48 protein-coding genes, 1 tRNA gene and 2 pseudogenes (1 of these 51 only partly in view) are annotated in these 57344 nt (G+C 72.1%); 35 read left to right on the forward strand and 16 right to left on the reverse strand.

The features are described from left to right. A partial coding sequence (locus AQJ64_RS18765) for a polymorphic toxin-type HINT domain-containing protein (protein ID WP_280529278.1) occupies positions 1–1508 on the forward strand: 1508 nt, incomplete at its 5' end. 31 nt (positions 1509–1539) lie between these two features. Beyond that, complete coding sequence (locus AQJ64_RS18770) at positions 1540–2142, forward strand: contact-dependent growth inhibition system immunity protein (protein WP_055637979.1); 603 nt, start codon at positions 1540–1542, stop codon at positions 2140–2142. A gap of 92 nt (positions 2143–2234) precedes the next feature. Here AQJ64_RS18770 and AQJ64_RS18775 read toward each other — a convergent pair whose 3' ends face one another. From AQJ64_RS18775 to AQJ64_RS18805, 7 genes are all read right to left on the reverse strand, one after another. Further along, positions 2235–3239: a LacI family DNA-binding transcriptional regulator gene (locus AQJ64_RS18775; RefSeq protein WP_055637980.1), complete on the reverse strand. Its 1005-nt coding sequence runs from the start codon at positions 3237–3239 to the stop codon at positions 2235–2237. Beyond that, on the reverse strand, positions 3239–5509 hold the full coding sequence (yicI, locus tag AQJ64_RS18780) for an alpha-xylosidase (protein WP_055637981.1): 2271 nt from the start codon (positions 5507–5509) through the stop codon (positions 3239–3241). The genes AQJ64_RS18775 and yicI overlap by 1 nt, the downstream gene beginning before the upstream one ends. A gap of 14 nt (positions 5510–5523) precedes the next feature. After that, positions 5524–6345, reverse strand: coding sequence for a carbohydrate ABC transporter permease (locus AQJ64_RS18785; RefSeq protein WP_055637982.1), 822 nt, complete (start codon positions 6343–6345; stop codon positions 5524–5526). Then, on the reverse strand, positions 6342–7235 hold the full coding sequence (locus AQJ64_RS18790) for a carbohydrate ABC transporter permease (protein WP_055637983.1): 894 nt from the start codon (positions 7233–7235) through the stop codon (positions 6342–6344). The genes AQJ64_RS18785 and AQJ64_RS18790 overlap by 4 nt, the downstream gene beginning before the upstream one ends. Next, positions 7232–8533: an ABC transporter substrate-binding protein gene (locus AQJ64_RS18795; RefSeq protein WP_055637984.1), complete on the reverse strand. Its 1302-nt coding sequence runs from the start codon at positions 8531–8533 to the stop codon at positions 7232–7234. Before AQJ64_RS18795 ends, AQJ64_RS18790 begins: the two co-directional genes overlap by 4 nt. A 228-nt stretch (positions 8534–8761) precedes the next feature. Next, positions 8762–9685, reverse strand: a complete 924-nt coding sequence (locus tag AQJ64_RS18800) for a hypothetical protein (protein ID WP_059202780.1) — start codon at positions 9683–9685, stop codon at positions 8762–8764. Between the two features lie 37 nt (positions 9686–9722). Then, positions 9723–10136 carry an ATP-binding protein gene (locus AQJ64_RS18805; protein ID WP_055632675.1) on the reverse strand — a complete coding sequence of 138 codons (414 nt, stop codon included), beginning with the start codon at positions 10134–10136 and terminating at the stop codon, positions 9723–9725. Between the two features lie 174 nt (positions 10137–10310). Between AQJ64_RS18805 and AQJ64_RS18810 the strand changes: the two genes are divergently transcribed. Continuing rightward, entirely contained in the window at positions 10311–11162 is an 852-nt protein-coding gene (locus AQJ64_RS18810; protein WP_055632674.1) for a helix-turn-helix domain-containing protein, read from the forward strand. Next, entirely contained in the window at positions 11159–11356 is a 198-nt protein-coding gene (locus AQJ64_RS46090) for a DUF397 domain-containing protein (RefSeq protein ID WP_079061775.1), read from the forward strand. The genes AQJ64_RS18810 and AQJ64_RS46090 overlap by 4 nt, the downstream gene beginning before the upstream one ends. Here the strand turns inward: AQJ64_RS46090 and AQJ64_RS18815 are convergent. After that, positions 11292–12656, reverse strand: a complete 1365-nt coding sequence (locus AQJ64_RS18815) for an MFS transporter (protein WP_240512524.1) — start codon at positions 12654–12656, stop codon at positions 11292–11294. The genes AQJ64_RS46090 and AQJ64_RS18815 overlap by 65 nt on opposite strands. 83 nt (positions 12657–12739) lie before the next feature. Between AQJ64_RS18815 and AQJ64_RS18820 the strand changes: the two genes are divergently transcribed. From AQJ64_RS18820 to AQJ64_RS18875, 12 genes are all read left to right on the forward strand, one after another. Continuing rightward, complete coding sequence (locus AQJ64_RS18820) at positions 12740–13717, forward strand: LysR family transcriptional regulator (protein WP_055632673.1); 978 nt, start codon at positions 12740–12742, stop codon at positions 13715–13717. A gap of 358 nt (positions 13718–14075) precedes the next feature. Beyond that, positions 14076–14720, forward strand: a complete 645-nt coding sequence (locus tag AQJ64_RS50170; protein WP_059202781.1) for a hypothetical protein — start codon at positions 14076–14078, stop codon at positions 14718–14720. A gap of 222 nt (positions 14721–14942) precedes the next feature. Next, a complete protein-coding gene (locus AQJ64_RS18830; RefSeq protein ID WP_079061776.1) occupies positions 14943–17108 on the forward strand; it encodes a bifunctional polysaccharide deacetylase/glycosyltransferase family 2 protein in 2166 nt (721 codons plus the stop codon). After that, positions 17105–18301: an acyltransferase family protein gene (locus tag AQJ64_RS18835; RefSeq protein ID WP_059202783.1), complete on the forward strand. Its 1197-nt coding sequence runs from the start codon at positions 17105–17107 to the stop codon at positions 18299–18301. Before AQJ64_RS18830 ends, AQJ64_RS18835 begins: the two co-directional genes overlap by 4 nt. 120 nt (positions 18302–18421) lie before the next feature. After that, on the forward strand, positions 18422–19846 hold the full coding sequence (locus tag AQJ64_RS18840) for a nitrate/nitrite transporter (RefSeq protein ID WP_059202784.1): 1425 nt from the start codon (positions 18422–18424) through the stop codon (positions 19844–19846). A 109-nt stretch (positions 19847–19955) separates the two neighbouring features. Continuing rightward, positions 19956–21131 (forward strand): uroporphyrinogen-III synthase, encoded by a 1176-nt coding sequence (locus AQJ64_RS18845; RefSeq protein WP_055638569.1) that lies wholly within the window; start codon positions 19956–19958, stop codon positions 21129–21131. Positions 21132–21244: 113 nt separating this feature from the next. After that, positions 21245–21865, forward strand: a complete 621-nt coding sequence (locus AQJ64_RS18850; RefSeq protein ID WP_055638570.1) for a CGNR zinc finger domain-containing protein — start codon at positions 21245–21247, stop codon at positions 21863–21865. A gap of 337 nt (positions 21866–22202) precedes the next feature. Continuing rightward, a complete protein-coding gene (locus AQJ64_RS18855; protein ID WP_010039908.1) occupies positions 22203–22724 on the forward strand; it encodes a sigma-70 family RNA polymerase sigma factor in 522 nt (173 codons plus the stop codon). A gap of 50 nt (positions 22725–22774) precedes the next feature. Continuing rightward, positions 22775–23551 (forward strand): anti-sigma factor family protein, encoded by a 777-nt coding sequence (locus tag AQJ64_RS18860; protein WP_055638571.1) that lies wholly within the window; start codon positions 22775–22777, stop codon positions 23549–23551. Positions 23552–23647: 96 nt separating this feature from the next. Next, entirely contained in the window at positions 23648–26029 is a 2382-nt protein-coding gene (locus tag AQJ64_RS18865) for a HelD family protein (protein WP_055638572.1), read from the forward strand. A gap of 371 nt (positions 26030–26400) precedes the next feature. Then, positions 26401–27819, forward strand: a complete 1419-nt coding sequence (locus AQJ64_RS18870; RefSeq protein ID WP_055638573.1) for an NAD-dependent malic enzyme — start codon at positions 26401–26403, stop codon at positions 27817–27819. Between the two features lie 301 nt (positions 27820–28120). After that, complete coding sequence (locus tag AQJ64_RS18875; RefSeq protein WP_004000874.1) at positions 28121–28402, forward strand: HU family DNA-binding protein; 282 nt, start codon at positions 28121–28123, stop codon at positions 28400–28402. A gap of 119 nt (positions 28403–28521) precedes the next feature. On the opposite strand, the gene murA is transcribed toward AQJ64_RS18875, so the two are convergent. Beyond that, positions 28522–29868, reverse strand: coding sequence for a UDP-N-acetylglucosamine 1-carboxyvinyltransferase (gene murA, locus AQJ64_RS18880; protein ID WP_055638574.1), 1347 nt, complete (start codon positions 29866–29868; stop codon positions 28522–28524). A gap of 290 nt (positions 29869–30158) precedes the next feature. Between murA and AQJ64_RS18885 the strand changes: the two genes are divergently transcribed. From AQJ64_RS18885 to AQJ64_RS18920, 9 genes and pseudogenes are all read left to right on the forward strand, one after another. Then, positions 30159–30731 (forward strand): YqgE/AlgH family protein, encoded by a 573-nt coding sequence (locus tag AQJ64_RS18885; RefSeq protein ID WP_055638575.1) that lies wholly within the window; start codon positions 30159–30161, stop codon positions 30729–30731. A gap of 29 nt (positions 30732–30760) precedes the next feature. Beyond that, positions 30761–31048, forward strand: a complete 288-nt coding sequence (locus AQJ64_RS18890; protein ID WP_079061778.1) for a DUF3039 domain-containing protein — start codon at positions 30761–30763, stop codon at positions 31046–31048. Between the two features lie 220 nt (positions 31049–31268). Next, positions 31269–31466, forward strand: a pseudogene (locus tag AQJ64_RS52380) (carbohydrate ABC transporter permease); the annotation flags it as partial. A gap of 145 nt (positions 31467–31611) precedes the next feature. After that, complete coding sequence (locus AQJ64_RS18900; RefSeq protein WP_079061779.1) at positions 31612–33270, forward strand: beta-N-acetylhexosaminidase; 1659 nt, start codon at positions 31612–31614, stop codon at positions 33268–33270. A gap of 287 nt (positions 33271–33557) precedes the next feature. Continuing rightward, positions 33558–34451: an FAD binding domain-containing protein gene (locus tag AQJ64_RS18905; protein WP_055639132.1), complete on the forward strand. Its 894-nt coding sequence runs from the start codon at positions 33558–33560 to the stop codon at positions 34449–34451. Then, complete coding sequence (locus AQJ64_RS18910) at positions 34448–36223, forward strand: 2Fe-2S iron-sulfur cluster-binding protein (RefSeq protein ID WP_059202786.1); 1776 nt, start codon at positions 34448–34450, stop codon at positions 36221–36223. Before AQJ64_RS18905 ends, AQJ64_RS18910 begins: the two co-directional genes overlap by 4 nt. Next, entirely contained in the window at positions 36220–38529 is a 2310-nt protein-coding gene (locus AQJ64_RS18915) for a xanthine dehydrogenase family protein molybdopterin-binding subunit (protein ID WP_055634835.1), read from the forward strand. The genes AQJ64_RS18910 and AQJ64_RS18915 overlap by 4 nt, the downstream gene beginning before the upstream one ends. A gap of 156 nt (positions 38530–38685) precedes the next feature. Further along, a pseudogene (locus AQJ64_RS50960) lies at positions 38686–38952 on the forward strand (phosphotransferase); the annotation flags it as partial. 153 nt (positions 38953–39105) lie between these two features. Next, positions 39106–40302 carry an SUKH-4 family immunity protein gene (locus tag AQJ64_RS18920; protein ID WP_055634834.1) on the forward strand — a complete coding sequence of 399 codons (1197 nt, stop codon included), beginning with the start codon at positions 39106–39108 and terminating at the stop codon, positions 40300–40302. 39 nt (positions 40303–40341) lie between these two features. Here the strand turns inward: AQJ64_RS18920 and AQJ64_RS18925 are convergent, their stop codons facing one another. Both AQJ64_RS18925 and AQJ64_RS18930 read right to left on the reverse strand, forming a co-directional pair. Next, the gene (locus AQJ64_RS18925) at positions 40342–42720 is read right to left on the reverse strand and encodes an endonuclease/exonuclease/phosphatase family protein (RefSeq protein WP_079061780.1); all 2379 of its coding nucleotides are present in this window, start codon (positions 42718–42720) and stop codon (positions 40342–40344) included. A 265-nt stretch (positions 42721–42985) separates the two neighbouring features. Further along, positions 42986–43057 (reverse strand) — tRNA-Cys (locus tag AQJ64_RS18930). 206 nt (positions 43058–43263) lie between these two features. Here AQJ64_RS18930 and AQJ64_RS18935 point away from each other — a divergent pair. The 6 genes from AQJ64_RS18935 (at position 43264) to AQJ64_RS18960 (ending at position 49334) form a co-directional block, all read left to right on the forward strand. Beyond that, on the forward strand, positions 43264–44745 hold the full coding sequence (locus tag AQJ64_RS18935; protein ID WP_055634832.1) for an MFS transporter: 1482 nt from the start codon (positions 43264–43266) through the stop codon (positions 44743–44745). A gap of 92 nt (positions 44746–44837) precedes the next feature. Next, positions 44838–45098 carry a hypothetical protein gene (locus tag AQJ64_RS18940; RefSeq protein ID WP_244902669.1) on the forward strand — a complete coding sequence of 87 codons (261 nt, stop codon included), beginning with the start codon at positions 44838–44840 and terminating at the stop codon, positions 45096–45098. Next, entirely contained in the window at positions 45095–45493 is a 399-nt protein-coding gene (locus AQJ64_RS18945) for a type II toxin-antitoxin system death-on-curing family toxin (RefSeq protein ID WP_059202788.1), read from the forward strand. The genes AQJ64_RS18940 and AQJ64_RS18945 overlap by 4 nt, the downstream gene beginning before the upstream one ends. 109 nt (positions 45494–45602) lie before the next feature. After that, positions 45603–47405 (forward strand): DEAD/DEAH box helicase, encoded by a 1803-nt coding sequence (locus tag AQJ64_RS18950; protein WP_059202789.1) that lies wholly within the window; start codon positions 45603–45605, stop codon positions 47403–47405. Between the two features lie 417 nt (positions 47406–47822). Continuing rightward, the gene (locus AQJ64_RS18955; protein ID WP_059202790.1) at positions 47823–48464 is read left to right on the forward strand and encodes an IclR family transcriptional regulator; all 642 of its coding nucleotides are present in this window, start codon (positions 47823–47825) and stop codon (positions 48462–48464) included. Between the two features lie 78 nt (positions 48465–48542). Further along, on the forward strand, positions 48543–49334 hold the full coding sequence (locus AQJ64_RS18960; RefSeq protein WP_055638681.1) for a YlbL family protein: 792 nt from the start codon (positions 48543–48545) through the stop codon (positions 49332–49334). On the opposite strand, the gene AQJ64_RS18965 is transcribed toward AQJ64_RS18960, so the two are convergent. From AQJ64_RS18965 to AQJ64_RS18975, 3 genes are read right to left on the reverse strand one after another with little or no spacing between them, the layout of a single operon-like run. Further along, positions 49324–49518 (reverse strand): hypothetical protein, encoded by a 195-nt coding sequence (locus AQJ64_RS18965; RefSeq protein WP_055638682.1) that lies wholly within the window; start codon positions 49516–49518, stop codon positions 49324–49326. The genes AQJ64_RS18960 and AQJ64_RS18965 overlap by 11 nt on opposite strands. Before the next feature lie 14 nt (positions 49519–49532). Further along, positions 49533–50105 carry an ArsR/SmtB family transcription factor gene (locus AQJ64_RS18970; protein WP_055638683.1) on the reverse strand — a complete coding sequence of 191 codons (573 nt, stop codon included), beginning with the start codon at positions 50103–50105 and terminating at the stop codon, positions 49533–49535. 51 nt (positions 50106–50156) lie between these two features. Further along, positions 50157–50651 carry an Lrp/AsnC family transcriptional regulator gene (locus tag AQJ64_RS18975; protein WP_055638686.1) on the reverse strand — a complete coding sequence of 165 codons (495 nt, stop codon included), beginning with the start codon at positions 50649–50651 and terminating at the stop codon, positions 50157–50159. Between the two features lie 122 nt (positions 50652–50773). Between AQJ64_RS18975 and hppD the strand changes: the two genes are divergently transcribed. Beyond that, on the forward strand, positions 50774–51919 hold the full coding sequence (gene hppD / locus AQJ64_RS18980) for a 4-hydroxyphenylpyruvate dioxygenase (protein ID WP_055638684.1): 1146 nt from the start codon (positions 50774–50776) through the stop codon (positions 51917–51919). A 35-nt stretch (positions 51920–51954) separates the two neighbouring features. Then, positions 51955–52824: a phage baseplate protein gene (locus AQJ64_RS18985; RefSeq protein ID WP_055638685.1), complete on the forward strand. Its 870-nt coding sequence runs from the start codon at positions 51955–51957 to the stop codon at positions 52822–52824. A gap of 25 nt (positions 52825–52849) precedes the next feature. Here AQJ64_RS18985 and AQJ64_RS18990 read toward each other — a convergent pair whose 3' ends face one another. After that, the gene (locus tag AQJ64_RS18990; protein WP_059202791.1) at positions 52850–54289 is read right to left on the reverse strand and encodes a tetratricopeptide repeat protein; all 1440 of its coding nucleotides are present in this window, start codon (positions 54287–54289) and stop codon (positions 52850–52852) included. 92 nt (positions 54290–54381) lie between these two features. Here AQJ64_RS18990 and AQJ64_RS18995 point away from each other — a divergent pair, with 92 nt between their 5' ends. Next, on the forward strand, positions 54382–55788 hold the full coding sequence (locus AQJ64_RS18995) for an FAD-binding oxidoreductase (protein WP_055637505.1): 1407 nt from the start codon (positions 54382–54384) through the stop codon (positions 55786–55788). 19 nt (positions 55789–55807) lie between these two features. Here AQJ64_RS18995 and AQJ64_RS19000 read toward each other — a convergent pair whose 3' ends face one another. Beyond that, positions 55808–56221 (reverse strand): SsgA family sporulation/cell division regulator, encoded by a 414-nt coding sequence (locus AQJ64_RS19000; RefSeq protein ID WP_055637504.1) that lies wholly within the window; start codon positions 56219–56221, stop codon positions 55808–55810. Between the two features lie 253 nt (positions 56222–56474). Here AQJ64_RS19000 and AQJ64_RS19005 point away from each other — a divergent pair, with 253 nt between their 5' ends. Beyond that, positions 56475–57344, forward strand: the 5' portion of a protein-coding gene (locus AQJ64_RS19005; protein ID WP_055637503.1) for an RDD family protein. 567 nt of this gene lie beyond the right edge of the window; 870 of the gene's 1437 nt are visible here — the first part of the coding sequence; its start codon is at positions 56475–56477; the stop codon falls past the right edge of the window.

Raw genomic sequence — 57344 nt, forward strand, 5'->3', positions numbered from 1 at the left:
CGGCCCAGCAGGCGGCGGACTCGGCCGACCGCAAGGAGGCCAACGACCAGGTGCAGTCGGGCGCCGGCACCGGCGAGAACGGTGTCTTCTACGTCATCGAGAAGATGACCGACGCGGCCCCGGCCAAGCAGCTCAACAAGTGCGACTACACGCTCCAGGGCTGCACGGTGACGTACGAACTGCACCTCGACCTCACGGTCAGCTACTACCTCTGCACCAACCCCGACGTCCCCGCCACCGAGTCGGGCTGCCCGGCGGAGGACACGCTCTTCCTCAAGACGGTGGTCCTCAAGAACCAGAAGCAGGAGTGGACGCACCACTTCACCGCCGGTGACATCACCCGCCTCGGCTGGCAGGCCCTCTTCGGGGACACCCTGGGCGCGGTCCTCTACGAGGTCGTCCTCGGCGACGCCGTCCGCTGCTACCACGGCGACGCCGCGGGCTGCGCCTGGTTCGCGTCCAACTTCATCCCGGGCAAGGCCTTCACGAAGGTCGCGGAGGGGCTCCGCGCCCTGGACGCCGCCATGAAGACCGGGATCGGGGTCACCGACGCGTTCAAGGCGCTGAAGGCGCTGGACAACGTGGACCCGGAGACGCTGGCCCAGATCGAGCGCAGTGTGAAGGCGTACGAGGACGCGCGCACGGCGTGCAAGCTCAACAGCTTCCCCGGCGCCACCGAGGTGGTCCTGGCCGACGGCAGCCGCAAGGCGATCCGTGACGTCCGGCTCGGCGACCTGCTCCTGGCCACGGACCCGCTCACCGGCCGGACGCAGGCCGAGCCGGTCACCCGCACGTTCTCGCACCCGACCGAGGACCTGTTGGACATCACCCTGGCGGACGGCGGGCGTCTGACGAGCACGCCGGGCCACCGCTTCTACGTCACCGGCCGGGACTGGACCCTCGCGTCCGACCTGCGCGCCGGCGACAGCGTGCGCACCTCCGACGGAACGGTCCGTACGGTGGCGGCGGTGCTCGACCGCGACGACCGGGCACCCCGGACGGTGTACGACCTGACGGTGTCCGGCCTGCACACGTTCTACGCGGTGGCGGGCAGCACTCCGGTGCTGGTCCACAACTGCAACGACATCGTGTTCGACGGTCAGAAGTTCCCCGGCCTGGCGCACACGATCACGGAGCACGTGAAGCCCAACAGGGCGGAGGCCGAGGCCCTGGCTGCCCAGAAGACGGTCAAGTACAACAAGGACACGCCGAACAGCGTGTGGGTCGACCAGGACACGGCCCAGAAGGTCGTCGACGCCGCCCTGGCCGACAAGGCGAGCATGATCAGCAACTGGCTCAGGGGCAGCAAGAACGAGCTGGACTGGTCGGGGTTCTTCGGGCCGAAGGACCAGTCCCTCGGCACGGTGTACTACGACAACAGGACCGTGGTGAGGGACCCCAAGGCCGCGGGCAACGGCTACTACATCAAGCTGGTCAGGGCACCGAAGGGGCCGGGGATTCCGAAGCACCCCCGGGGCTACTACGTGCAGACCTGCTACCCGAAGTAAGCCTGCTGTCCAAGCAAGGAGGAGACACGCGGTGCCGCGATTCACCGAGTTCGGTTTCGGAGTCCCGTGGGTGATGGGGTTCTTCCACCAGGACTGGATCCACGACGGGCCCACGGCCACCGACGTCGTGGCGAAACACCTGGCGGAGGAGAGCGACGAGGAGGTCCTCGCGGTACGCCGGGACGCCCTGGCGCTCGCCGACCGTCTGCCCTCGGAGACGCTCGAGGTGCTGTGGACCGCCGGAGCCCAGTACATGCCGGGTTTCGTGGGGACCACGGGAGCCGAATGGACCCGGACGGTCGTCGGACTGTGCGACGCCGTGCTCTCCACGCGGGCCGATGTGCGTCCCCTCACCGGTGCGGACACGGAGGACGGCCGGTCCCACCGGGACGCGGTCGTCGCCGAGATCGAGCGGGCGCGGTTCCTCACGGCCGAGGTGCGTGAGGCGCTCGTCGACTGCGCCCGCGACTGCACCCCGGATCTGGCGCTCCGCGTGCTGCTGAACGCCGTCGAGTACGCGCCCGGCGCGACGCTGTCCCCCGAGCAGTACCAGGGGATGGAGAGCATCGGGACGGCCCTCCACTACGGCGAGTTCGTGGTGGACCGCGTCCGGTACCTGGTGGAGACGCCCTGACCGGAAGACCGGGGCCCGCACTCACCCGAGTGCGGGCCCCTTTCTCATGCGGTCATGCGGTCAGGCGGTCAGGCGGGCATGCGGTCAGGCGGTCAGGCGGTCGTCCGCGCCGCCGTGCTCGCCCGTCGGTTCAGGGTCGGCTGGAGGAGGGTCGCCTCCGGTACGAGACCGCCCGCCAGTTTCTCCATCAGCAGGTCGACCGCTCGCTCGCCCACCTCCGCCGACGGGAGCGCCACGGAGGTGAGGTGGAGGCGGTCGGCGAGTTCGTCGGGGCAGATCGCCGCCACGGAGAGGTCTCCGGGGACGCGGAGCCCGAGCTGTTCGAAGGCGCTGACGAGGGGTTCGAGGACCGCCTCGTTGTGGACGACCACGCCGGTCAGCGCGGGCTGGTCGCGCAGGAGGCGTTCGGCGACCTGCCGGGCCGCCGCCGGGGTCGCCTCGCAGGGGTGGACGGCCGAGGCGAGCCCGCCGCGGTCGGCGGCCGCGGTGAAGCCCTGGACGACGCGCTGGGCGAACGCCGTCCCGCGCACGTACACCTCCGGCGGCGACCCGACGAGCGCCACCACCCGGTGCCCCAGCCGGGCCAGATGCTCCACACACCGCTCGCCCGCGCTCCGGAAGTCGAGGTCGATGCAGGTCAGCCCGGCACAGTCGCGCGGGAAGCCGATCAGCACGGACGGCCGGTCCAGGGTGCGCAGCAGCGGCAGCCGGGGGTCGTGGAGCTGGACGTCCATCAGGATCAGCGCGTCGACCAGGGCGGTGTCCGCGACCCGGCGCAGACCGTCCTCGCCCTCCTCCTGGGTCAGGAGCAGGACGTCGTGGTCGTGGCGTCTGGCCGCCGTCACCACCGACGCCACGAACTGCATGACCACCGGGACATGGATGCCGGCCCGCAGCGGGGCGACCAGCGCCAGGACGTTGGAGCGTCGGCCGGCGAGGGCCCGGGCGCCCGCGTGCGGGCGGTAGCCCAGCTCGCGGGCGGCCGCCTCGACGCGCTGCCGGGTCGCCGTGGAGATCGGGCGTTTGCCGCTGAGGGCGTACGACACCGTGCTGGCGGAGACCCCGGCCCGCCGCGCCACATCCGTGATCTTCGCCATCAGCGCAGCTCCAGCGTCAGGAAGCCGGTGCCCGCCGCGGCCCGGGTCACCCGGTCCCCGGCCGCGAGCGCCCAGGGCGCCGGGGAGTCGCCCGCCGAAGCCCGCAGGGTGTCCGCTTCCCGTACGACGGTGAAGACCGTGTCGCCGACCCGCACCGTCACCTCCGTCCCCCGCTCCAGGCCGTACGTCCGCAGGGTCACCCCCTCGGCGTGCGGATAGTCGGGCCGGTCGGCGTGCGCGCCCACCGGGAGCACCGCGCCCGGCCGCACCAGCAGCGGCAGACTGCGGAACCCGTGCCGTTCGCGCACCCAGCGCGGTCCGGTCACCGTGCGTCCGGTGAGGAAGTGGGTCCAGGTGCCCTCGGGGACGTAGTAGGTGACGTCCCCCTCGTCGCTGAAGACGGGGGCGACCAGCAGATCCGGGCCGAGCATGTACTGCCGCTCCACCTGTGCGCACCCGGGGTCGTCGGGGAACTCCAGCACCATCGCCCGCATCACCGGCAGCCCCTCCTCGTGGGCGACGCGGGCGACGTCGTAGAGGTACGGCATGAGCCGCAGCTTCAGCCGGGTGAAGTGCCGCAGGACGTCCACCGACTCCTCGTCGAACAGCCAGGGGACGCGGTACGAGGAGCTGCCGTGCAGCCGGCTGTGCGAGGACAGCAGTCCGAAGGCCAGCCAGCGCTTGAACAGCGCGGGTGTCGGGGTGCCCTCGAAGCCGCCGATGTCATGGCTCCAGAAGCCGAAGCCCGACAGGCCGAGCGACAGCCCGCCGCGCAGCGACTCGGCCATCGAGGCGTACGTCGCCTCGCAGTCGCCGCCCCAGTGGACGGGGAACTTCTGGCTGCCGGCCGTCGCCGAGCGGGCGAAGACGACCGCCTCGCCCTCGCCCCGGTGCTTGCGCAGGACGTCGAAGACCGTGCGGTTGTAGAGGTACGTGTAGTAGTTGTGCATCCGCTCCGGGTCGGAGCCGTCGGACCACTCCACGTCCAGCGGCACCCGCTCGCCGAAGTCGGTCTTGAAGCAGTCGACGCCCTGCGCGAGCAGCGCCTCCAGCTTGGACGCGTACCACTCGCGGGCGCCCGGACTGGTGAAGTCGACCAGCGCCATGCCGGGCTGCCACATGTCCCACTGCCAGACGCCGCCGTCGGGGCGGCGCAGCAGATGGCCGAGCGCCCTGCCCTCGGCGAACAGTGGCGAGCGCTGGGCGATGTACGGGTTGATCCAGACGCAGACGTGCAGGCCCTTGGCCTTCAGCCGGGTCAGCATGCCCTCCGGGTCGGGGAAGACCCGGGGGTCCCAGCGGAAGTCGCACCAGTGGAACTCCCGCATCCAGAAGCAGTCGAAGTGGAAGACGGACAACGGCAGTTCGCGTTCCCGCATGCCCTCGATGAAGGAGGTGACCGTCTCCTCGTCGTAGGAGGTGGTGAAGGAGGTCGACAGCCACAGGCCGAAGGACCAGGCGGGCGGGAGCGCCGGGCGGCCGGTGAGGGCGGTGTACCGGCGGAGGATGTCCTTCGGGGTGGGGCCGTGGATGACGTAGTACGTCAGCTCCTGGGTCTCCGCGCTGAACTGCACCCGGGAGACGGCCTCCGAGCCGACCTCGAAGCTCACCTTGCCGGGGTGGTCGACGAAGACGCCGTAGCCGGCGTCGGTGAGGTAGAACGGCACGTTCTTGTAGGCCTGTTCGGTGGCCGTGCCGCCGTCGGCGTTCCAGATGTCCACGACCTGGCCGTTCCTGACGAGCGGGCCGAAGCGTTCGCCGAGGCCGTAGACCGAGGTGCCCACCCCGAGGTCGAGCTGTTCGCGCAGATAGTGGCCGCCGGTGGCCGCGTCCCGCAGGATGGCCATGCCCCGGGGGCCGCTGGTGGTGAGGGTGCGGCCGTGGGCGCGGAACTCCACCCGCCAGGGGCCGGAGCGGGCCACTCGGACCGACAGCGCGCCGGAGGTGAGGGTCGTGTGGTCGTCGTCGTGGGAGAGGAGGGGTGAGGCCTCGGACCCGGTGAGGTCGAAGACGGGCTCGCGTGGCTGTCCGCCCGTGAAGTGGCGCAGGGTCAGGCCGATGACGTCCGGCATCGGGGTGCGGACGGTGAGCGTCATGACCGGTCCCGTCATCAGGTCGCCGCGGCTGCGGACGGGCCGGGTCGGGGCGTGGATCTCCAGGGCGCCGGCGTCGGCGTCGGCGCCGTCGGGCTCGGTGACGTCGAGGACCTCGGCCGGGTACGCGGCGGTGACGCCCTCGCGCAGCAGCCAGTAACCGTCGGAGAACTTCATGGGTGGGGGTCTCCTTACTTCACGGCGCCCACCGCGATGCCGCGGGTGAGCGTGCGCTGGAAGACGAGGAAGAAGACGAGCGCGGGCAGGACGCCGAGCAGGGCGGCCGCGTTGGTCATGGTGGCGTCCATCAGCCGCTGGCCCTGGAGGACGCCGAGGGCCACCGACACGGTCTGGTTGTCGTTGGAGATCAGCATGACCAGCGGGAGCAGGAACTCGTTCCAGGTCCACACGAAGAAGAAGACGAGGAGGACGCCGAGCGTGGGACGGCTGACGGGGACCACGATCCGCCACAGCACCTGCCATCTGCCGGCGCCGTCGATACGGGCCGCCTCGAGGATCTCCCGGGGGAATCGCCCGAGCACCGACGACAGGAGATACGTGCCGAACGCCGCCTGGATCACCGTGAAGACGATGATCACGCTCAGCCGGGTGTCGTACAGGCCCGCCTGCTTGCTCAGGTAGTACACGGGGTAGACGAGCGCCTCCTGCGGCAGCATGTTCGCCAGGACGAAGAAGGCCAGCACCCAGGTGCGGCCCCTGATCCTTCCGATGCCGATCGCGTACGCGTTCAGGACGGAGAGGAGCACGGCCCCCACCGCCACCGAGCCGCTGATCAGGACCGAGTTGATGAGCTTGTGGCTGTAGTCGACCCGTTGCCAGAAGTCCTTCAGACCGTCCAGGTAGAGGCCGTCGGGCAGGCTCAGCGGGCCGTCCTGCGCGTACTCGGCCGGGGACTTGACCGCGTTCACCGCGACGATCAGGAACGGCACGACCATGAAGAGGGCCGCGACGCAGAGGGCCAGCAGCACCGTGTGACGGCGCAGGGCGGTCATAGGTCCTCCGCACGGCTCTGCAGCTTCAGACCGAGCACGGCGAGGGCGAGGATGATGACGGTCAGCACGGTGGAGACAGCGGCGCCGTAGCCGACCTGGGTCTTCTCGAAGAACGTGGTGAAGGAGAAGTAGGACGGGACGTCCGTCGCGCCGCCCGGTCCGCCCTTCGTCAGGACGTACACCGCGCCGAACACCTTCAGCGCGGCGATCGTGCACCAGGTCAGGACGACGTACGTCTCCGGCCGGAGCTGCGGCAGGGTGATGTGCCGGAAGCGGCGCCACCAGCCGGCGCCGTCCAGTTCGGCCGCCTCGTGCAGGTGCGGGTCGATGCGGGCGAGCCCGGCCATGAAGACGACCAGCGGGAAGCCGAGCTGGACCCAGACCAGGACGGCCATCACGGTGGAGAGCGCGAGGTCCGGGTCGCCGAGCCAGTCCTGTTGCCAGGCACCGAGCCCGATCGCTTTCAGGAGGGCGTTGAGGGTGCCGTCGTCCGGGGCGAGGATCCAGCTCCAGACGATGCCCGCCACCGCGACCGGCAGCACCTGGGGGAGGTAGAAGCAGGCCCGCAGGATCGCCGCGACCCGGCTGCCGACGTGTGTGCCGATGTAGTCGAACAGGGCGGCGGCCAGGACGAGCCCGAGCGCCGTCGGGATCGCCGCCATCGCGACGACCATGAAGAGACTGTGCCGGAAGGACGCCCAGAACGCGGAATCGTGCGCCAGTTCCCGGTAGTTGTCGAGCCCGGACCACTCGGGGCGGCCCACGCCCTGCCAGTCGGTGAAGCCGAGGGCGGTGTTCATCAGGAACGGCACGATCACGACCGCGAGGAAGGCCAGGGCGCCGGGGAGCAGGAACAGGGCGTAGGAGTCGCGGGGGCCGCGCACCGTCATCGCTGCGGCACACCCTTGTCGTACGCCTTCTGCAACGCGTCCAGGTAGGCGTCCGGTTTCTCGCTGCCGGTGAGCAGCTTCTGGGTCTCGGAGACCAGGACGTCGTAGAAGCCGGGGACCGGCCAGTCGGGGTAGAAGGCGAGACCGTCCCTGCCGGACAGCGTGTTGAAGTTGGCGATGAGCTCCTTGGCCTTGGGGTCGGTGATCGCGGCCGGGTCCGCCGCGACCGGGACCCCGCCCTTGTTGCCGAGCAGGTTCTGGATCTTCTTCGACAGGGTGATGTCGATGAAGTCGTAGGCGAGTTCCTTGTTGCCGGCGCTCTTGGGGACGACCCAGAGGTTGCCGCCGGAGCCGAGGGTGAGGTCCGAGCCCGGCCACAGGGTGGTGCCCCAGTCGAACGTCGTCGCCTCCGCCTGGAAACGGCCGTACCACCAGCTCCCGGAGAACAGGATCGGCGCCTTGCCCCGGATGAAGGAGACCCCGGCCTCCTCGGCCTTGGTGCCGCTGGACTTCTCGCCGAGGTAGCCCTTCTTCACCCAGTCGGCGAAGGTCTCGGCCGCGTACGTCCAGGCCGCGTCATGGAAGTCGGTCTTCCCCCGGTACAGCTCGTAGGAGTCGACCCAGGAGCGGTCGGCCTTGGACAGGGCGAGCTGGTAGAGGTACTGCTGGGCGAGGTACTCGGCGCCGGAGTTGGCGAGCGGGGTCACGTCGTGCGCGACGAAGGTGTCCATCGCCGTGACCAGGTCGTCGAACGTCTTCGGCTCGGCCAGCCCGTACTTCGCGAACAGGTCCTTGTTGAAGTAGACCATCGTGTACTCGGCGTAGTCCGGGACCCCGTACCACTTGCCGGAACCCATGACACCGTTGTCGTCGTACTGGCTGGTGGTGCGCACACCCGGGCTCAGCAGCTTGTCCCAGCCGCGCTCCGCCGCCTCCGCGGACAGATCGGTGAGCAGCCCCTGCTTCGACAGCAGGCCCGCCGTCGCGTTGCCCTTGTTGTACTCCATGAGGTCGGGCGCGTCGGAGGAGTTGAGGACCATCGGGGCGGTCTTCTGGATCTGCTCGAAGCTCTTCTCCTCGAACTTCACCTTCACGCCCGGGTGCTGGGCCTCGAACTCCTTGATCGCCTCCGCCCAGGCCACACCCATCGCGCTGGTGGGGCCCTCGTAGTGCCACAACCGCAGGGTCTTCGGATCGGAGCTGCCGCTGTTGTTCGTGCCGCCGCAGGAGGCCAGCAGCAGGGCACCCGCCAGGGCCCCCGCCGCACTCGCCACCGCACGCCTTCTCGCCGTCAACATCCTGTGCCTCCGGGGGAGTTCGGGATGGTTCTCTCGGGCAGGAACAGCCGTCACGCGGCGTTCGACGAGGTCGTCGAACCGTTTCGATGCGTGACGTCGAAGCGCTTCGACGGGGGAAGGTAGGGGGCGGCTGTGACGTGCGTCAATGGGGTGGGCGGGAATTGGCCGGTGGTGTGCGCGGCGCGGGGGCCCGGCGTCCGGGGAGCCGGGCCCGCGTCGGGAGTGTGTCTACTCGACGGCGGTGAAGAGGTCGTCGGCGGTGGTGGCGTGGACGGCGCGCTGGGACCAGGTGGTGAGCTGGTCGAGGTCGGTGCACGCGTCGACGCGCTCGCGCACGGAGTCGGGGACGTCGATGCCGCGCCAGCGCAGGATGTTCAGGACCATCTCGGCCCGTTCCTGGACCCGGCCTTCTTCCCGCCCCTCTTCCCGCCCCTCTTCCCGCCCCTCTTCTCGCCCCTCTTCCCGGCCTTCCTCGGCCCACGGGTGCCGCCAGAAGTACTGCATCGCCGTCATCAGGTCCCTCCACATCTGCCGGGCCTGGGCATCTGCCAGGCACGAGTCGACGAACTGCGCGAGCACCGCGGCGGTCTCGCGGTCCATGGTCCGCAGGGCGGCTTCCAGCGATTCCAGTATCGCCGGGGCCTGCCGTCCACGGCCGTGTGTCATGGCCGAGAGCACCGCAAGGGGCGGATCCTTCTTGGCCTCCCGCTCGGTCGCGATGAGCGGCACGTTCTCCGGCCCGAGGACGAACGGCCGGACCGTCAGCGAGGGCATGCCGTGCACGCCGAGGTGGATGGGCTCGGCGGCCCATCGGGCCGTGGCCCTGCTCTGGGTGACGACGATGAGGACGGGTTCACTGCGGTACTTCTCGTGGAGGTAGCTGAGGTAGTAGGGCCAGCTGCTGCGTTTGCGCTCGTCCGGCTTGCCCTGCGATTCGACGACCAGCAGGTAGGTCCCGTCGTCGGTCTCGGCCCGCAGCAGGGTGTCGACGCGGCGCTCGACGGGCTCGATCTCGGTGAGGTCGACATTCATCGCCGCGAACTCGCGCGGCTCGGGGAAGGGGATGTGCAGCACCTGCTGGAGCGCGCGGGTGAGGAGTGCGGGGTCCTTCTGGAAGATGCGGTGCAGCGCCTCGTGGGACGAGGTGACCATCAGCTCTCCTGTCTTTCTGCCTGACGTGATCAACGAGCTACGCCGCCGGAAGTTCGCACCACACGAGCTTGCCGCGCAGCCCCAGCCGGGACAGCGGCTGCCATCCCCACAGGTCCGAGCAGGCCCGTACGAGGGCGAAGCCTCGGCCGTTCTCGGCATCTGCGAGTTCGGCGAAGTCACTCGGGGGCTCGGGAGGTGCGGGGTCGGCGTCCCAGGCGCCGATCTGGAGGACGCCGGCGCGGTGGCGTACGCGGAGGCAGGCAGGGCCCTTGGTGTGCAGTACGGCGTTTGAGATCAGCTCCGAGGCGAGGAGCTCGGCGGTGTCGGCGAGGTGTGCCAGTCCGTGCAGGGTGAGGATCAGGCGGAGGGTGCGGCGGGAGACCGTGACCGATCTGGGCTCGGTGGGGATGTACAGGGAGTACTCCCACGGGTCGCAGTCGTTTTCAGGCATGGGGCAGCTCCGACTGTTGAAGAGGGTTCGGTGGCAGTGCCGCAGGCGTCCTGGCAGGACGAAGCGGTGCGCTTCCGCTGAGTGAATGTCGCATCACTGACGGTAAGGCCACAATTTGGGACCGTGCAAGCCGCTGCCGTAATCTGCTACCCGAACGAGTTCAAGGAGGACGTCGTGGCCCGCAGAGCGCAGGTGACTGCACGTCAGGCTCGCCTGGGTGCTGAACTGCGGAAACTACGCGAGGCGGCAGGACTTAAGGGGCGCGAGGCTGCCGCGTTGCTCGGCACGGACTCGGCGCAGATGAGCCAGATCGAGTTCGGCACGGCGGGAGTCAGTGAGGCGCGCGTACGACAACTCGCCGCCCACTACTCCTGCACGGACGCTGAGTTGATCGGCGCACTCGTGGACATGGCGACCGATCGCACCCGGGGCTGGTGGGAGGAGTACCGAGGACTGCTGCCCTCGTCGTTCCTGGACCTTGCCGAGTTGGAACACCACGGCGCGTACCGGCTCGATGTCGAGTTTCTGCACGTACCGGGGCTGTTCCAGACCGAGGACTACGCCCGCGCCGTCTTCTCGTACCGCGTCCCCGAACTGCCGGATGCTGACCTGGAGTTGCGGGTCAGGCATCGGACGGCACGCAAGGCGATCATCATGGGCCCGGCGCCTGTTCCGTACACAGCGGTGATCCACGAAGCCGCGCTGCGTATCCGGGCCTGCGACCGCGCCGCCATGCGGGCTCAACTCATCCGCATCCTTGAGTTCGCGACGGAGAGGCACATCACCGTACGGGTCATCCCCTTCGACCTGGACAGATTCGCCGGCGCCACGAACGCGATGATGTACGTGGGCGGGGTCGTGCCGAAGCTGGACACGGCCCTGCGCGACGGCCCGCAAGGAGCGGGCTTCATCGACTCCGAGGCACAACTCGGCGCCTTTCGGACGCTTTTCCGTAAGGTGGAGTCCGTATCGCTCGAACCCGACCCATCGCGGAACTTCATCCACAGGTTGGCGAAGGAACTGTGACCACTATCGACAACTGGCAGAAGTCATCCTTCTCCGGCAGCGGCGACGGCAACAACTGCCTCGAACTTGGCTCCACCCCCACCACCCTCCACGTCCGCGAAAGCGACACCCCCACCACGGTCCTCACCATCACCCCCGCCGCCCTCGCGCTCCTCCTGGAAGGGATACGCACAGGCGCTGGGCAACTGGGCTGACACCGCCCCGGTGTCGCGACCGCGCGGTGGCGAGCGAGAGAAGCAGGGCCGTGGTCGCCGCGGTGACGGGGACCGCGTAGGCGGTCGCGGGGGAGGTGTGGTCGGCGAGCCAGCCGCCCGTCGCGCTGCCGCAGGCGATGCCGCCGAGCAGGCCGGTCACCGCGAGGGTCATGCCCTCGTTGAGGCGGGCCACCGGGGTGCGTTCCTGGACCAGGGCCATGGTGGTGACCATCGTCGGGGCGGTCGCCGTCCCCGAGACGAGCAGGGCCCCGGCCAGCAGGGGGAGCGAGCCCGCGCCGGCCGCCGCGAGCGGCGGGAGGGTGAGGAGCGTGGCCATCGCGGCCACGCACCAGGGGTGCCGCCGGGCGGCGGGACCGGACGGCCGTATCGCCCCGTAGACGAGACCGGCCGCGCAGGAGCCGGCCGCCTGGAGGGCGAGGACGAGCCCCGCCGCCGTACGGTGACCGCGCTCGTCGGCGAACGCGATCGTCGCCACCTCCGTCGCCCCGAACACCGCGCCCAGGGTGAGGCAGACGCCCAGCAGCGGCGGCAGGCCGGGTGTGCGCAGGGGCGATCGGGCCGCGGGCCGGGGGTGCGGGGGCGGCTCGGTCGCCCGCTGGGCGGTGAACGTCAGGATGCCCGTGACCAGCAGCACCACCCCGGCCAGGGTGCCCGCCTCCGGGAAGAAGGTGCCGCAGAGGAAGGCCGCGGCCACCGGGCCCAGCATGAAACACAGCTCGTCGACGGCCTGTTCGAAGGAGTTCGCGGTGTGCAGGGCGGCCGGGTCGCCGCCCAGGAGATGGTTCCAGCGGGCGCGGGACATCCCGCCGGTGTTGGGGGTCGTCGCGGTGGCGGCGTAGGCGGCGAACAGGGTCCAGTCCGGGGCGCCGCAGTGGACACAGAGCAGCAGGGCGAGGCTGCCGAGCGCGGCGAACAGCGTGGCCGGCACCGCGACCCTGGCCTGGCCGTGCCGGTCGACCAGCCGGGCGATCCAGGGCGCGAGGAGCGCGGTGGCCGCGAGGCCGGTCGCGGTGACCGCCCCGGCGAGGGCGTACGAGCCGCGCGCTCCGGCGATCATCACCACCGCGCTCACGCTGAACATGCCCATGGGCAGCCGGGCGAGGAGGTTCCCGGCGGTGAAGGCACGGGCGCCGGGGAGGGCGAGGAGACGGCGGTAGGGGCCGTGCCCGCGGGAACCGCGGTCGCGGGGGCGGCGCCCGGCACGGCGAGGGGTGAGGTCGGCGATCACGAGGGTGTCGGAGGTGACGGCGAAGAGGCGCTGAGGGTGGCTGTCCGGCATGGAGGAACCGTCTCCCGGGGCTGATCAGGGGGTCCAACACCTTCTCGGTGCCGATTCACGCACCGCCGTTGTAGGTTCGCCGGATGTCCGCACCCGGCCGTACCCATGTCGACCCCCGTCTGCTGCGCGCGTTCCTCGCCGTCGCCGAGGAACTGCACTTCACCCGCGCCGCCGCCCGGCTGTACGTCGCCCAGCAGGCGCTCAGCCGGGACGTACGGCGGCTGGAGAGCGAGCTCGGGGCCGAGCTGTTCGTCCGGACCACCCGGCAGGTGACGCTGACGGCGGACGGGGAGCGGCTGGTGCCGTTCGCGCGCCGGGTGCTTCAGGCGCAGGACGACCTGGTCGCCGCGTTCGGGCGGGCCCGGCCCCTGCTGGTCGACCTGAACTCGCCGAACCTGGCCACCGGGCGGCGCGTCCTGCACCGGGCCCGGGAACTCGCCCCCGAGCTGGAGCTGATGGCCCGGTACGAGAGCGGGCTCACGGGCGCGGCGGCCGAGATCGTCGCGGGCCGGCTGGACGCGTCGTTCGGGCGGTACGCCGGGCTGGACCCCGTGCTGCGGGGGCGGTTGGAGCACCGGCTCGTGCGGTACGAGCCGATGGCGGTGGTGCTGCCCGAGGGTCACCGGCTGGCGGGGCTGACCGAGGTGCCGCTGGCCGCGCTCGCCGGGGAGACGGTGTACGCCGGGGCCGGCAATCCCCGGACGCCGGAGTGGACCGACCTCGCGGAGCGGCTGTTCGAGGGGCGCGGGATCCGTCTCGCGCCGCCCGCGCCGCTCGCCGTCGGGGAGGAGGAGTTCCGGCGTATCACGACGAAGCTGGGCAATCCCGTCCTTGCCGTGGTGGGTTTTCAGGCAATGACGGGGGCCGTCTCGCGGCCCTTGATCGACCCGGTCCCGCTGTCGCCCGTGTCACTGGTGTGGCGAAAGGGGCTGGTCCATCCGGGCCTCGATGCGCTTCGACGGTCCGCGGCCGAGATCGCCGGGGTGGAGGGCTGGCTTCAGCGGCCCACCGATGGATGGATTCCAGCCATGGACATGGGCATGACGTCTGCACACAAATGACACATCGCGCACACGGGCCCCACACCTCCGCTAGATTCGTCGACCTGAGCGCAGTGGGGTAAATGGGGCGCGGATTCCGGGTGGGGACCCGGTCTCGTCGACGTGCGCTCAAGGTCGTAGGCGCACCCTGAACAGGTCTTTGGGGGTAAGTGCGCACGTGAAGAAATGGCGAGAAGACGCCCAACCGGAGCCCTCGGGGTGGCCGGAAGTAGCCCGTCGCAACGGGCAGGCGACAGCCTCGAACACCCTTTCCGAAAACGAACGGTCGAGCAGGCTCTCGGGAGGCCTTGGTGGCTCCGGTGATTCCGGTGATTCCGGTGATTCCGGTGACTCCCGTGAGGGCAACGACCCCGACGAGGTGACCGTCCAGCTCGACACCCCGCACGCGGCCGCGGCGGCCCGGCGATCGGCCTCCGACGCACCCGTGTTCGTCGACGAGTCGGGACGCCGCAGCCGTACCTTCCGCCGCATCGGCATCCTGGCGGGCCTCGCCTGCGGGGCCTACGCCGTCGTCATCGTCGCCACCCTGCTGTCCGGCAACGCCGGTGCGCCCTGGCTGCCCGTGCCGGGCCCGGACGACGATCCGCCGGCCGGCCAGGTCGAGGCCACCCGGGCACCGAGCGCCTCCGCCGGCGCGGCCTCCGGCGCCCCCGGCTTCGCGGCGCCCCGCGGCCCCGGCGTCTCCGCCTCGGCCGGCGCACCGTCCCCGGGCGGCGTGAGCGGCGGGCCCAGCGCCTCCGGCAGCGCCGCGGCACCGACCGGCTCCACGGCCGCCCGCCCCTCGGCGAGCGGCAGCCCCCGCGCCAGTACGGCACCCAGCGCCACCCCCTCCGCCCCGGCCCCCGGCAACCCCGTCGGGGGCGGCTCCGCCAGCCCGCAGCCCGCGGAGTCCACCCCGGCCACCAGCCCCTCGCCCGAGTCCTCCCCGTCCCCGGCGGGCGGCACGGACACCGTCGCCGACGGCGCCCCGCACCCGGCACCAGCGGCGGCCCCGGCGGCGTGAGCCAGGGCCCCGGCCCCTGGCCTGCGGCACTCGTCCCGTGCCGGAGGCCGCGGGGGCCGTACCGCGAGGCCCGCCCCCGCCACCGCGGACCGGGAGTGTGACCGGCCGCGGGCCGACCCGTTGGTTTCCCGCGCCCTGTTTCCCCGGTCCGCCCTCGTTCTCTCCGCGTCCCGTCGTCCCGTCGCCCCGTCGTCCCTTCCCGTCCCCGGAGTACGACCCCTCATGCCTGCACGTACGAACCACCGTTCCCCCCGGCGGCTGATGCCGCCGCTGCGGCTGCGCCGGCTGCTCCCGCTCGTCCTCCTGCTGGCGATGATGGCGATGCTGATGCTGCGCGGCTATGTGCACAGCGAGATCCTCGCCGACCACCGCATCCGCGCCGAGGCCCCCGCCGACCGGGTGCCGCGGCAGATCCTCGACGGCGGACCGGTCGTGGACACCCGGGGCGGCCGGGCCACCAGCCTGGACGTGCCGGACCACCGGATCGTCCTCACCTTCGACGACGGCCCCGACCCGAAGTGGACCCCCGAGGTCCTCGACGTCCTGAAGAAGCACCACGCGCACGCCGTCTTCTTCATCACCGGCACCATGGCCTCCCGCTACCCCGACCTCGTGCAGCGGATGGTGGACGAGGGCCACGAGATCGGGCTGCACACCTTCAACCACCCCGACCTCTCCTACCAGTCGAAGCGACGCATCGACTGGGAACTCACCCAGAACCAGCTCGCCCTGGAGGGCGCGGCCGGCATCCGCACCTCCCTGTTCCGGCCGCCGTACTCCTCCTCCGCCGACGCCCTCGACAACGCGTCCTGGCCGGTCACCCGGTACGTCGGCAGCCGCGGCTACCTCACCGTCCTCACCACCGCCGACAGCGAGGACTGGCGCAGGCCCGGCGTCCGGCAGGTCATCCGCAACGCCACCCCGAAGGCCGGCCGGGGCGCGATCGTCCTGATGCACGACTCCGGCGGCGACCGCGCCCAGACCGTCCGGGCCCTCGACACCTATCTGCCCGGCCTCCGGAAGCAGGGGTACGCCTTCCAGAACCTCACCGAGGCGCTGGAGGCGCCCAGCGCGCACACCCCCGTCACCGGCGCGGACCTGTGGAAGGGCAGGGCCTGGGTGTTCCTGGTGACGACGGCCGACGACCTCACCGGCGTCCTCGTCGTCGGCCTCGCGGCCATCGGCGTCCTCGTCCTCGCCCGCTTCGGCCTGATGCTGCTGCTGTCCGCGGTCCACACCCGCCGCACCCGCCGCCGGGGCTTCACCCGGGGCCCGGACGCGCCGGTCACCGCACCGGTGTCGGTGCTCGTGCCCGCGTACAACGAGGCCAAGTGCATCGAGAACACGGTCCGCTCCCTGATGAGGAGCGAGCACCCGATCGAGGTCGTCGTCATCGACGACGGCTCGGCCGACGGCACCGCCCGGATCGTCGAGGACCTCGCCCTGCCCGGCGTGCGGGTCGTGCGGCAGCACAACGCGGGCAAGCCCGCCGCCCTCAACCGCGGGATCGCCAACGCCCGGCACGACCTGATCGTGATGATGGACGGCGACACCGTCTTCGAGCCGGCCACCGTCGGTGAACTCGTCCAGCCCTTCGCCGACCCGGCCGTCGGCGCCGTCGCCGGCAACGCCAAGGTCGGCAACAAGGACACCCTCATCGGCGCCTGGCAGCACATCGAGTACGTGATGGGCTTCAACCTCGACCGCCGGATGTACGACGTCCTGCGCTGCATGCCCACCATCCCCGGCGCCGTCGGAGCGTTCCGCCGCAGCGCCCTCAACCGGGTCGGCGGCATGAGCGACGACACCCTCGCCGAGGACACCGACATCACCATGGCCCTGCACCGCGACGGCTGGAAGGTCGTCTACGCGGAGAAGGCCCGCGCCTGGACCGAGGCGCCGGAGTCCGTGCAGCAGCTGTGGTCCCAGCGCTACCGCTGGTGCTACGGCACCATGCAGGCGATCTGGAAGCACCGCCGCGCCGTCGTCGAGAAGGGACCCTCCGGGCGGTTCGGGCGCGTCGGGCTGCCGCTCGTCTCCCTCTTCATGGTCCTCGCCCCGCTCCTCGCCCCCCTCATCGACCTGTTCCTCGTCTACGGGCTGCTCTTCGGCCCGACGGGCAGGACCGTCGCCGCCTGGTTCGGGGTCCTCGCCGTGCAGGCGGGCTGCGCGGCGTACGCCTTCGTCCTCGACCGCGAGAGACTCACCCCGCTCATCTCCCTCCCGCTCCAGCAGATCCTCTACCGCCAGCTCATGTACGTCGTCCTGCTCCAGTCCTGGATCACCGCCCTCACCGGCGGCCGGCTCCGCTGGCAGAAACTGCGCCGCAAGGGACAGGTCGCCGCGCCTCCCGGCGAGAGCACGGTCGCGGAGAGGAGCGCGGCATGACCACCACCCGGCCCGCCGACGTCACCGCCCCGGCACCCGCGCCCCGGGGCGGCCGCGACCGCTACTTCGACCTGCTGCGCGCGATCGCCCTCTTCCGGGTCGTCCTCTATCACCTGATGGGCTGGGCCTGGCTGCCCGTCGTCTTCCCCTCCATGGGCGTGATGTTCGCCCTCGCCGGCACCCTCATGGCCCGCTCCCTCGGCAGCCGGCCCGCCCCGGAAGTCGTCCGGGGCCGCATGCGCCGGCTGCTGCCCCCGCTGTGGCTGCTCGGCGCGGTCGGGGTGAGCGGCATGCTCCTGGCCGGCTGGGGACCGGACGACGAGGGCCACCCCGGCTGGTGGTGGCTCCACCTCACCTTCTGGATCCTCCCGCTCAGCGACCCGCCGTACGGCGCGGACCTCCCCGGTGTCCACGGGCTGATCGCCGACGGATGGGCCGTCGACCTCGCCGTACCCCTCTGGTACCTCCGCGCCTACCTCTGGTTCGTCCTGCTCTCCCCGCTGCTGCTGCGCGCCCTGCGGGCCGCGCCCTGGCCGACCGTCGTCGCGCCGATCGCGCTGTCCGCCGCCCTGGAGTCCGGCGTGGTGTCGGTGACGAGCTGGCGGCTGGACTCCAACCTGAGCGACTTCGGTGCCTTCGGCGCGTGCTGGCTGCTCGGCATGGCCCACCAGGAGGGCGTGCTGCGCCGCCTGCCCCGCTATGTCGTGCCGTCGCTGGCGCCCGGGGTGGCCGGATTCGGCCTCTGGTACGCCCTCGGACACGGCTTCGAGGCGGGCCACGACCTGGACGACATGCCGTTCGCCCAGTCCCTGTGGTCCTTCGCCACGGTCCTGCTGCTCCTGCACCTCAGCCCGTCCTGGATGGACTGGCCCCGCCCGCTGCGCCGCTGGGACCGGCTGGTCACCCTCCTCAACTCCCGCGCCGTGACGATCTATCTGTGGCACAACGTGTGCATCGACGCCGTCGCAGGGCTGTGGGACCGGCTGTGGGGCGTCCCCGGCCTGGAGGAGCACGCGTCCTGGCTGCTGGTGAGCCCCTGGCCGCAGCTGCCGGCCGTCTGGCTCCTCACCGCGCTGTGCGTGGTCTGCTTCGGCTGGGCCGAGGACCTCGCGGCCCGGCGCAGGCCCCGGCTGTGGCCCGACGGCTCGCGTAACCTTGCCCAAAACCTCTCACCCGGCCGCCGCCGGAGGTGAGAGCAACGTTCCCTTCCGGTCACCGACAGCCACCGGACCGGAAACGCGCCCTCCCTACCTTCGGGACTCATCACCGCTCATCCCCCCGAACCACCCGAGCCCGGAGCACGTGGAGGCGTCATGACAGCCCCTGGTACAGCCCCCGCACCCCCGTCGTCCCCGACGTCCCCGACGTCCTCGGCGTCCCCCACGAAGAAGGGGAGCCGCTGGATCGAGGAGTGGGACCCGGAGAACGAGACCTTCTGGAACGAGAAGGGCGAGAAGATCGCCCGCCGCAACCTCGTCTTCTCCGTCCTCTCCGAGCACATCGGCTTCTCGATCTGGACGATGTGGTCCGTGCTGGTGCTCTTCATGGGCCCGGAGTACGGCCTCACCCCCGCCGACAAGTTCCTGCTGACGTCCATGGTGACGCTGGTCGGCGCGGTCGTCCGGGTGCCGTACACCTTCGCCGTCGCGATCTTCGGCGGCCGCAACTGGACGATCATCTCCGCCGCGCTGCTGCTGATCCCCACCGTCGCCGCCTTCTCGGTGATGGAGCCGGGGACCTCCTTCTCCACCTTCCTCCTGGTCGGCCTGCTCGCGGGCATCGGCGGCGGCAACTTCGCCTCCTCCATGACCAACATCAACGCCTTCTTCCCGCTCAAGAAGAAGGGCTGGGCGCTCGGTCTGAACGCGGGCGGCGGCAACATCGGCGTACCGGTCCTCCAGCTCGCCGGCCTCGCCGTGATCGGCGCGAGCGGCGGCCCGCGCGTACTGCTCGGGATCTACATCCCGCTGATCCTGATCGCCGCGACCCTCGCCGCGCTGTACATGGACAACCTGGCGTCCGTGAAGAACGACACCGGCGCGGCGATCGACTCCGCGAAGGACGCCCACACCTGGATCATGTCCTTCCTGTACATCGGCACCTTCGGCTCGTTCATCGGCTACAGCTTCGCCTTCGGCCAGGTCCTCACCAACCAGTTCGGCCGTACGCCCCTCCAGGCGGCCTACCTCACCTTCATCGGCCCGCTGCTCGGCTCCCTGATCCGTCCGCTGGGCGGCTGGCTCGCCGACAAGTACGGCGGCGCCCGCATCACCCTCTACAACTACGTCGGCATGGCCGCCGCGACCGCCGTCCTGGTCATCGCCAGCATGCAGAAGTCGCTGCCGCTGTTCGTCTCCGTCTTCGTGGTGCTGTTCGTACTCAGCGGCCTCGGCAACGGGTCGACGTACAAGATGATCCCCGGCATCTTCCAGGCGAAGGCCGTCGCCAAGGGGCTCGAGGGCGAGGAGGCCGCCGCGTACGGCCGACGCCTCTCCGGGGCCTCCATGGGACTCATCGGCGCGGTCGGCGCGCTCGGCGGCGTCGGCATCAACCTGGCCTTCCGCCAGTCCTTCCTCTCCTACGGCTCCGGCACCGGCGCGTTCGTCGCCTTCCTCGCCTTCTACGCGGCCTGCTTCGTGGTCACCTGGGCCGTATACCTTCGCCGCCCGGCGGGGAGGATCACCGCCGCAAGCCCCTCCTCGGAGGCGAAGCCGCAGCTCAGCTACGCCGAGGTGTGACGTAACACCGGCGACATGAAGCCGAACCGAGCCTGTCACGTGCCGTTGACAGGCTCGTCGGCATGTAGGTCATGCAGGAGCAGGGCGACTCGAGCGCGGGACGAGAGTGATGTACGTGGAACAGCAGCGACCGGACGCCACGACCACGGGATCCGTGGAACACGGCCCCCTGGCGGGGTTCACCGTGGGCGTGACGGCCGCGCGCCGGGCCGAGGAGCTCGGCGCGCTGCTCCAGCGGCGCGGGGCGTCGGTGCTGCACGCGCCCGCCCTGCGGATCGTGCCGCTCGCCGACGACGGTGAACTCCTCGCCGCCACCAAGGACCTCATCGACCAGGCCCCCGACGTGGTGGTGGCGACGACCGCGATCGGCTTCCGGGGCTGGGTCGAGGCCGCCGAGGGCTGGGGGCTCGGCGAGCCGCTGCTCACCCGGCTCGGCCAGGTCGAACTGCTCGCCCGCGGCCCCAAGGTGAAGGGCGCGATCCGCGCCGCCGGACTCACCGAGGACTGGTCGCCGTCGTCCGAGTCCATGGCCGAGGTGCTCGACCGGCTCCTGGAGGAGGGCGTCGAGGGCCGCCGGGTCGCCGTCCAGCTGCACGGGGAGCCGCTGCCCGGGTTCGTGGAGGCGCTGCGGGCCGGGGGCGCGGAGGTGGTGGGCGTACCGGTGTACCGGTGGATGCCGCCCGAGGACATCGCGCCGCTCGACCGGCTCCTGGACGCGGCCGTCTCGCGCGGCCTGGACGCGATCACCTTCACCAGCGCGCCGGCCGCGCAGTCCCTGTTCTCCCGCGCCGAGGAGCGGGGCCTGCTGTCCGAACTGCTCGCCGCGCTCCACCACGACGTGCTGCCGGCCTGCGTCGGACCGGTCACCGCGCTGCCGCTCCAGGCGCGCGGCCTGGACACCGTGCAGCCGGAACGCTTCCGGCTCGGCCCGCTGGTGCAGCTGCTCTGCCAGGAACTTCCGTCCCGGGCACGGGCGTTGCCGGTCGCCGGGCACCGGATGGAGATCCGTGGGCACGCGGTGCTGGTCGACGGCTGTCTGCGGCCCGTGCCGCCGGCCGGGATGTCCCTGCTGCGGGCGCTGTCGCGGCGGCCCGGCTGGGTCGTCCCCCGCGCCGACCTGCTGCGCGCGCTGCCCGGCGCCGGCCGCGACGAGCACGCCGTGGAGACGGCGATGGCCCGGCTGCGCACCGCCCTCGGCACCCCCAAGCTGATCCAGACGGTGGTCAAGCGCGGCTACCGGCTGGCCCTCGACCCCGCCGCCGACGCGAAGTACGCGGACGTGTGAGCCGCGACTGAACGGGCCGGACCGGTGGTACGGGGGGTTCCGGCCGGGACGGGAGCCGGGGCACTGTGAGAGGAACGGTTTCCTCAGGAACGCTCCCACGCAGGCGGTGGCGCATGACACTGGGCACGGCCACGGACCCCTACGAGCTGCGGTTCGACGCCGGACGCAGTTGTCTCGACCTCCTCGCGACCAGCCATCCCCGTGAACACCTCGACGGTGTCGGCCCGTTGTGCGCCTGGATCCGCGGCGCCGGACTCGTCCCGCCGGGCACCCCGCTCGGCCACGCCGACACCTCCTGGCCCCTCGCCTTCCGCGAACTGCGCTCCGGCGTCGACCGGTTGGTGCGGGACTGGCTGGCCCGCACCCACCCCGGCCCGTACGACGTCGACCTCGGCCGCCTCAACGACGCCGCCCGCGCGGCGCCGCCCGCCCCCCGTGCCGTGCGCGACGAGGACGGCACCCTCGTACGGAAGTTGGACGGTCCGCCGGAGTGCGCCGCGCTGCTCGCCGCCGTCGCGCGGGACGCCGTCGAACTGCTCACGGATCCCGTGGCGCGGGCGGGGCTGCGGCAGTGCGCGGGGGACAACTGCCCGATCGTCTACCTCGACACCTCCCGTGGCCGGCGCAGACGTTGGTGTTCGAGCGAGGTCTGCGGCAACCGGGAACGGGTCGCACGGCACCGGCGGCGCGCCGCCTTGGCGCGTGACCAACTGCCCGGTATACGCCTTCTCTGATGAGCTGACAGCAATTGCACAGCGTCCCGCGCCGGCCCGGCCGGAAAATTGCCGAAGTGATTTCGACAACATCATGTTTGCCCACGTCTGGGTAAGGGCAGCCCGTGTGATCGCGCCCGTGTGGCGAAAACGTGAAGAAGAAGCGGTGGGAATGTGCCGCCATGTCCCCCTCGTCATGACACCCCGAAGAAATCTGTCGCCTCGGTTTGAACACGGTGAACGCCCCTTCCGTACCTGTCACCGAGCGACCGACTGGGGGATCCCCCGGACACCGGAGGTGGGCGTGCGCAAGGATGCGGCCGTGGCCAATGAACATGGATCGAGGGCCCGACATCGCATGTCCCAGCCCTCGGAGCCCGACGAGGAGCTGATGCGTGCTCTGTATCGGGAGCACGCCGGACCCCTGCTTGCGTATGTCCTGCGCCTGGTTGCCGGAGACCGCCAGCGTGCCGAGGACGTGGTGCAGGAGACACTCATCCGTGCCTGGAAGAACGCCGGTCAGCTCAATCGGGCGACCGGATCGGTACGCCCCTGGCTGGTGACGGTCGCTCGCCGCATCGTCATCGACGGCCACCGCAGCCGGCAGGCCCGGCCGCAGGAGGTCGACCCGTCGCCGCTGGAGGTCATTCCTGCGGAGGACGAGATCGACAAGGCGCTGTGGCTGATGACGCTGTCCGATGCGCTCGACGACCTGACCCCGGCCCACCGGGAGGTGCTCGTCGAGACGTACTTCAAGGGGCGTACCGTCAACGAGGCGGCCGAAACCCTGGGCATTCCCAGTGGCACCGTCCGCTCTCGGGTGTTCTACGCCCTGCGGTCGATGAAGCTGGCTCTGGAGGAGCGGGGGGTGACGGCGTGATGAGCATGTACGGGGGATTCGGATCAGGTGGTGCGGGTATGTCTGGCCCCATGCAGGGATCAGTGGGATCTCCGAGCCCGAGCGAACACGAGACCGTGGGCGCCTACGCTCTGGGCATCCTCGACGACGCCGAGGCGACCGCCTTCGAGGCGCATCTCGCCGGGTGCGAGTGGTGCGCCCAGCAGCTCGACGAGCTCGCCGGGATGGAACCGATGCTCGCCGCGCTCGCGGACCTGCCCGGCTCCGGCACCCCGGCGATCGGCGACTCCCTGTCCGCCCGGCCCAGCCCACGCCTCGTGGAGAAGCTGGTCGACGAGGTGTCCGAACGGCGCGCCCAGAAGCGCCGCCGCTCCTTCTACCTCGTGGCGGCCGCGGCGGCGCTGATCATCGGCGGCCCGGTCGGCGTCATGGCCGCGACCGGCGGCGACGACGGCGGCAAGGCACCCGTGGCGGTAGGCACCGCCAACCCCGCCAAGTCGACCTTCGAGACGCTCTCCGACAAGGTCTCCGCGACCGACTCCGGCACCAAGGTGACGGCCACCGTCGCCATGGGCGAGAAGGCCTGGGGCACCGAGATCGGCGTCGAACTGAAGAACGTCGCGGGCCCCGAGAAGTGCTCGCTGATCGCCGTCGGCAAGGACGGCAAGCGCGAGACCGTCTCCTCCTGGTCCGTCCCGGAGAGGGGCTACGGCCTCCCGGGCGCCAAGACCGAACAGGCCAAGAACCCGCTCTACGTCGTCGGCGGCGCGGCCTTCAAGCCGAACGAGATCGACCACTTCGAGGTCATGACCTTCGACGGCAAGAAGATCGTCCAGGTCGAGGCCTGACGGAGGACCGCGGGCCCGCCTTCGGGCGGGCTCTCGCTTCCATGGGTCCCCTTCGCGTACGGTTGACGGCTGCCCAGCACGTCAGAAGGGGGCCCGGTGGCCGCACAGGCTCAGCAGGAAACCGCGGTCAGCGCCGCACCGGACACGGTCCGGGACCGCGAGATCGGCGTCGAACAGGAACACCTCGACCGGGTGTACCAGCGCCTCGAGGAGAAGATCCACGAGGCGGAGTTCCTCATGAACGACGCGGCCAAGCGTGGCCAGGTGGGAACGCCCGGCGCCCTCGCCGAGCGCGACGCCCAGGTCTTCCGGGCCGGTATCCATCTCAACCGGCTCAACAACGAGTTCGAGGACTTCCTCTTCGGCCGGATCGACCTCCTCCTCGGCAAGGACGGCAAGAAGGGCCCCGACGGCGCCTACACCGCCGTGGAACCCGCCGAGGGCGCCGTACGGCAGGACAACACCGCCGACATCGCCGAGACCCTCCACATCGGCCGCATCGGAGTCCTGGACTCCGAGTACGCGCCGCTGGTCATCGACTGGCGCGCCCCCGCCGCGGCCCCCTTCTACCGCTCCACCCCGGTCGACCCCGGCCGGGTCGTGCGCCGCCGGGTCATCCGCTCCAAGGGGCGCCGTGTCCTCGGCGTCGAGGACGACCTGATGCGCCCCGAGCTGACGGCCTTCCTCGACGGCGGCACCCTGCCCGTCATCGGCGACGGCGCCCTGATGGCCGCGCTCGGCCAGGCCCGCAGCCACACCATGCGCGACATCGTCGCCTCCATCCAGGCCGAGCAGGACCTGGTCATCCGCGCCCCCGCCGCCTCCGTGACCTACGTCGAGGGCGGCCCCGGCACCGGCAAGACCGCCGTCGCCCTGCACCGCGCCGCCTACCTCCTCTACCAGGACCGCCGCAGATACGCCGGCGGCATCCTCATCGTCTCGCCCACCCCGCTGCTGGTGGCCTACACCGAGGGCGTCCTGCCCTCCCTCGGCGAGGAGGGCCAGGTCGCGATCCGCGCCATCGGCTCCCTCGTCGACGGCGCCGAGGCCACCCTGTACGACTCCCCGTCCGTGGCCCGCGCCAAGGGCTCCTCCCGCATGCTCCGGGTCCTGCGCAAGGCGGCCAGGGGAGCACTGGAGCTGGGACCGGGCGGCGCCCGGGCGAACGGCGGCACCGGCGACGGCGACGGACAGCTCGCCTTCGACGACACCCCCGCCGACACCGCGGCGACCACCCCCACCCGGCTCCGGGTCGTCGTCTTCGGGCGGCGGCTGGAGCTGGAGGGCGCCGACCTGGAGCGGATCCGGCAGAGCGCCCTCGGCGGCACCGCCCCCGTCAACCTGCTGCGCCCCCGCGCCCGCAAGCTCCTCCTGGACGCCCTGTGGGAGCGCTCGGGCGCCGCCGGTCGGCACACCGACCCCGAGCTGGCCGCCGAACTGCGCTCCTCCTTCGACGAGGACGTGACCACCGAGGACTCGTTCCTTGCGTTCCTCGACGCCTGGTGGCCCGAGCTGACCCCCGCGGCCGTCCTCGCGGCGATGGCCGACGAGCGCCGGCTCGGCCGCTGGGCCCGCCGGATCCTCAACCCCGGCGAGGTCCGCAGGGTCGCCCGCTCGCTGAGGCGGAACGGCCTCTCGGTGCACGACATCGCGATGCTCGACGAGCTCCAGGCGATCCTCGGCACCCCGGCCCGCCCCCGCAAGAAGCGCGAGTTCGACCCGCTGGACCAGCTCACCGGCCTGGAGGAGCTGATGCCGGTGCGCGAGGAGTCCCAGCGCGAGCGTGCCGAGCGGCTCGCCGCCGAACGCGTCGAGTACGCCCATGTCATCGTCGACGAGGCCCAGGACCTCACCCCGATGCAGTGGCGCATGGTCGGCCGCCGCGGCCGGCACGCCACCTGGACGGTGGTCGGCGACCCCGCCCAGTCCTCCTGGTCCGACCCCGACGAGGCCGCCGAGGCCCGCGACGAGGCCCTCGGCAGCCGGCCCCGGCGACGCTTCCAGCTCACCGTGAACTACCGCAACCCGGCCGAGATCGCCGAGCTGGCGGCCAAGGTGCTGGCCCTCGCCATGCCCGGCGCCGAGTCCCCCTCGGCGGTCCGCTCCACCGGAGTCGTCCCCCGCTTCACCGCCGTACAGGACACCCTCGCCGCCACCGTCCGCGCCGAGGCCGAACGCCTCCTCGGGCAGGTCGACGGCACCGTCGGCGTCGTCGTCGCCATGCAGCGCCGCGAGGAGGCCCGCCGCTGGCTCGCCGGGCTCGGCGACCGGGTCGTCGCCCTCGGCAGCCTGGAGGCCAAGGGCCTGGAGTACGACGCGACGGTCGTCGTCTCGCCCGCCGAGATCGCCGACGAGTCCCCGGCCGGCCTGCGGGTGCTGTACGTCGCCCTGACCCGGGCCACCCAGCAGCTGACGGTGGTGTCGGGGGAGCGGGACGAACCGGACGCGCGAGGGGTGCCCGACCTGCTCAGGGACTGATCCCGCCCGGGTCCGGACGAACGTTTCCTGTGAACCGCCCCGGACGGGAATGGTGTTCGGGGATCCGTTTGTTAGCCTGGGTGTGACACCGGCTCGATCCAAGCCCCCGGGCCCAACCTTCGTCGCTACGAGCGACCACTTGCCGCGAGGCGAGCATGGCGGGTCGGTGTCATGAACGGACGGAGAGGCCCACATCCGATGTGATGTGGGCCTCTTCGCGTGCCGCCGCCCCGCGAACTCCCCCGAACTCCCCCCGAACTCCCCGCGAACAAAAGGACCGCAATCTGAGGCGACTTTCCCGTACTCATCAGTAGGTGCGACGATCGGACGGCAATCCCGCGACCCACCCAGCAGTGCAGAGGAAGTCGGCCATGGCAACGGCGCCCAGCGTCTCCTACTCGATGACGGTCCGGCTGGAGGTGCCCGCGAGCGGAACCGCGGTCTCCCAGCTCACCGGAGCCGTCGAGTCCCACGGAGGCTCGGTGACCGGCCTCGACGTCACCGCTTCCGGGCACGAGAAGCTCCGCATCGACGTCACCATCGCGGCCACCTCGACCGCGCACGCCGACGAGATCGTCGAGCAGCTCCGCCACATCGAGGGCGTCACGCTCGGCAAGGTCTCCGACCGTACGTTCCTCATGCACCTCGGCGGCAAGATCGAGATGCAGTCCAAGCACCCCATCCGCAACCGTGACGACCTCTCGATGATCTACACGCCCGGTGTGGCCCGGGTCTGCATGGCGATCGCCGAGAACCCCGAGGACGCCCGCCGCCTCACCATCAAGCGCAACTCCGTTGCGGTCGTGACGGACGGCTCGGCGGTCCTGGGCCTGGGCAACATCGGCCCCAAGGCCGCGCTGCCCGTCATGGAGGGCAAGGCGGCCCTCTTCAAGCGGTTCGCCGGCATCGACGCCTGGCCGATCTGCCTGGACACCCAGGACACCGACGCGATCGTCGAGATCGTCAAGGCCATCGCCCCGGGCTTCGCCGGTATCAACCTCGAGGACATCTCCGCCCCCCGCTGCTTCGAGATCGAGGCCCGGCTGCGCGAGGCCCTCGACATCCCCGTCTTCCACGACGACCAGCACGGCACCGCGATCGTCGTCCTCGCCGCGCTGACGAACGCCCTGCGTGTGGCGGCCAAGAGCATCGAGTCCATCCGCGTCGTGATGTCCGGCGCCGGCGCCGCCGGCACCGCCATCCTCAAGCTGCTGATCGCGGCCGGAGTGAAGAACGCGGTCGTCGCCGACATCCACGGCGTGGTGCACGCCGGCCGTGAGGACCTCGTCGACGCGGCCCCCGGCTCGGCGCTGCGCTGGATCGCCGACAACACCAACCCCGAGGGCCTCACCGGCACCCTCAAGGAGGCCGTGCGCGGCGCCGACGTCTTCATCGGCGTCTCCGCCCCGAACGTCCTCGACGGCGCCGACGTGGCCGCCATGGCCGAGGGTGCGATCGTATTCGCGCTCGCGAACCCCGACCCCGAGGTCGACCCGGCGGTCGCCCGCCAGACGGCCGCCGTGGTGGCCACCGGCCGCTCCGACTTCCCGAACCAGATCAACAACGTGCTGGTCTTCCCGGGTGTCTTCCGCGGCCTGCTGGACGCCCAGTCCCGCACCGTCAACACCGAGATGATGCTCGCGGCCGCGAAGGCCCTCGCGGATGTCGTCAGCGAAGACGAGCTGAACGCGAACTACATCATCCCGAGCGTCTTCAACGACAAGGTCGCGGGCGCGGTCGCGGGCGCCGTCCGGGACGCCGCGAAGGCGGCCGGCGCGTCGGCGTCGTAACCCCGCGCGGGAGTGGTCCTGCGGGGAACGCGGGGACTGTGAGGATCACCACGGTCCCCGTGTCCGGCGCGTCGCGGACCCCTGTCGGGGGGCTGTGTCTATCGTGGCCAGAGCCACAGGCGCGCTTCGGGTGACTCCCAAGGGTGTTCTCCCGACTCCTGCGGGTGCCGGATTGGCTTTCCCGCCGCAGGTAGGGGCAGGATGCGTCCCTGGGCGCGAGCACATCGCACTTCGCTGTGCCCGCTATGCGGCTCCGCCGCGTGGCACGCCGCAACGGCAAGAAGAACACGGGAGTAACAACATGAACCGCAGTGAGCTGGTGGCCGCGCTGGCCGACCGCGCCGAGGTGACCCGCAAGGACGCCGACGCTGTGCTGGCCGCGTTCGCCGAGGTCGTCGGCGACATCGTCTCCAAGGGCGACGAGAAGGTCACCATCCCCGGCTTCCTGACCTTCGAGCGCACCCACCGTGCCGCTCGTACCGCGCGCAACCCGCAGACCGGCGACCCGATCCAGATCCCGGCCGGCTACAGCGTGAAGGTCTCCGCGGGCTCGAAGCTCAAGGAAGCGGCCAAGGGCAAGTAAGCCTCCGTCGCACGCGTCGTACGCAAAGGGGTGCGTACGAGGCTCGGCAACGCCGATGGGGCGGCACCCGGACTCTCGGGTGCCGCCCCATCGCCGTACTGCCGGCCGGCCGCCGCCGGCTAGCCGAGCGCCTTGCCCGGCAGCTCGACCTTCGCGCCCAGCTCCACCAGCTTCTCCATGAAGTTCTCGTAGCCGCGGTTGATCAGGTCGATGCCGTGGACACGGGAGGTGCCCTGGGCCGCGAGGGCGGCGATCAGGTAGGAGAAGCCGCCGCGCAGGTCGGGGATGACCAGGTCGGCGCCCTGGAGCTTGGTGGGGCCGGAGACCACCGCGGAGTGCAGGAAGTTGCGCTGGCCGAAGCGGCAGTCGGAGCCGCCCAGGCACTCGCGGTAGAGCTGGATGTGGGCGCCCATCTGGTTCAGGGCCGAGGTGAAGCCCAGCCGGGACTCGTAGACCGTCTCGTGGACGATCGACAGACCCGTGGCCTGCGTCAGCGCGACCACCAGGGGCTGCTGCCAGTCGGTCTGGAAGCCCGGGTGCACGTCCGTCTCCAGCGCGATGGACTTCAGCTGGCCGCCGGGGTGCCAGAAGCGGATGCCCTCGTCGTCGATCTCGAAGGCACCGCCCACCTTCCGGTAGGTGTTCAGGAACGTCATCATCGAGCGCTGCTGGGCGCCGCGGACGTAGATGTCGCCCTCGGTCGCCAGCGCCGCCGACGCCCAGGACGCGGCCTCGAGACGGTCCGACAGCGCGCGGTGGGTGTAGCCGCCGAGCTTGTCCACACCGGTGATGCGGATCGTGCGGTCGGTGTCGATCGCGATGATCGAGCCCATCTTCTGCAGGACGCAGATCAGGTCCTCGATCTCCGGCTCGACCGCCGCGTTGGACAGCTCGGTGACGCCCTCCGCGAGGACGGCCGTCAGCAGCACCTGCTCGGTCGCGCCGACCGACGGGTACGGCAGCCGGATCTTCGTGCCGCGCAGCCGCCGCGGCGCCTCCAGGTACTGCCCGTCCGCCCGCTTCTCGATCGTCGCGCCGAACTGCCGCAGCACCTCGAAGTGGAAGTCGATGGGCCGGCCGCCGATGTCGCACCCGCCGAGGCCGGGGATGAAGGCGTGGCCGAGACGGTGCAGCAGCGGACCGCACAGGAGGATCGGGATACGGCTCGAGCCCGCGTGGGCATCGATGTCGGCGACGTTCGCGCTCTCCACATAGGTCGGGTCGAGCACCAGCTCACCCGGCTCCTCACCCGGACGGACCGTCACCCCGTGCAGTTGCAGCAGGCCGCGTACGACCCGCACGTCACGGATGTCCGGAACGTTGCGCAGCCGACTCGGCTCACTGCCCAGCAGGGCGGCGACCATGGCCTTCGGTACGAGGTTCTTCGCACCGCGGACACGGATCTCGCCCTCGAGCGGGGTTCCGCCGTGGACAAGCAGTACGTCGTCAGAGCCGTTGACGGTCATGTATCTCGCGTTCCATGGGTGGTGGACTGGGACAGGGGCCGATGGATCGGGGCAAGGGCCAGAGCAGACAGGGTAATCGCCACCGGGGCCCCTCAAGTAAGCCCGAGGACGACCCAGGAAGGTCATAGCTGTGTCACAACACGAACCGTTCCGCGACGGGTACGTGCGGTCACCGTGAAGGCCCCTTCCTGTTCGTGCGCCCGGACCGCATCCGTGCGCCCGACCTGCCCCTCGCCCGTCTGTCCGCATTGCCTCCCCACTTCACGGGAAGATGCGGGATCATGTCTGGCATGACCGAGGTGTCCTCGCTCACAGGGCGGCTGCTCGTGGCCACACCCGCCCTGGCGGACCCGAACTTCGACCGTGCGGTGGTGCTCCTTCTCGACCACGACGAGGAGGGTTCCCTCGGTGTCGTCCTCAACCGTCCGACCCCCGTCGGCGTGGGCGACATCCTGGAGGGCTGGGCCGACCTCACCGGGGAACCGGGCGTGGTCTTCCAGGGCGGCCCGGTCTCCCTCGACTCCGCGCTGGGCGTCGCCGTCATCCCCGGCGACTCCTCGGGCGAGCGCGGCCCGCTCGGCTGGCGCCGGGTGCACGGCGCGATCGGCCTCGTCGACCTGGAGGCCCCGCCGGAACTCCTCGCCTCGGCCCTCGGCTCCCTGCGGATCTTCGCCGGATACGCCGGCTGGGGCCCCGGCCAGCTGGAGGACGAACTGGTCGAGGGCGCCTGGTACGTCGTCGAGTCCGAACCCGGCGACGTCTCCTCCCCGTCCCCGGAAAGGCTCTGGCGCGAGGTCCTGCGCCGCCAGCGCAGCGAACTCGCGATGGTGGCGACGTACCCGGACGACCCTTCGCTCAACTGATCCCTGTGACCTTCAGTACCCTTGGGCGCATGAGCACTCTTGAGCCCGAGCGCGGTACTGGTACGGGGACCCTCGTAGAGCCGACGCCACAGGTGTCGCACGGCGACGGTGACCACGAGCGCTTCGCGCACTATGTCCAGAAGGACAAGATCATGGCGAGCGCCCTCGACGGCACGCCCGTCGTGGCGCTGTGCGGCAAGGTGTGGGTGCCCGGCCGCGACCCGAAGAAGTATCCCGTGTGCCCGATGTGCAAGGAGATCTTCGAGTCGATGGGTATCGGCGGCGGCGACGACAAGGGTGGCAAGGGCGGCAAGTAGCCTTCCGGCCCTTCTGTATCTCCGAGGCCCCCGGGGGCGCGTTTCGGCGCGCCTCGGGGGCCTTTGTCGTGTCACGGAGTGGTGGAGACCCCTTGTGGTCGTGTTCATGGGGTCCGTAGGCTTCCGGATGTTGCGCACCATGAAATTGTGATTGCGCATGTTGCAACGCGACGCCTTGGCGGAGGCACCCCTCATGAAGCACCGACGGCAGGACGGGCACTCCTTCCGGCGGGTGTTCGGGTGGCAGGAATTCGGCCGTCACTTCCTCGATCACTTCCTCGATCACTTCCTCGGCGGCCGGCTGATCGCGTTTCTCGCCGCGATCGCCGGGACCCGATTCCGGTTTCGCTTCCGGACCGCCTTGCCGATCATGTTCCTGGTGGCCCGGACGGTGCCCGAGGAGGCGCTGACGATCCCCCGCACATCGCCTTCCAGCCGCCCTTCGCGACCTCGACGGGGTGAGCCGTACGCGCTTTCTGCGACGGATTCTTTTCGCCCCGCAACGACTTCCTCTCCGCCGAGTCGACCGTCATCAGCGGCACTTCGCAAGGTAAAGGACTGACGTGACTTCTCCGACGGATCTCATTCCCGCGCCCCGCGCCGTGGAGGGGCCCATGCGCTGCGGTGTCGTGTTCGACGACGCCACCACGCTGTGGGCCGGGCCCGGCACGGGGACCACCGAGCGCTGGCTGCGCTCCACCCTGGGCGCCGCCTTCGGGCTGGCCCTGCCGCCCGGCCCCGAGGGCGCCCGAGACTCCGTCCGACTGCTCCTGGACGACACGCTGGAGCCGGAGGCGTACCGGCTGAGCGTCGTCGCGAACCGGGGGGCCGAGATCCGCGGCGGAGGCCCGGCCGGTGTCTTCTGGGGCGCCCAGACGCTGCGTCAGCTCCTCGGCCGCCACGCCTTCCGGCGCGCCCCCGTGCGCCCCGGCATCCGCTACGGCATCCCGCACCAGATCATCGAGGACGGCCCCCGCTTCCGCTGGCGTGGTCTCATGCTCGACGTCGCCCGGCACTTCATGCCCAAGGAAGGCGTCCTGCGCTACCTGGACCTGATGGCGGCGCACAAACTGAACGTCTTCCACTTCCATCTGACGGACGACCAGGGCTGGCGGATCGAGATCAAGAGGTATCCCCGGCTGACCGAGGCCGGCTCCTGGCGGGCCCGCACGAAATTCGGCCATCGCGCCTCACCTCTGTGGGACGAGAAGCCGCACGGTGGCTTCTACACCCAGGACGACATCCGGGAGATCGTGGCGTACGCCGCCGAGCGGCATATCGCCGTCGTCCCCGAAATCGACGTACCGGGCCACTCGCAGGCCGCGATCGCCGCGTATCCGGAACTCGGCAACACCGACGTCATCGACACCACCCGCCTCTCCGTCTGGGACACCTGGGGCATCAACCCGAACGTACTCGCCCCCACTGACAACACCCTGCGCTTCTACGAGGGGGTGTTCGAGGAAGTCCTGGAGCTGTTCCCGGCGGACGCCGTCCCGTTCCCGGGGCTCTCGGGGTTCGTCCACATCGGCGGCGACGAATGTCCCAAGGACCAGTGGCGGCGGTCGCCCGCCGCGCAGGCCCGGATGAAGGAACTCGGGCTGGCCGACGAGGAGGCGCTGCAGTCCTGGTTCGTCCGGCACTTCGACACCTGGCTGTCCGCGCGCGGGCGCCGGCTGATCGGCTGGGACGAGATCCTGGAGGGCGGGCTCGCGCCCGGTGCCGCCGTGTCGTCCTGGCGCGGCTACGCGGGCGGGACCGCCGCCGCGCGCGCGGGCCACGACGTCGTCATGTGCCCCGAGCAGCAGGTCTACCTCGACCACCGGCAGGACGGCGGACCGGACGAGCCGGTGCCCATCGGGTACGTCCGCACCCTGGAGGACGTCTACCGGTTCGAGCCCGTTCCGCAGGAGTTCACACCCGAGGAGAGGGCGCACGTGCTCGGCACGCAGGCCAACCTGTGGACCGAGGTGATGGAGGACCACGCGCGCGTGGACTACCAGGCGTTCCCCCGGCTCGCGGCGTTCGCCGAGGTCGCCTGGAGCGCCCTGCCCGCCCCCGGGGAACGGGACTTCGCCGACTTCGAGCGGCGGATGGAGGCCCACTACGGCCGGCTCGACGCCCTCGGGGTCGGCTACCGCCCGCCGGAGGGGCCCCGGCCGTGGCAGCGGCGCCCCGGCGTCCTCGGCCGCCCGATCGACGGCCCCCCGCCGCACCGGTAGCCGCGAGGGCCCTGCCGCGTGCCCTCCCCCCTGTCCCCGCGTCGTCCCCCGCGTCCCCGCGTCACGGAAAAACCCGGCAGGGTCACCGAAGAGTGGCAATTCACGCGCACCGGTGATGCCGTACGAAAACGGACCATCTCCTCGGTGAGGTGGGCGAATGCCTCCTAGCGGACCCCCGTCTTCGGGTGTTGCGAACATGTGCCAGAGTTGCCACGTCCGCCCTGTCAGCACGTACCGTACGGCGCACAGGTGGGACCACGTGGGGCAGCGGGAAGGGGCAGCCGGTTTTGAGCACGCACGCACCGCAGGCGGCGCAGGCCGTCACGCTGCCGACGACGCTGGACGAGGCGGTGGCGGCCCTCGCGGCCATGCCCGCCGCCGTGCCCGTGGCCGGCGGCACCGACCTGATGGCCGCCGTCAACTCGGGACAGCTCCGGCCCGCCGGGCTGGTCGGCCTCGGCCGGATCAGCGAGATCCGCGGCTGGCAGTACCAGGACGGTCACGCGCTGCTCGGCGCCGGGCTCACGCACGCGCGCATGGGCCGCCCCGACTTCGCCGCGCTGATCCCGGCACTCGCCGCCGCCGCGCGCGCCGCGGGCCCGCCGCAGATCCGCAACGCGGGCACCCTGGGCGGCAACATCGCCAGCGCGGCCCCCACCGGTGACGCGCTGCCCGTGCTGGCCGCGCTGGAGGCGACCCTGATCATCGCGGGCCAGGGCGGAGCCCGCCGGGAGATCCCGGTGTCGCACCTGCTGGCCGGCGTGGACATGCTGCGCGGCGGCGAGCTGATCGCGTACGTGCGCGTGCCGCTGCTGCACGCCCCGCAGGTCTTCCTGAAGGCGACCGGCCGCACCGGCCCGGGCCGCGCCGCCGCCTCCGTCGCGGTGGTCCTCGACCCCGCCCGGCGCGGCGTCCGGTGCGCCGTGGGCGCCATAGCGCCGATGCCGCTGCGGCCCCTCGACGCCGAGCAGTGGGTCGCCCGGCTCATCGACTGGGACAACAACCGCACGATCGTCCCGGAGGCGCTGACCGCGTTCGGCGAGTACGTCGCCGCCGCCTGCATCCCGGACCCGACGCCGGGCGTGGACGGTTCCGTACCGGAACTGCCGCCCGCCGTACTGCACCTGCGGCGCACCGTCGCCGCGCTGGCCCGACGAGCACTGGGGAGGGCGCTGTCGTGACCGACGACCAGCACGGAGAGGGCGCGCAGCCCCGGAGCGGCGGCCGCTGGGACCCGCTGCCCCAGGGCGACTACGACGACGGGGCCACCGCGTTCGTCAAGCTCCCCGAGGGCGGCATCGACGCGCTCCTGGCCGCCGACAGCCCGCTCGCCGCGCCCGGTCACGGGTATGTGCCGCCGCAGATAGCGGCCGCGCCCCCCGCGACGGACGGCACCTGGGCGGCCCCGGCCGGCGCCACCGAGTGGCCCGCGCCGCAGCTGCCGCCGGAGACCTCCGGCGGCGACCGGTTCACGTACAACCCGGGCTCGACCGGCCAGTGGAGCTTCACCGACACCTCGGCCGGCCCGGCGGGACCGCACGCGCCGGGCCCGGGCCACGACGTGACCGGCCAGTGGTCGATCCCGGTGGCCGGCGGCGATCTGCCCGACGAGTCGGGCGAGTTCACCACGTCGGCCCTGGTCGAGCAGTGGGGCGGCACCCCGCCGGCCACCCTGCCGGGCGGCGCCGCCGCGCCCTGGGCGACCGGCTCCACCAACGGCGCGGGCCAGAACTGGGCCCAGCAGGCGCAGCACGCCGACCTCCAGGAGACCGGCCGTCCCGACACCCCCGCGTTCGGGCACGCGCCGGAGCCGGGCGCGTCGCACGACACGGCGCACGAGAGCGCGTACGGGCTGGCCGACGACGCGGCGCACGGCACGAGCCACACGCCCGCGTACGGCACCGTCCACCCGCCCGCGCCCGACGTCCGGCACACCCCTGCGCACGGCGTCGAGCACACGCCCCCGCACGGGGTGGACCACGCCGCGGCGCACACCCTCGACCACGCGCCCGCGGACTCCGCGCCGTCCTCGGCCGACGCGTCCGGCCCGACCGCCCCCGCCGAGGACGCCGTAGAGGCCGTCGAGGCCGTAGAGGCCCTGGAGGACGTCTCCGAGGCCGAGGGGACCGCCGGGGCCCCCGGAGGCGCCCGCGGTGCCCACGAGCCCGCAGAGGCCGCTCAGAGCGCCGCCGAGCCCCCCGCCGGACACGACCCGGACGCCGGTCCCCCCGGCTCCGCCGACCCGGCCGGCCACGCGCACGGGGACGCCGCCGACGACACCGAAGCGGCGCCCGAGGAGTTCCCCCCGCCCCCGGCGGAGGAACACCCCCTCGCCTCCTACGTCCTGCGCGTCAACGGTTCCGACCGGCCCGTCACCGACGCCTGGATCGGCGAGTCGCTGCTCTACGTCCTGCGTGAGCGCCTCGGCCTCGCGGGCGCCAAGGACGGCTGCTCCCAGGGCGAGTGCGGGGCCTGCAACGTCCAGGTCGACGGACGGCTCGTCGCCTCCTGCCTGGTCCCGGCCGTCACCACCGCCGGCAGCGAGATCCGCACCGTCGAGGGCCTCGCCGTCGACGGGCAGCCCTCCGACGTGCAGCGGGCGCTCGCCCGGTGCGGGGCCGTGCAGTGCGGTTTCTGCGTGCCCGGCATGGCGATGACCGTGCACGACCTGCTGGAGGGCAACCCCGCGCCCACCGAGCTGGAGACCCGCCAGGCCCTGTGCGGCAACCTGTGCCGCTGCTCCGGCTACAAGGGTGTCCTGCGGGCCGTGAAGGACGTCGTCGCCGAGCGCGAGGCCCAGGCCGAGGCGGACGCGGACGGCGACGAGGCACGTATCCCGCACCAGGCGGGCCCGGGCGCCGGCGGCGTCCACCCGTCGGCGTTCGAGAACCCGGCACAGCCCCACCCGCACGACCCCGTGTACGGACAGGGCCAGGACGGAGGCCAGGCGTGAGCAACGAAGCAGCCACCGTGACGACCACCGCGGAGGCCGCCCCGGGCCCCGAGCCGATCCCGCACGGCCTCGGTGCCTCCCTGCAGCCCGCCGACGCGCGCGCCAAGACGGAGGGCACCTTCCCGTACGCCGCCGACCTGTGGGCCGAGGGCCTGCTGTGGGCGGCCGTGCTGCGCTCCCCGCACCCGCGCGCGCGGATCGTGTCGATCGACACCTCCCACGCGCGCGAGATGCCCGGCGTGCGCGCCGTCGTCACCCACGAGGACGTCCCCGGCAGCCCGGTGCACGGCCGCGGCAAGGCCGACCGGCCCGTGTTCGCCTCCGAGGTCGTACGCCATCACGGCGAGCCCATCGCGGCCGTCGCCGCCGACCACCCGGACACCGCGCGGATGGCCGCCGCGGCCGTCATCGTCGAGTACGAGGTGCTCGACCCGGTGACCGACCCCGAGCTGGCGTTCGAGGCCGACGCGCTGCACCCCGACGGCAACCTGATCCGGCACATCCCGCTGCACCACGGCGACCAGAGCGCGGCCGGCGAGATCGTCGTCGAGGGCCAGTACCGCATCGGCCGCGCCGACCCCGCCCCCATCGGCGCCGAGGCCGGACTCGCCGTGCCCCGCCCCGACGGCGGCGTCGAGCTCTATCTGGCCTCCACCGACCCGCACACCGACCGCGACACCGCCGCGGCCGTCTACGGCCTGGCACCCGATCGGGTGAAGATCGTCGTCACCGGGGTGCCGGGCGCGACGGCCGACCGCGAGGACCAGGGCTTCCAGCTCCCGCTCGGTCTGCTGGCCCTGAAGACCGGCTGCCCGGTGAAGCTCACGGCGACCCGCGAGGAGTCCTTCCTCGGCCACGTCCACCGCCACCCGACGCTGCTGCGCTACCGCCACCACGCCGACGCCGAGGGCCGGCTGATCAAGGTCGAGGCCCAGATCCTGCTGGACGCGGGCGCCTACGCCGACACCTCCGCCGAGGCGCTCGCCGCCGCCGTCTCCTTCGCCTGCGGCCCGTACGTCGTCCCGAACGCCTTCATCGAGGGCTGGGCCGTGCGCACCAACAACCCCCCGTCGGGCCATGTGCGCGGCGAGGGCGCGATGCAGGTGTGCGCCGCCTACGAGGCGCAGATGGACAAGCTGGCGAAGAGACTCGGGCTCGACCCGGCCGAGCTGCGGATGCGCAACGTCATGGCGACCGGCGACGTCCTGCCCACCGGCCAGACCGTGACCTGCCCGGCGCCGGTCGCCGAACTCCTCCAGGCCGTCCGGGAGTACCCGCTGCCGCCGCTCCCCAAGGACACCCCCGAGGAGGAGTGGCTGCTGCCCGGCGGCCCCGAGGGCGCGGGCGAACCGGGCGCGGTGCGCCGGGGCGTGGGCTACGGCCTCGGCATGGTGCACATGCTCGGCGCGGAGGGCGCCGACGAGGTCTCCACGGCGACCGTGAAGGTCCAGGACGGCGTCGCGACGGTCCTGTGCGCGGCGGTGGAGACCGGCCAGGGCTTCACCACCCTGGCCCGCCAGATCGTCCAGGAGACCCTCGGCATCGAAGAGGTGCACGTCGCGCCCGTGGACACCGACCAGCCCCCCGCCGGCGCGGGCTGCCGGGGCCGGCACACCTGGGTCTCCGGCGGCGCGGTGGAACGCGCGGCCAGGATGGTCCGCACCCAGCTCCTGCAACCCCTCGCGCACAAGTTCGGCATGTCCACCGAGCTGCTGCAGATCACCGACGGCAAGATCACCTCGTACGACGGCGTGCTGTCGACGACGGTCGCCGAGGAACTGCACGGCAAGGAGCTGTGGGCGACGGCCCAGTGCCGCCCGCACCCGACCGAGCCGCTGGACGGCGCGGGCCAGGGCGACGCGTTCGTGGGCATGGCGTTCTGCGCGGTCCGCGCGGTCGTCGACGTCGACATCGAGATCGGTTCGGTGCGGGTCGTGGAACTGGCGGTCGCCCAGGACGTCGGCCGGATCCTCAACCCGGCGCAGCTCGCGGCGAGGATCGAGGCGGGCGTCACCCAGGGCGTGGGCATCGCGCTCACCGAGAACCTGCGCACCCCGCGCGGTCTGATCCGCCACCCCGACCTCACCGGCTACGCCCTCCCCACGGCTCTCGACGCCCCGGACATCCGGATCGTCAGACTCGTCGAGGAACGGGACGTGGTCGCCCCCTTCGGGGCGAAGGCGGCCAGCGCGGTCCCGGTGGTGACGTCCCCGGCGGCCATCGCGTCCGCCGTGCGCGCCGCGACGGGCCGCCCCGTCAACCGCCTCCCGATCCGCCCCCAGGCCGCGGTGGTGACGGGCCAGTGAGCGATCCGCAGCGCTACGAACCCCCGCCGAGCGTGGGCAAACTGCTGCTGTGGATCCTGGTGTTCGCGGTGGCGGCGCTGGCCGTGGTGCTGGGCGGCGTCTACCTCACGTGACGGGCTTCCCGGAGCGAAGGGCGTCGTCCTCGTCACCGGAGTGATGGCGTCCGGGAAGTCCACGGTCGCCGAGGCGCCGGTGGCACGGCTGCCGAGGGCCGCCCCTGTGCGCGGGGACGCCTTCCGCCGGACGATCGTCTCCGGCCGTCGTGCCGGACGTGGTCCTCGGCCCCGCCCTGCCGGCCTACGTCGGACTCGTCCGCGCCCGCCCGCTGCACGTGGCCGTCCGGGCGCCGGACCCGACGGCGGTGGCCGCCGGGAGGCCGGCCGGGACAAGACCGGGTACGGGGTGGTCGAGGCGATTCCGGCGGGAAGGGAACGCGCCAGGGTGGTTTGACGTCTCTTCAGTGTGGGCTGCTGCTGCCGCCCGGGGCGTCGTCGCAGGTCGGGGCCATTGTCAGTGGGCCCGCGTAGGCTGCGGAGCAGTGGGACGGCGCACGCACCTTTCACGCACGGGGGACCGATGAGCACGGCCAGGAGCACCACCACGATCGTTTTCACCGATGACGAGCTGAACCCCTACGTCACGCACGCCGCGACGCGCCGCTGGCTGACCGGGCCCGGACTGCCGGGCGAGGGCGGCCTGCTGACGTTCGAGGCGCTGCGCACGGACGGCCTGCGCACGGTCGCCGACTCCACCGGCGACCCCGAGGGCCGGCTGGCGGCGGAGCTGCGCGACCGCCTGGTGATAGGCGGCATCCTGGGCACCGACGGCCGCGAGCGGGAGTCCGTCCTGCTGGACGGCACGACGGGCGAGATCTCCACGACGTACTTCCTGCACGACCGCCCCGACCTGATGGACACCCGCCCCCTGGCGCCCTCCCTGGAGAAGCTGCTGCGCTTCGCGACCGCTGTCGACGAACTCGCCGCCCTGCGCGGCCAGTTCGCCTCCTACGCGGGCCGGCTGGGCCCGCAGGCGGTCGCCGAGGCGAGCCGGCAGCTCCTCGCCGTGTTCGAGGAGGGGGCGGCCGGCGACGGGACCGGCCTCTTCTGGAAGCTGGCCGCCGTGATCCGCCCGCTCGCCCTGGTGGCCGGCCCCGGCACCGCGTCCGGACTGGCCCTGGACCTGCCGCCCCGCCTCCTGGAGGACGAGTTCGGCGGCGGCGAGGTCGCCCGCTTCGAGGACGTCGACTGCCCGAAGGCCCTCACCCACGCCCCGACCCGCCGTTTCCTGCGCGAGGTGGGCCTGCCGGAGGAGGTCGTCTGGTTCTCGCTGGAGACGGACATGCCGTTGCAGACCCTCGCCGAGTACTGCGCCGACGCCTACGAGGGCGTCCTCACCGACGAGCGGCTCCCGCTGAACGCGGACCGGCTGATCCGCCTCGGCCATCTCCTCGAGGACACCAGCCTGGTCGTCGACGGCGACTCGGGCGCGGTGCTCAGCTGGAGCGAGCCCGACCTCGCCCTGCGCCCGCTCAACGCCGATGTCTCCACCCTGGCGTTCACCCTCTGGCTGATACGCCGGGAGAAGGCCCTGGACGCGGTCCACGACCTCACCGAGGCCTACGACCAGCTCGCCGAGACGATGTGCCGCACCCTGGCCGCCGTCGACCCGGTCGCCTGCGACCCGACCCCGAACACCCCCACCGACGACGGCTGGCGCTACTGGCCGGGGATGTTCGAGGACGAGCCGGGCGGCGGACTCTGCGCCGACGTCTAGACCCTTCCAGGCCCTGGCTTCAGGCCCTGGCGACAGGCCCTAGTGGCGGCACCCGGTGACGTCGATCCGCACGATCTGCGGGTCGTGGTCGCTGGCCTGGTCGGCGAACTCGGCGTTGAGGTGCACCACGTCGTAGTCGTAGCGGGTGACGGCCGGGCTCGTCAGGATGTGGTCCAGGGTCTGCGAGTTGCCGTCGTACACATAGGTGTAGCGCTCGGCGGCCGGCAGGGTGGTGATCAGCGGGGTGAGGACCTTGCCGTCGGTGAGCGTGCCGACGGTCCGGGAGAACTCGTAGTCGTTGAGGTCGCCGAGGACCACCGCCTTGGCGTTCTTGTCGGCGGCGAGCAGCGACTTCACGAAGGTGTTCACCTCGGCCGCCTGCGCCTGACGCTGGGTCTCGGAGCTTCGGGCCGGCGGCTGGTAGCGGCCGTGCAGGGGCTGGTCGCCGCCCTTGGAGGTGAAGTGGTTGGCGATCACGAACACGGACTCGCCGTGGAAGACGAACTCACCGACCAGCGGCTTGCGGCTGCTGCTCCAGGCGTCGCTCGTCGGGTCGATCCGGCCGGGGGAGTAGGTGAGGTGCACCCCCTTGCGTGACTTCACCACGCTCGTGCCCGTGGTCGCGTCCCCGCCGGCCCGGTCGGTGAAGGAGACGCGCTTGGGGTTGAACAGGAAGACCTGACGGATGTTGCCGCCGGGCTCGCCGCCGTCCTGGTCGTTGGTGGGGGCGATGTAGCGCCACCGGTAGCGGGGGCCGCCGGCCGCGCGGATGGCGTCGGTGAAGCGGGTGAGGGTGGCCTCGGAGGTGACCGTGCCGTCGTCCGTGGCGCCGTTGTCGTCCTGGATCTCCTCCAGGGCGACGATGTCGGGCGAGCTGAGGTTGACCGCGACGCCCTGGGCGAGCCGGTCGAACTTCGTCTGGTCGTCCAGCGCGTCCAGGTTCTCCACGTTGTAGGTGGCGACGGCCAGCTCGTCGCCCTTCTGGCGGCGGGTCACCTCCTGCTTCAGCCCGTGGTCGACGCGGGTTCCGAGCTGGGTGGCCTGGACGTTGTAGCCGCCGTAGGTGGAGTAGTCGAGGGGGCCGGCGGTGGTGCCGGACAGCTCGTCACCGACGTCGGCGGCCGGGGAGGCGGCGGTGTCGAGCGACATCACCTCGATCCGCCCGGTGTTCGGCTGGTCGTAGGAGGAGTACAGGGTGCCGCCGCGCACGGTCGGGTTCTCGTCGGGCTTGACGGTCACCCACATCTCGCCGTACGAGTTGGCGGCGCCGACGACCCGCGCGTCGGAGAACGCGACCCGCATGCCCTCGTTCGCCTCGTAGAAGTCCTGGGCGTACACGCCCGGTTCGAGGGCGAGGGACTCGATGCTGCCGCCGCCGGCGGTGGGGATGTAGGCGGACGGCACGCTCGTGGCGTCCAGGGTCACGGCGGCGGGCAGGGCGTTGCCGCTGGACAGCACGGTCGCCGTAGGACCGGTGAGCTCGGTGACGGACTGGCTGGTGCTGCTCGGGTAGTACTCGCTGACCTTGCCGCTGACCAGCACCGAGTCACCGACCGCGACGGTGGGGGTGACGGAGCCGGTGTAGACGAACACACCCTCGCTGGTGCGGGGGTCGGAGTCGGCGGCCGGGTCCTGGATCCAGTACCCCTTGGACCCGGAGGTCCGGACGCCGGTGACGATGCCCGGGACCCGGGTGACGGTCTGTCCGGCGAGCGGGGAGAGACGGGTGGTGCCCTGGATGTCGTGGATGCGGACGGTGCCCGGCTGGGTGGGGTCGTCGCCCCCGCCACCCCCGTCACCGTCGCCCGAACCGGGGGTCTGCCCCGCCGAGTTGACGGGGGAGGGCGCCCCGGCGGTGAGGTCGGCGGCGTTGTCGTCGGTGTCGGCGAGGGAGGTGCCGCGGGCCACGGAGGCGGTGTTGGAGGCCCCGGTGACCGGCCCGCTGCCCTCCCGGACGACCGCCGTGCCGTACCCCACGAGGTCCACGATCCGGCTGTCGGCGGCGCAGTCGGCGGCGGTCTTGCAGGTCAGCGCGGTCGTACCGGACACCAGCGCGAGGGTGCCGCTGGTGGCGCTCATGGCGATGGTGCCGGTGGCGTCGGCGGTCGGCAGGGCGGTCGTCCCCCCGGACCCCGCAGCCTCGGCGACGAGGAACCGCCCGCCCGGCGCGACGGACCCGCTGAGCGTGGTCACCTGCCACGTCGAGGAGGAGGACGGCGAACCGGGCAGGTACTGCACGCTGTACCCGCTCAGGTCGTAGGCCGCCGACCCCGCGTTGCCGAGTTCGACGAAGTCCCGGGTCAGGGTCGCCCCCGAGTTGCCGCCACCGCCGTACACCTCGGAGATCACCGCCGAGGCGGACGGCGTCGCGTACGCGGCGGGGAGGGAGATGATGGCGAACGTACTGGCCACACCCACGGATATCAGGGTGTTGACGCTGCGGCGGGGTCTGCTCCCCGCGGTTCTGGACACGCTGGCGGTCTCCTCGTACGTCGTCGGTACGGCCGGGTTCGTGCATGCTGTGGGGGTCGGCTCAAGTTACGCGCGTAGAGGAAGGGTCGCCAAGGGGGCGGAGGTTAAATCCGGGGAACAGTAAGGGGTTTGGGCACCGGGTACGGCGGCCGAAGGACCGACGGCCGTAGGGCCGGCCACTGGCAAGTGGCCGGCCCTACGGCGGTGTGGGAGGCCGTGGCGGGAATTGAACCCACGTACCTCGCTTTGCAGGCGAGTCCCTAAGCCACTCGGGCACACGGCCGGGTCGGGAGCGGGAGGTCGAGGCCCGTTCCGTCGCGGTGAGATGACCGTACGGGCGGGGCGGAGGGCGGCTCAAGGGGGACGGCGGCGCTGCAACGAGGCTGCCATGCTGCGTTCACGAACCGGGGGGCGTACGACCAAGGAGGGAGACGGAGGTCCGTCTTCTGACAGGGGTCAATGTCAGTGGCGGACCTTACGCTTGCGGGCATGACAGCCCTGGAACCCCGCGACGCCGGTGTCGCAGACGAGTGTGTGAGTCCTGGTGCGTCCGAGGGGGAGCGTGTGCTCGGGCGGGCCTACCGGGCGCTCACCGTCGGGATCGTCTCCGTGGTGCTGCTCATCGCGTTCGAGGCCACGGCCGTGGGCACCGCCATGCCCGTCGCGGCCCGGGAACTCGGCGGGGTGTCGTTGTACGCCTTCGCGTTCTCCGGGTACTTCACCACCAGTCTGTTCGGGATGGTCCTCGCCGGGCAGTGGTCGGACCGGCGGGGGCCGCTGGGCGCGTTGGGGAGCGGGATCGCGGCCTTCGGGGCCGGGCTGGTGGTGTCGGGGACCGCCGGGAGCATGTGGGTGTTCATCCTCGGACGGGCCGTGCAGGGCCTCGGCGGCGGGCTGGTCATCGTCGCCCTGTACGTGGTCGTCGGGCGGGCGTATCCGGAGCGGTTGCGGCCGGCCATCATGGCCGCCTTCGCCGCGTGCTGGGTCGTACCGTCCATCGTCGGGCCGCTCGCGGCGGGGACCGTGACCGAGCAGCTCGGGTGGCGGTGGGTGTTCCTCGGGATACCCGTACTGGTTCTGCCGCCGCTGGCGCTCGCGCTGCCGCAGATACGGCGGCGGGCCGGTGGAGCCGTGGGGGAGGGGCCCGAGCCCTCCTTCGACCGGCGGCGGATCCGGCTCGCCCTGATGATCTCCCTCGGGGCCGGACTGCTCCAGTACGCCGCCCAGGAGCTGCGGCCCCTCTCCCTCCTCCCGCTCGCGGCCGGGCTCGCGCTGCTCGTGCCCGCCGTGCTCGGGCTGCTGCCGCGCGGGACCTGGCGGGCGGCCCGCGGGCTGCCGTCCGTGGTGCTGCTGCGCGGGCTCGCCGCGGGGGCCTTCATCTCCGCCGAGTCCTTCGTCCCGCTGATGCTGGTCACCGAGCGGGGGCTGAGCCCGACCCTCGCCGGGTTCTCGCTCGCGGCCGCCGGCGGGACCTGGGCGCTGGGCTCGTGGGTGCAGACCCGGGCCTGGGCGGAGCCGTACCGGGAGCGGCTGATGACGGCCGGGATGGTGCTGGTCGCCGCGGCCATCGCCACCGCGCCCAGTGTGCTCGTGCACTCCGTGCCCGCCTGGACCGTGGCCGTCGCCTGGGGGATCGGGTGCTTCGGGATGGGGCTGGTGATCTCCTCCACCAGCGTGCTGCTGCTGAAGCTGTCCGCGCCCGAGGAGGCCGGCGCCAACTCGGCCGCGCTGCAGATCTCGGACGGCCTGTCCAACGCGCTGCTGCTCGCGGCCGGCGGTGCGGCCTTCGCGGCGCTCGGCGGCGGAAGCGTCGCGCACACGGCCGCCACGGCCGGGGGTTCCGCCGCGGGGTCCTCGCATCCGGCGGCCTTCGCCGCCGTCTTCCTGCCGATGGCCGTCGTGGCCCTGATCGGGGGATGGGTGACCACACGACTGCACGAGCGGCGCTCCGCGCGGCCGGCGGCGGCTTGAGCGCCGCCCCTGCGCGGCCGACGGCGCCCCGGCGAACCCCCGCACCCAAAACCCCTCGCTTCTCCGCCCCGCCCCTTCCTACCCTCACCTTCATGCAGCCCCTCATCCCGGTCCCGGCGCCCGCCCCGGTCCCCGTCCCGCCCCCGGCCCGGACCACCGTGCTCTCGCTCCCCCTCGACCCCGACCTCCATCGCGCCCTCGCGGACCTCGCGGACGCCACCGGGTGCGGGCCGGAGGACATCGTGCTGGACGCCGTACGTGCGCGGCTGTGCGCGGAGGGGGCCCGGGTGCGGGAGGTCGCCGAGACGCTGGCCGGAGCCCACGCCGAGTTGTTGCGGAGGCTCGGGGAATGACCGCGCGGCCCACCGGAGCGTCCACGAGGCATCTCACCGTGGCCGAGGTGACCGACATCGCCCGGATCGCCTTCGGCGGCCGGGCCCCCGAGGCCCGTGCGCCGGGGCTGCTCGCCTCCGCCGTGCACCGGCCACGGGCCCGGATGTTCGGCACCGTCGCCTACGACGACCTCCACGAGCAGGCCGCCGCGCTGCTGCACGCCCTCGCCACGAACCACCCCCTCGTGGACGGCAACAAACGCGCCGCCTGGCTCGCCGCGGTGACCTTTCTCGCCCTGCACGGCGTGGACCTCGCCGGCTGCGACCAGGAGGCGGCGTACGACCTGGTCATCGATGTCGCCTCCGGCGCGGAGGCCGAGATCGGGGTGATCGCGCAGCGGCTGCGGAAGCTGTGACGTGGGTCCCACCCTGCGCCGCCCCGGCCCGGTTCGAGCGTTGCCGGTCCCGGGCCGCCGGTAGGGTGGCCCGGTTGTCATAGCCGCCCGACCCCCGAACCCGGAGACCGTGACTACCACCGCCGCCACCTCCACCTCGCACTCCCACCACCTCTCTCCCGCCTTCCCGGGCCGCGCCCCCTGGGGTACCGCCAGCAAACTGCGGGCCTGGCAGCAGGGGGCGATGGAGAAGTACATCCAGGAGCAGCCGCGCGACTTCCTCGCCGTCGCCACCCCCGGCGCCGGCAAGACGACCTTCGCGCTGACCCTCGCCTCCTGGTTGCTGCACCACCACGTCGTGCAGCAGGTGACCGTGGTCGCGCCGACCGAGCATCTGAAGAAGCAGTGGGCGGAGGCGGCCGCGCGGATAGGGATCCGGCTCGACCCCGAGTACAGCGCCGGGCCGCTCAGCAAGGACTACCACGGCGTCGCGGTGACGTACGCGGGTGTCGGCGTACGGCCGATGCTGCACCGCAACCGCAGCGAGCAGCGCAAGACCCTCGTCATCCTCGACGAGATCCATCACGCCGGTGACTCCAAGTCCTGGGGCGAGGCGTGCCTGGAGGCCTTCGAGCCGGCCACCCGCCGTCTCGCGCTGACCGGTACGCCCTTCCGGTCCGACACCAACCCGATCCCCTTCGTGACGTACGAGGAGGGGACCGACGGGATCCGGCGGTCCTCCGCCGACTACACCTACGGCTACGGCTCCGCGCTCGCCGACCATGTCGTGCGGCCGGTCATCTTCCTCTCCTACAGCGGCAACATGCGCTGGCGGACCAAGGCCGGTGACGAGATCGCGGCGCGGCTCGGCGAGCCGATGACCAAGGACGCGATCAGCCAGGCGTGGCGTACGGCCCTGGATCCGCGCGGTGAGTGGATGCCGAGCGTGCTGCGCGCCGCCGACCAGCGGCTCACCGAGGTCAGGAAGTCGATCCCGGACGCGGGCGCGCTCGTCATCGCCTCCGACCAGGACTCGGCGCGGGCGTACGCCAAGCTGATCCGGGAGATCACCGGCAGCAAGGCGACCCTGGTGCTCTCCGACGACGCCGGCGCCTCCGGCCGGATCGACGACTTCAGCGGCAGCACCGACCGGTGGATGGTCGCGGTGCGGATGGTGTCCGAGGGCGTCGACGTGCCCCGGCTCGCCGTCGGGGTGTACGCGACGACCATCTCGACCCCTCTCTTCTTCGCGCAGGCCGTCGGGCGTTTCGTACGGTCGCGGCGGCGCGGCGAGACCGCGTCCGTGTTCCTGCCGACCGTGCCCGATCTGCTGGGCTTCGCCAACGAGATGGAGGTCGAGCGCGACCACGCCCTCGACAAGCCCAGGAAGGAGGGCGAGGAGGACCCGTACGCCGAGGAGGAGAAGCTCCTCCAGGAGGCGGAGAAGCAGCAGGACGAGGACACCGGCGAGCAGGAGCAGTTCGCCTTCGAGGCGCTGGAGTCCGAGGCCGTCTTCGACCGGGTCATGTACAACGGGGCCGAGTTCGGGATGCAGGCCCACCCGGGGAGCGAGGAGGAGCAGGACTACCTCGGCATCCCGGGACTCCTGGAGCCCGACCAGGTGCAGATGCTGCTCCAGAAGCGGCAGGCGAAGCAGATCGCGCACAGCAGGAAGAGGCCCGACACCGAGGCCGACCTGCTGGAGCTGCCGGCCGAGCGGCGGCCGGTGGTCTCGCACAAGGAGCTGATGGAGCTGCGCAAGCAGCTCAACACGATGGTCGGCGCGTACGTCCACCAGAGCGGCAAACCGCACGGGGTGATCCACACCGAGCTGCGGCGCGTGTGCGGCGGACCGCCGAGCGCGGAGGCGACGGCGGGACAGTTGCGGCAGCGCATCGCCAAGGTCCAGGAGTGGGCCACCCGCATGAAGTGAGGCGCGCTCCCGGCGGGCTCCGGCGGGCTCCGGTGGGCTCCGGCGGGCTCCGGCGGGTGTGCGGCCGGTGTGCGGCGCTTGCTCGGCGGGTGTTCGGCGGGTGTTCGGCGGGTGTTCGGCGGCCTTCCCACGGTCCGACATATCACGGCAAAAGTGCGGCAAATGCTACTAGTCCATACCGGCCATTGACCGGATTCTGGACGTTCTCTTCCGCTCAGCGAACCTGCTTCGCTACTGTCCCGCTACGCACACGCCCCGTGGCAGCGCCGCCGCGGAGCGCAGCCGTGAAGCGACCGGGCCCGGACATGCCGGGCCCCTCTGCCGATCGGCGGCCTCTCAAGCGCGTCACTGACGGGACTCGGTGACGCATCCGCCGCGACGGGGACCGCCGACCTCACCACTGAAGGAGTGGGCGTCGTGACCGCGGAGACTTCCCAGACGCTCGACCGGGGACTGAAGGTCCTCAAACTGCTGGCCGACACCGACCACGGGCTGACCGTCACCGAGCTCTCCCAGAAACTGGGCGTGAACCGGACCGTCGTGTACCGGCTGCTCGCCACGCTGGAGCAGCATGCTCTCGTACGCCGTGATCTGGGCGGACGAGCCCGGGTCGGCCTCGGGGTGCTGAGGCTGGGCCGCCAGGTGCATCCGCTGGTCCGGGAGGCGGCGCTGCCCGCGCTGCGGTCGCTGGCCGAGGACATAGGGGCGACCGCCCATCTGACGCTGGTGGACGGGGCGGACGCGCTGGCCGTGGCCGTCGTCGAGCCGTCGTGGACGGACTATCACGTGGCGTACCGGGCCGGGTTCCGGCATCCGCTGGACCGGGGGGCCGCGGGGCGGGCGATTCTCGCCGCGCGGCAGAGACTGGCCGGGGAGCCGGGGTACACGCTGACGCACGGGGAACTGGAGGCGGGGGCGAGCGGGGCCGCGGCGCCGCTGCTCGGGGTGACCGGGGTCGAGGGCAGCGTGGGTGTGGTGATGCTGGCGGACGCGGTGCCGGAGCGGGTGGGGCCGAGGGTGGTGGACGCGGCCCGGGAGGTGGCGGAGGCGCTGCGCTGACGCCCGCGGGGCGATGGAGCGCCCGGTGGCGCGTACCTGCGCGGCGGTGTACACACCCTCGCCGGTTACATTGACCCCGTGCTCTCTCGTCTCACGCGTTTCCAGGCCGTCGCCGTCTGTGCTGTGCCCCTCGCGGGGCTTCTCGCGGCGGCGGTGTTCGCGCCGCTGCCGTTCTCGGTGGCGCAGCCCGGGATGACGGCCAACGTACTGGGCGAGAACCAGGGCACCGAGGTGATCACGATCTCCGGCGCGCCCACCCGGGACACCTCGGGGCAGTTGCGGATGACGACGATCGAGGCGACCGGCCCCGACGCCGACGTCCGGCTCGGCGATGTGATCGACGGCTGGTTCCGCACCGACCAGGCGATCATGCCGCGCGACTCGGTCTACCCCAGCGGGCAGTCCACCAAGGAGATCGAGCAGCACAACACCGAGCAGATGGAGGAGTCCCAGGACGCGGCCACCGAGGCCGCCCTGCGCTACCTCGACCGTACGGACGACGGCATCAAGGTCACGCTGAAGCTGTCCGACGTCGGCGGTCCGAGCGCGGGGCTGCTGTTCTCGCTGGGCATCGTCGACAAGCTCGACGGCAACGGCGACGGCGGCGATCTCACCGGCGGCCGCACGATCGCCGGTACGGGCACCATCGACGCGGCCGGGACGGTCGGCGCGGTCGGGGGTGTCTCCCTGAAGACGCAGGCCGCCCGCCGGGACGGGGCGACCGTCTTCCTGGTGCCCAAGGACGAGTGCGGCGACGCCAAGTCGGAGCTGCCCAAGGGACTCCGGCTGATTCCGGTGACCACCCTCAAGGGCGCGGTGAACGCGCTCACCGCCCTGGAGGGCGGCAAGGGGTCCGTGCCTAGCTGCTAGGCGCCAGGGCGGCCGGCTCCGGTGTGGCCAGCCGCAGTCCCACCTCGACGAGGGTCCAGCCGAGCCGGGCGCGCAGGGCACGGGGGTGCCCGGCCGCCGACGTGGCGAGACGGTGGGCCGCGGCTGAGGCGTGCAGTTCGGCGGCGCGGGTGTGGTGGAGGGCGAGGTGCGTCTCCGGGTGCATGGGGTGGTCGCCTTTCACTGCGGGGGGCTGGGGAAGAGGTGCGTGTGGATGCGGACTGTCTGGGCGCCCGGGGTGTCCTCGGGCAGGGGGCGGTAGCTCTCGATCAGCTCGTGCATCTTCTGGATGAGTTCGCGGGCCGTCTCGGGGGTGAGTCGTCCGCTGAAGTCGCTCAGATCGCTCGCGCTGTCCCATTCCTCGGGGTACGCGTGCCGGTTGCCGAGCCAGGTGGTGAGCTCCTGCGTGTGGATGTTGGCGACCTCGTAGCCGAACGCGGCTGCTGCGCCCCGCACTTCGGGGTCGGGGTCCCGCAGCAGCGTCTCGTCGAACATCAGGCTCTGGTCCACCGCCTGCCACCAGCGCTCGCGCCCCTTGCCCTGCTCCGGCGCGTCCTCGACGAAGCCGTGCGTGGCGAGCTGGCGCAGGTGGTAGCTGGTCGAACCGCTCGACTCGCCCAGTTTCGCAGCCAGTTGGGAGGCGGTGGCGGGCCCGTCGCGGCGCAGCGCGGCGAGCAGTTGCATCCGGAGGGGATGGGCGAGGCCCCGCAGGGATCGGGCGTCCAGATGCCGGGAGGTCGCTTCATCGGGCATGCGTGCAAAAGTATCGTTGCAAAGAACCCTTTGCAACACCTTCTTTGTAACTCACCCGAGCCGCGGGCGCGCCTCGGCCCCCTCCGAAGCCGCCTGCTCCACCAGCGGGATGATCCGCAACGGCACCGCGTTCTCCATCACGATCGCCGTCGACGCCCGGACGATCCCCTCGAATCCGACGACCCGGTCGATGACCCGCTGGAGATCGGCGTTGGAGCGGGCCACCAGCCGGCACAGCATGTCCCCGCTGCCGGTGGTGGTGTGCAGCTCCAGGACCTCGGGGACGGTCGCGAGGTGGGCCCGTACGTCCGGTCCCTGCCCCTGGCGGATCTGGAGGGTGGCGAAGGCCGTCACCGGGTAGCCGATGGCCGCCGGGTCCACCTCCGGCCCGAAGCCCCGGATGACCCCGTTCGACTGGAGCCGGTCCAGGCGGGCCTGCACGGTCCCCCGGGCCACCCCCAGCCGCCGGGACATCTCCAGCACCCCGATCCTCGGCTCCCGTGCCAGCAGCACGATGATCCGCCCGTCCAGATGATCGATCGCCACGCCCGCCTCCCAGATGGTCACCCTGTACGGAAAGCCCGCCGAAACCCTCGTACCGCTGAACAGATTGTCCAGCGGAAAAGCGAAGTGTTGCGCACCTTGCGCCCCGGAGTGAGGCTTCCGCTATGACGCAGACCACACACCACGCTCCCGAGACCGCCCGGCAGGCCGATCCCTTCCCGGTCAGGGGAATGGACGCGGTCGTCTTCGCCGTGGGCAACGCCAAACAGGCGGCGCACTACTACTCCACCGCCTTCGGCATGAAACTGGTCGCCTACGCGGGCCCGGAGACCGGCAGCCGTGAGACCGCGTCGTACGTGCTCACCAACGGCTCGGCCCGGTTCGTCCTCACCTCCGTCGTCAAGCCGGCCACCACCTGGGGCCACTTCCTCGCCCGGCACGTGGCCGAGCACGGCGACGGTGTCGTCGACCTCGCCGTCGAGGTCCCGGACGCCCGCGCCGCGTACGCCTACGCGATCGAGCACGGCGCCCGGTCCGTCGCCGAGCCGTACGAGCTGAAGGACGAGCACGGCACGGTCGTCCTCGCCGCGATCGCCACCTACGGCGAGACCCGCCACACCCTCGTCGACCGCACCGGCTACGACGGCCCCTACCTCCCGGGCTTCGTCCCCGCCGACCCGATCGTCGAGCCGCCCGCGCAGCGCACCTTCCAGGCGATCGACCACTGCGTCGGCAACGTCGAACTCGGCCGGATGAACGAATGGGTCGGCTTCTACAACAAGGTCATGGGCTTCACGAACATGAAGGAGTTCGTGGGCGACGACATCGCGACCGAGTACAGCGCGCTGATGTCGAAGGTCGTCGCCGACGGGACGCTGAAGGTCAAGTTCCCGATCAACGAGCCCGCGATCGCCAAGAAGAAGTCGCAGATCGACGAGTACCTGGAGTTCTACGGCGGCGCGGGCGTCCAGCACATCGCGCTCAACACCAACGACATCGTGCGGACGGTCCGCACCATGCGCGCGGCCGGGGTCCGCTTCCTCGACACCCCGGACTCGTACTACGACACCCTCGGCGAATGGGTCGGCGACACCCGGGTGCCGGTGGAGACCCTGCGCGAGCTGAAGATCCTCGCCGACCGCGACGAGGACGGATACCTCCTCCAGATCTTCACCAAGCCGGTGCAGGACCGCCCTACGGTGTTCTTCGAGATCATCGAGCGCCACGGATCGATGGGCTTCGGCAAGGGCAACTTCAAGGCCCTGTTCGAGGCGATCGAGCGTGAGCAGGCGAAGCGGGGCAACCTGTAACAGCGACAGGCCCCCGCCGAAGGCGAGGGTGGACCGTGGCCGACCGTTTCGACCTGGCCGTACCGGCCGTGAGCTGGCTGGCCGGCAAGGGACTGCGGGAGGGCACGGTCCTGCAGTCCTTCGCCTTCGACGAGAGCCACGGACACCTCTACGTCCTCCAGGTCCGCGAGGGCGGCGAGGCGGCCGGCCACCTGTGCCTCAACCGCCTCGACCACAAGGGGAACGCGCTCGGCCACATGTACCTCCAGGGCTTCGGCCACGGCGTCAGCCTGGGGGTGCAGAACGCCCCCGACGGCACCGTCTGGATCTGGACCGAGGCGGACTCCCGGGGCGGTTACGGCCAGGGCGTCACCCGCTTCCGCTTCGTCCCCGGCGCCGTGCGCACCGCCGACGACGTCAGGATCCGCAAGCCCATACCCGGGTCCACCAACAACCAGCCCTCGGTCTGCATGACCTCCAAGCGGCTCTCGGTCCGCTACCGGATGGCCGGCAAGCCCCGCTACCGGGTCTGGGACCTGGAGTCCTTCGTCGACCGCGACTACGACGACCCGGTCGCCGACTTCGCCCAGACCGGCGCCCACCCCGACCCGCAGATCCCCTTCCAGGGGTACGCCCTGCACGGCGACCATGTCTACCAGCTCGCCGGCACCGCCTACGACCCCGTGACCAACCCGCCCGCCAAGCGCGGCAACGCCTACCTCTCCTGCCTCGACGCCCGCACCGGCGAGCTCCTCCAGCGCACCCGCACCGGCGCCGGCCAGAGCCTCGCCTACCGCGAGCCCGAAGGCCTCGCCGTCCGCGGCTCCCGCCTCTACCTGGGCTTCGCCTCCGGCACCGCCGGAGCCCGCCGCTTCTCCCTCTACTACAAGGCTGCGAAGAAGAAGTCCGCGAAGAAGAAGTCATAGCGCCCGCAGGGATGGTGACGTGCCGTCAGGACTCCGGCAGCGGCTCGTCCGGCACCTCGCCCAGCCCCGCCAGCGCGGCCCGGGCCGTCCGGGCGTGCAGCGGGGAGAAGTACGGGTTCAGCCGCAGCGCCTCCGCGAGATGCCGGCGGGCGTTCGCCGTCCGCTCCAGCGCGCGTTCGATCATGCCCCGGTGGTAGGAGTACGACGCGCTGAGCACCGCCCCGCCGTGCACCCGGTCGGTGGCGGTCGTCGCGTACTTCAGCGCCTCCTGGTCCGCTCCGGCCCGGTGCAGCGCCCAGCCCAGCGCGTCCGCGACCGCGCTGCCCGGCTGGCGCTCCCACTCGGCCCGCAGCCGCCGTACCGCAGACGCCGGATCACCGTGATCCGCCTCGAACAGCCCGAGCACCAGCTCCCCGTCCACCCCGCCCGCCGCGTCCCGGCGCACCCGCTCCCGCAGCAGCGCGTACTGCTCCCGCGCCTCACGGCCGCGCCCCAGCGACTCGTACAGCTCGCCCAGTTCGAGCGCGTACTGCGGCAGCGGCTGCCCGGCGAGCGCCGTGCGGTACGCGGTCACCGCCAGCGCGGTCCGGCCCAGTGCCGCCAGCGCCCGCCCCTGCCCCGCCCGCGCGGCCCACTGGTCCGGGTCCAGCCGCAGGGCCGCCCGGAAATGCCGCAGCGCGCTCTCCCGCTCCCCGCGCTCGAAGGCCAGCCGCCCGCCCCGCTCCAGCCACGCGGCCTCCTCGGCGGGGGAGGAGGCCCCGGCCGCCGCGTCGGCCAGCGCCGCCTGCGCGTCCTCCCGGAGCCCCTGCTCCCAGTACACGCCCGCCGCCCGTGCCAGCACCGCCGGACCCGACCGCAGCTTCCGCAGCCGCTCCAGCGCGGTGCGGGCCTTCTTGTGGTCGCCGAGGCCCGTGTACGCGTCGACGAGCTGCCCGTACGTCGTCCAGCGCGCCGGTGACGCCTGGTGCGCGGCCTGCGCCCACTTCAGCGCCGCGGGGAAGTCCCGGCGCGCGTTGGCCAGCGCGGCCAGCCCGTCCAGGGCCTCGGCGTTGCCCTGCGGCCGCACCTTCAGCGAGGTCCGCAGCGCCCGCTCGGCCTTCGGGTAGAGGACGTCCGCCCGGGCGGTACGCCGCCCCTGCTCCACGTACGCCGCCCCGAGCACCGCCCACGACGCCGCGTCCCGGGGATGCTCCCGCACCCGGCTCTCCCGCTCGCCGATCAGCTCCGCCAGCCCGGGCAGCGCCGCCGGCACCCCCGCCCCCACCGCCGCGCCCGCCCGCGCCCCCGCGGCCGGCGCCGCCGCCCCGCGCTCCGGCCCCTCCCCGGGCACCCACAGCAGCACCGCCCCACCGGCCAGCACCAGACCCCCCACGAGCGAGCCGACCGCCGCCCGCCGCCGATACCGGGGCGCAACCCGTGCGGCTTCCCGTGCGGTGTTCTTTTCGTTTCGTACGACGCTGTCCATGGCGCTCACTGTGCGCCGGCGCGCACGCCACACCCGGGCAGGTGACGGCCCCCGGGGACGGGGTTCACACCGATGGCCCCGGGTGCGAACCTGTGATCATGAGCCGTATCGAAGCGCCACGCGACGAGGCCACGGGCAACCTCGCCGACCGTCTGCTCGCCGGCCTGCCCGCCGACGCCGTTCTCACCGACCCCGAGGTCACCGCCGCGTACGCCAACGACATGGCGAGCTTCTGCCCGGCCGGCACCCCGGCCGTCGTCGTGCTGCCCCGTACCGTCGAACAGGTCCAGCACGTCATGCGCACCGCCACCGAGCTGCGCCTGCCCGTCGTCCCGCAGGGCGCCCGCACCGGCCTGTCCGGCGCCGCCAACGCCACCGACGGGTGTGTGGTGCTGTCGCTGACGAAGATGGACCGGATCCTGGAGATCAGCCCGGTCGACCGCATCGCCGTCGTCGAACCGGGTGTCGTCAACGCGGCCCTCTCCCGCGCCGTGGACGCACTCGGCCTCTGCTACCCGCCCGACCCCTCGAGCTGGGAGATGTGCACGATCGGCGGGAACATCGGCACGGCCTCGGGCGGGCTGTGCTGTGTGAAGTACGGGGTGACGGCCGAGTACGTCCTCGGCCTCGACGTCGTCCTCGCCGACGGGCGGCTGATGTCCACCGGCCGGCGCACCGCCAAGGGCGTCGCCGGGTACGACCTGACCCGGCTGTTCGTGGGCTCCGAGGGCTCCCTCGGCATCGTCGTCCGCGCCGTCCTGGCCCTCAGGCCGAAGCCGCCGCGCCAGCTCGTGCTGGCGGCGGAGTTCGCGTCGGCGGCCGCCGCCTGCGACGCGGTCTGCCGGATCATGGCCGGCGGGCATGTGCCGTCCCTGCTGGAGCTGATGGACCGCACGACCGTCAAGGCGGTCAACGCCCTCACCCGGATGGGCCTGCCCGAGACCACCGAGGCCCTCCTGCTGGCCGCCTTCGACACCACCGACCCGGCCGCCGACCTCGCCGCCGTGGGCGCGCTGTGCGAGGAGGCGGGCGCCACCCAGGTCGTCCCGGCCGACGACGCGGCGGAGTCCGAACTCCTCCTGACGGCCCGGCGTTCGTCCCTCGTCGCCCTGGAGGCCGTCAAGGGCACCACGATGATCGACGACGTGTGCGTGCCCCGCTCCCGCCTCGGCGACCTGATCGAGGGCGTCGAGCACATCGCCGCCAAGCACCGCCTGACCATCGGCGTCGTCGCCCACGCCGGGGACGGCAACACCCACCCCACCGTCTGCTTCGACGCCCAGGACCCCGACGAGTGCCGGCGCGCCCGCGCGTCCTTCGACGAGATCATGGCGCTCGGCCTGGAACTCGGCGGCACCATCACCGGCGAGCACGGCGTGGGCGTCCTGAAGAAGGAGTGGCTGGCGCGCGAGATCGGCCCGGTGGGGCTGGAGATGCAGCGGGCCGTCAAGCAGGTGTTCGACCCGCTGGGGATCCTCAACCCGGGCAAGCTGTTCTGACCCCCGCGCTCGGGCCCGCTCACTGGGCGAGCAGCTCGGCCAGACCCTCGTCCAGGCCGAGCTGCTCGCCCTCGGTGCCCGGCGGCACCGCCCGCAGCGTCCGCTCCAGCCAGGCCGACACCTGCGCGGCCGGCGCCTCCAGGAGGGCGTCGCCGTCCGGGGAACTGAGCGCCATCAGCACGACACTGCGCCCCTGCGACTTCGTCGGCCACACCCGCACGTCCCCGTGCCCACAGGGCCGGAACACCCCCTCCACCAGCAACTCCCGGGCGAACGTCCAGTGGACGGGCTGCTCCGAGTTGATGTGGAAGATGACGTGCACGGCGAACGGGTCGTCGCTGCGGTAGCCCAGCCGGGCCGGGACGGGGATGCTGCGCTCCGGCGACAGGATGAGCTGGAGCTCCAGTTCGCGCTCCACCACGGTGTGATGCATGGTCGTTCTCCTCTCCGTACGGATGTGTACGGAGGGAGAGAGCGGAAGGGATGCGGAGCATTACGCGGGTTCGGAGAACTTTTTTCCACGAACTCGGTCGGGGAGCCGTGGCGGACGGTTCCGAACGTGTGAAGCGAGTGCACGGGGTTGCCCGGAAAGGGGCGGGTACGGCGGGACTGGCGGTGGGGGTTGCGTCCGTCTGATAGATGTGGATGCCCCCATCCGACCTCCGAGCAGATACGGGACGACGGACATGAGCGCCCCAACCCCGGCCCCCGGCGACGACAGGCCCCGCGAGGGGTATTACCCGGACCCGTCCATTCCCGGATACGTCCGGTACTGGAACGGCTCCGCCTGGGTACCGGGCACCAGCCGCCCGGCCCCGTCGGACGGTACGCCGCTCACGCCTCCGGCCTCCCCCGTGGAGGAGACCGGCCCCCACTTCTTCGACGAGGATCCCAACCCGGCCGACCAGGTCGGCGGCGGCCGCCCCGAGCCCGCCTCGGCCTGGGGCGCGGACCGCGCCCATCAGTCCGGCTTCGGCGGCGACCAGGACCGCAGGGTCTCCTGGGGAGCACCCCAGGGCGCCGACCCCAGGGCGCCGGCGCAGCCGGGGCTGCCGGCCCAGCAGGGCGGTCCGGGGTCCCCGGCGCAGCCCGACGGCTGGTCCGCCAGCACGGACGGTACGGCGACCATCCCGCCGGCCGAGCCGGAGAACGGTGACGTGGCGTCGGGCGGGACGTTCGTCTTCCGCCGTCCCGGGGCGAGGGACGCGGCCGGGGGCGCCGCGGCGGGCAACGCCAAGCCCGGTTTCGGCGCGGGCAAGGCGGCCGCCGAGCGGGCCGCCGCGCAGGCGGCACAGGCGCAGGGCGCCCCCGGCCTCCAGGGCCCGGCCGCCCGGATGCCGGCCCAGCAGGGCCCCGCGGCCCAGGCCCCCGCCGTACAGCCCCTCGCCGTACAGCCCCCCGTCCAGCAGCAGGGCCCCGGCGCCTTCCCACCTGCCGCCGGGCAGACGGCCGGACCGGCCCCGGCGCCGCAGCCCGCGCCGGGCGTCCCGCAGCAGTCCGCCCCCATGGCCGCCGGCCCCGGCGGGGGACAGCCCTCGTGGGCGCAGCAGGTGCAC

It is taken from the genome of Streptomyces griseoruber (assembly GCF_001514205.1).
GTDB classification, from domain to species: Bacteria; Actinomycetota; Actinomycetes; order Streptomycetales; family Streptomycetaceae; genus Streptomyces; species Streptomyces griseoruber.

Excerpts from the sequence above, each read along its gene's own strand:
- AQJ64_RS18775 (WP_055637980.1), bottom strand. The coding sequence starts at position 3,239 with ATGGCGAAGATCACGGATGTGGCGCGGCGGGCCGGGGTCTCCGCCAGC.
- yicI (WP_055637981.1), bottom strand. The coding sequence starts at position 5,509 with ATGAAGTTCTCCGACGGTTACTGGCTGCTGCGCGAGGGCGTCACCGCC.
- AQJ64_RS18785 (WP_055637982.1), bottom strand. The coding sequence starts at position 6,345 with ATGACCGCCCTGCGCCGTCACACGGTGCTGCTGGCCCTCTGCGTCGCG.
- AQJ64_RS18790 (WP_055637983.1), bottom strand. The coding sequence starts at position 7,235 with ATGACGGTGCGCGGCCCCCGCGACTCCTACGCCCTGTTCCTGCTCCCC.
- AQJ64_RS18795 (WP_055637984.1), bottom strand. The coding sequence starts at position 8,533 with ATGTTGACGGCGAGAAGGCGTGCGGTGGCGAGTGCGGCGGGGGCCCTG.
- AQJ64_RS18800 (WP_059202780.1), bottom strand. The coding sequence starts at position 9,685 with ATGGTCACCTCGTCCCACGAGGCGCTGCACCGCATCTTCCAGAAGGAC.
- AQJ64_RS18805 (WP_055632675.1), bottom strand. The coding sequence starts at position 10,136 with ATGCCTGAAAACGACTGCGACCCGTGGGAGTACTCCCTGTACATCCCC.
- AQJ64_RS18815 (WP_240512524.1), bottom strand. The coding sequence starts at position 12,656 with ATGCCGGACAGCCACCCTCAGCGCCTCTTCGCCGTCACCTCCGACACC.
- AQJ64_RS18820 (WP_055632673.1), top strand. The coding sequence starts at position 12,740 with ATGTCCGCACCCGGCCGTACCCATGTCGACCCCCGTCTGCTGCGCGCG.
- AQJ64_RS18830 (WP_079061776.1), top strand. The coding sequence starts at position 14,943 with ATGCCTGCACGTACGAACCACCGTTCCCCCCGGCGGCTGATGCCGCCG.
- AQJ64_RS18835 (WP_059202783.1), top strand. The coding sequence starts at position 17,105 with ATGACCACCACCCGGCCCGCCGACGTCACCGCCCCGGCACCCGCGCCC.
- AQJ64_RS18840 (WP_059202784.1), top strand. The coding sequence starts at position 18,422 with ATGACAGCCCCTGGTACAGCCCCCGCACCCCCGTCGTCCCCGACGTCC.
- AQJ64_RS18845 (WP_055638569.1), top strand. The coding sequence starts at position 19,956 with ATGTACGTGGAACAGCAGCGACCGGACGCCACGACCACGGGATCCGTG.
- AQJ64_RS18850 (WP_055638570.1), top strand. The coding sequence starts at position 21,245 with ATGACACTGGGCACGGCCACGGACCCCTACGAGCTGCGGTTCGACGCC.
- AQJ64_RS18855 (WP_010039908.1), top strand. The coding sequence starts at position 22,203 with ATGTCCCAGCCCTCGGAGCCCGACGAGGAGCTGATGCGTGCTCTGTAT.
- AQJ64_RS18860 (WP_055638571.1), top strand. The coding sequence starts at position 22,775 with ATGCAGGGATCAGTGGGATCTCCGAGCCCGAGCGAACACGAGACCGTG.
- AQJ64_RS18870 (WP_055638573.1), top strand. The coding sequence starts at position 26,401 with ATGGCAACGGCGCCCAGCGTCTCCTACTCGATGACGGTCCGGCTGGAG.
- AQJ64_RS18875 (WP_004000874.1), top strand. The coding sequence starts at position 28,121 with ATGAACCGCAGTGAGCTGGTGGCCGCGCTGGCCGACCGCGCCGAGGTG.
- murA (WP_055638574.1), bottom strand. The coding sequence starts at position 29,868 with ATGACCGTCAACGGCTCTGACGACGTACTGCTTGTCCACGGCGGAACC.
- AQJ64_RS18885 (WP_055638575.1), top strand. The coding sequence starts at position 30,159 with ATGACCGAGGTGTCCTCGCTCACAGGGCGGCTGCTCGTGGCCACACCC.
- AQJ64_RS18890 (WP_079061778.1), top strand. The coding sequence starts at position 30,761 with ATGAGCACTCTTGAGCCCGAGCGCGGTACTGGTACGGGGACCCTCGTA.
- AQJ64_RS18920 (WP_055634834.1), top strand. The coding sequence starts at position 39,106 with ATGAGCACGGCCAGGAGCACCACCACGATCGTTTTCACCGATGACGAG.
- AQJ64_RS18935 (WP_055634832.1), top strand. The coding sequence starts at position 43,264 with ATGACAGCCCTGGAACCCCGCGACGCCGGTGTCGCAGACGAGTGTGTG.
- AQJ64_RS18940 (WP_244902669.1), top strand. The coding sequence starts at position 44,838 with ATGCAGCCCCTCATCCCGGTCCCGGCGCCCGCCCCGGTCCCCGTCCCG.
- AQJ64_RS18945 (WP_059202788.1), top strand. The coding sequence starts at position 45,095 with ATGACCGCGCGGCCCACCGGAGCGTCCACGAGGCATCTCACCGTGGCC.
- AQJ64_RS18965 (WP_055638682.1), bottom strand. The coding sequence starts at position 49,518 with ATGCACCCGGAGACGCACCTCGCCCTCCACCACACCCGCGCCGCCGAA.
- AQJ64_RS18970 (WP_055638683.1), bottom strand. The coding sequence starts at position 50,105 with ATGCCCGATGAAGCGACCTCCCGGCATCTGGACGCCCGATCCCTGCGG.
- hppD (WP_055638684.1), top strand. The coding sequence starts at position 50,774 with ATGACGCAGACCACACACCACGCTCCCGAGACCGCCCGGCAGGCCGAT.
- AQJ64_RS18990 (WP_059202791.1), bottom strand. The coding sequence starts at position 54,289 with ATGGACAGCGTCGTACGAAACGAAAAGAACACCGCACGGGAAGCCGCA.
- AQJ64_RS19000 (WP_055637504.1), bottom strand. The coding sequence starts at position 56,221 with ATGCATCACACCGTGGTGGAGCGCGAACTGGAGCTCCAGCTCATCCTG.